The organism is Rufibacter sp. JT3400010 (assembly GCF_054956755.1).
The window spans coordinates 230,686-288,356 of the sequence record NZ_JBUDXA010000005.1 but is presented as its reverse complement, the minus strand read 5'-3'; the positions used below and the strand labels follow the sequence as shown (position 1 = coordinate 288,356).

The 57,671-nt window shown below is 49.0% G+C and carries 53 protein-coding genes and 1 tRNA gene (2 of these 54 only partly in view); 29 read left to right on the top strand and 25 right to left on the bottom strand.

The window, feature by feature from the left end; all coding sequences use genetic code 11:
- Both ACY0JR_RS07630 and ACY0JR_RS07625 read right to left on the bottom strand, forming a co-directional pair.
- Window positions 1-588, bottom strand: the 5' end (the start) of a protein-coding gene (locus tag ACY0JR_RS07630; RefSeq protein WP_462633350.1) for a M1 family aminopeptidase. The gene continues 1,317 nt to the left of window position 1, outside the view; the window shows 588 of its 1,905 coding nt (coding positions 1-588); it begins with the start codon at window positions 586-588; the stop codon falls past the left edge of the window.
- Window positions 589-772: 184 nt separating this feature from the next.
- Window positions 773-1,825, bottom strand: coding sequence for a T9SS type A sorting domain-containing protein (locus ACY0JR_RS07625; RefSeq protein WP_462633349.1), 1,053 nt, complete (start codon window positions 1,823-1,825; stop codon window positions 773-775).
- 153 nt (window positions 1,826-1,978) lie between these two features.
- Between ACY0JR_RS07625 and ACY0JR_RS07620 the strand changes: the two genes are divergently transcribed.
- The 3 genes from ACY0JR_RS07620 (at window position 1,979) to coaD (ending at window position 5,798) form a co-directional block, all read left to right on the top strand.
- Complete coding sequence (locus tag ACY0JR_RS07620; protein ID WP_462633348.1) at window positions 1,979-4,150, top strand: sensor histidine kinase; 2,172 nt, start codon at window positions 1,979-1,981, stop codon at window positions 4,148-4,150.
- A gap of 29 nt (window positions 4,151-4,179) precedes the next feature.
- Window positions 4,180-4,917: a response regulator transcription factor gene (locus ACY0JR_RS07615; RefSeq protein WP_462633347.1), complete on the top strand. Its 738-nt coding sequence runs from the start codon at window positions 4,180-4,182 to the stop codon at window positions 4,915-4,917.
- 404 nt (window positions 4,918-5,321) lie between these two features.
- The gene (gene coaD / locus ACY0JR_RS07610; protein WP_462633367.1) at window positions 5,322-5,798 is read left to right on the top strand and encodes a pantetheine-phosphate adenylyltransferase; all 477 of its coding nucleotides are present in this window, start codon (window positions 5,322-5,324) and stop codon (window positions 5,796-5,798) included.
- Here coaD and ACY0JR_RS07605 read toward each other — a convergent pair.
- A complete protein-coding gene (locus ACY0JR_RS07605; RefSeq protein WP_462633346.1) occupies window positions 5,755-6,495 on the bottom strand; it encodes an NUDIX hydrolase in 741 nt (246 codons plus the stop codon). The two genes, coaD and ACY0JR_RS07605, sit on opposite strands and share 44 nt — an antisense overlap.
- A 56-nt stretch (window positions 6,496-6,551) precedes the next feature.
- Between ACY0JR_RS07605 and pyrE the strand changes: the two genes are divergently transcribed.
- Both pyrE and ACY0JR_RS07595 read left to right on the top strand, forming a co-directional pair.
- Entirely contained in the window at window positions 6,552-7,190 is a 639-nt protein-coding gene (pyrE, locus tag ACY0JR_RS07600) for an orotate phosphoribosyltransferase (RefSeq protein ID WP_462633345.1), read from the top strand.
- Window positions 7,191-7,406: 216 nt separating this feature from the next.
- Window positions 7,407-7,904, top strand: a complete 498-nt coding sequence (locus ACY0JR_RS07595; RefSeq protein WP_462633344.1) for a metallophosphoesterase family protein — start codon at window positions 7,407-7,409, stop codon at window positions 7,902-7,904.
- A 100-nt stretch (window positions 7,905-8,004) separates the two neighbouring features.
- Here ACY0JR_RS07595 and ACY0JR_RS07590 read toward each other — a convergent pair whose 3' ends face one another.
- Window positions 8,005-8,184, bottom strand: a complete 180-nt coding sequence (locus tag ACY0JR_RS07590; protein WP_462633343.1) for a hypothetical protein — start codon at window positions 8,182-8,184, stop codon at window positions 8,005-8,007.
- A gap of 76 nt (window positions 8,185-8,260) precedes the next feature.
- Here ACY0JR_RS07590 and ltaE point away from each other — a divergent pair, with 76 nt between their 5' ends.
- Entirely contained in the window at window positions 8,261-9,289 is a 1,029-nt protein-coding gene (gene ltaE / locus ACY0JR_RS07585) for a low-specificity L-threonine aldolase (RefSeq protein ID WP_462633342.1), read from the top strand.
- Between the two features lie 92 nt (window positions 9,290-9,381).
- Here the strand turns inward: ltaE and ACY0JR_RS07580 are convergent, their stop codons facing one another.
- Window positions 9,382-10,896 carry a hypothetical protein gene (locus ACY0JR_RS07580; RefSeq protein WP_462633341.1) on the bottom strand — a complete coding sequence of 505 codons (1,515 nt, stop codon included), beginning with the start codon at window positions 10,894-10,896 and terminating at the stop codon, window positions 9,382-9,384.
- Between the two features lie 200 nt (window positions 10,897-11,096).
- On the opposite strand from ACY0JR_RS07580, the gene ACY0JR_RS07575 reads away from it, so the two are divergent.
- The 14 genes from ACY0JR_RS07575 to ACY0JR_RS07510 all read left to right on the top strand — a co-directional run bounded on the left by ACY0JR_RS07575 (window position 11,097) and on the right by ACY0JR_RS07510 (window position 27,415).
- On the top strand, window positions 11,097-11,819 hold the full coding sequence (locus ACY0JR_RS07575; RefSeq protein ID WP_462633340.1) for a hypothetical protein: 723 nt from the start codon (window positions 11,097-11,099) through the stop codon (window positions 11,817-11,819).
- Window positions 11,820-11,843: 24 nt separating this feature from the next.
- Window positions 11,844-12,428, top strand: a complete 585-nt coding sequence (locus ACY0JR_RS07570) for a hypothetical protein (protein ID WP_462633339.1) — start codon at window positions 11,844-11,846, stop codon at window positions 12,426-12,428.
- 459 nt (window positions 12,429-12,887) lie between these two features.
- A complete protein-coding gene (locus ACY0JR_RS07565) occupies window positions 12,888-13,922 on the top strand; it encodes an aspartyl protease family protein (protein WP_462633338.1) in 1,035 nt (344 codons plus the stop codon).
- A complete protein-coding gene (locus ACY0JR_RS07560; protein WP_462633337.1) occupies window positions 13,913-15,394 on the top strand; it encodes a glycogen-binding domain-containing protein in 1,482 nt (493 codons plus the stop codon). The genes ACY0JR_RS07565 and ACY0JR_RS07560 overlap by 10 nt, the downstream gene beginning before the upstream one ends.
- A gap of 66 nt (window positions 15,395-15,460) precedes the next feature.
- Window positions 15,461-16,156 carry a hypothetical protein gene (locus tag ACY0JR_RS07555; RefSeq protein WP_462633336.1) on the top strand — a complete coding sequence of 232 codons (696 nt, stop codon included), beginning with the start codon at window positions 15,461-15,463 and terminating at the stop codon, window positions 16,154-16,156.
- A 205-nt stretch (window positions 16,157-16,361) separates the two neighbouring features.
- Window positions 16,362-17,984 carry a CTP synthase gene (locus tag ACY0JR_RS07550; RefSeq protein WP_462633335.1) on the top strand — a complete coding sequence of 541 codons (1,623 nt, stop codon included), beginning with the start codon at window positions 16,362-16,364 and terminating at the stop codon, window positions 17,982-17,984.
- Between the two features lie 15 nt (window positions 17,985-17,999).
- Window positions 18,000-19,823: a membrane protein insertase YidC gene (gene yidC / locus ACY0JR_RS07545; protein ID WP_462633334.1), complete on the top strand. Its 1,824-nt coding sequence runs from the start codon at window positions 18,000-18,002 to the stop codon at window positions 19,821-19,823.
- Window positions 19,824-20,538: 715 nt separating this feature from the next.
- Complete coding sequence (locus ACY0JR_RS07540; protein WP_462633333.1) at window positions 20,539-21,219, top strand: metal-dependent hydrolase; 681 nt, start codon at window positions 20,539-20,541, stop codon at window positions 21,217-21,219.
- Window positions 21,220-21,227: 8 nt separating this feature from the next.
- Window positions 21,228-22,007, top strand: coding sequence for a ParA family protein (locus ACY0JR_RS07535; protein WP_462633332.1), 780 nt, complete (start codon window positions 21,228-21,230; stop codon window positions 22,005-22,007).
- A gap of 23 nt (window positions 22,008-22,030) precedes the next feature.
- On the top strand, window positions 22,031-22,954 hold the full coding sequence (locus tag ACY0JR_RS07530) for a ParB/RepB/Spo0J family partition protein (RefSeq protein WP_462633331.1): 924 nt from the start codon (window positions 22,031-22,033) through the stop codon (window positions 22,952-22,954).
- 1 nt (window position 22,955) lies between these two features.
- Entirely contained in the window at window positions 22,956-23,609 is a 654-nt protein-coding gene (locus ACY0JR_RS07525) for a DUF5683 domain-containing protein (protein WP_462633330.1), read from the top strand.
- 4 nt (window positions 23,610-23,613) lie between these two features.
- Window positions 23,614-24,330 carry a 4-hydroxy-tetrahydrodipicolinate reductase gene (dapB, locus tag ACY0JR_RS07520; RefSeq protein WP_462633329.1) on the top strand — a complete coding sequence of 239 codons (717 nt, stop codon included), beginning with the start codon at window positions 23,614-23,616 and terminating at the stop codon, window positions 24,328-24,330.
- 10 nt (window positions 24,331-24,340) lie between these two features.
- Window positions 24,341-25,444 carry a signal peptidase I gene (gene lepB / locus ACY0JR_RS07515; protein WP_462633328.1) on the top strand — a complete coding sequence of 368 codons (1,104 nt, stop codon included), beginning with the start codon at window positions 24,341-24,343 and terminating at the stop codon, window positions 25,442-25,444.
- Window positions 25,445-25,645: 201 nt separating this feature from the next.
- The gene (locus ACY0JR_RS07510; protein ID WP_462633327.1) at window positions 25,646-27,415 is read left to right on the top strand and encodes a glycoside hydrolase family 9 protein; all 1,770 of its coding nucleotides are present in this window, start codon (window positions 25,646-25,648) and stop codon (window positions 27,413-27,415) included.
- Between the two features lie 78 nt (window positions 27,416-27,493).
- Here the strand turns inward: ACY0JR_RS07510 and ung are convergent, their stop codons facing one another.
- On the bottom strand, window positions 27,494-28,156 hold the full coding sequence (gene ung / locus ACY0JR_RS07505; RefSeq protein ID WP_462633326.1) for a uracil-DNA glycosylase: 663 nt from the start codon (window positions 28,154-28,156) through the stop codon (window positions 27,494-27,496).
- A 106-nt stretch (window positions 28,157-28,262) separates the two neighbouring features.
- Between ung and apaG the strand changes: the two genes are divergently transcribed.
- Complete coding sequence (apaG, locus tag ACY0JR_RS07500) at window positions 28,263-28,649, top strand: Co2+/Mg2+ efflux protein ApaG (protein ID WP_462633325.1); 387 nt, start codon at window positions 28,263-28,265, stop codon at window positions 28,647-28,649.
- A gap of 26 nt (window positions 28,650-28,675) precedes the next feature.
- Complete coding sequence (locus ACY0JR_RS07495; RefSeq protein ID WP_462633324.1) at window positions 28,676-29,446, top strand: O-methyltransferase; 771 nt, start codon at window positions 28,676-28,678, stop codon at window positions 29,444-29,446.
- Window positions 29,447-29,519: 73 nt separating this feature from the next.
- Here ACY0JR_RS07495 and kdsA read toward each other — a convergent pair whose 3' ends face one another.
- Complete coding sequence (gene kdsA / locus ACY0JR_RS07490) at window positions 29,520-30,332, bottom strand: 3-deoxy-8-phosphooctulonate synthase (protein ID WP_462633323.1); 813 nt, start codon at window positions 30,330-30,332, stop codon at window positions 29,520-29,522.
- Between the two features lie 178 nt (window positions 30,333-30,510).
- On the bottom strand, window positions 30,511-31,128 hold the full coding sequence (locus ACY0JR_RS07485; protein WP_462633322.1) for a methyltransferase domain-containing protein: 618 nt from the start codon (window positions 31,126-31,128) through the stop codon (window positions 30,511-30,513).
- Between the two features lie 105 nt (window positions 31,129-31,233).
- Here ACY0JR_RS07485 and ACY0JR_RS07480 point away from each other — a divergent pair, with 105 nt between their 5' ends.
- The gene (locus ACY0JR_RS07480) at window positions 31,234-32,175 is read left to right on the top strand and encodes a hypothetical protein (RefSeq protein ID WP_462633321.1); all 942 of its coding nucleotides are present in this window, start codon (window positions 31,234-31,236) and stop codon (window positions 32,173-32,175) included.
- Window positions 32,176-32,577: 402 nt separating this feature from the next.
- Here the strand turns inward: ACY0JR_RS07480 and cphA are convergent, their stop codons facing one another.
- From cphA to ACY0JR_RS07430, 10 genes are all read right to left on the bottom strand, one after another.
- Complete coding sequence (gene cphA, locus ACY0JR_RS07475) at window positions 32,578-35,217, bottom strand: cyanophycin synthetase (protein WP_462633320.1); 2,640 nt, start codon at window positions 35,215-35,217, stop codon at window positions 32,578-32,580.
- A gap of 39 nt (window positions 35,218-35,256) precedes the next feature.
- Window positions 35,257-36,156: a cyanophycinase gene (locus ACY0JR_RS07470; protein WP_462633319.1), complete on the bottom strand. Its 900-nt coding sequence runs from the start codon at window positions 36,154-36,156 to the stop codon at window positions 35,257-35,259.
- Window positions 36,157-36,828: 672 nt separating this feature from the next.
- Window positions 36,829-36,899: transfer RNA gene (locus ACY0JR_RS07465), tRNA-Cys, on the bottom strand.
- Between the two features lie 136 nt (window positions 36,900-37,035).
- Window positions 37,036-38,931 (bottom strand): 30S ribosomal protein S1, encoded by a 1,896-nt coding sequence (rpsA, locus tag ACY0JR_RS07460; RefSeq protein WP_462633318.1) that lies wholly within the window; start codon window positions 38,929-38,931, stop codon window positions 37,036-37,038.
- A gap of 609 nt (window positions 38,932-39,540) precedes the next feature.
- A complete protein-coding gene (locus ACY0JR_RS07455) occupies window positions 39,541-40,167 on the bottom strand; it encodes a hypothetical protein (RefSeq protein WP_462633317.1) in 627 nt (208 codons plus the stop codon).
- An 18-nt stretch (window positions 40,168-40,185) separates the two neighbouring features.
- The gene (locus ACY0JR_RS07450; protein WP_462633316.1) at window positions 40,186-40,695 is read right to left on the bottom strand and encodes an HNH endonuclease; all 510 of its coding nucleotides are present in this window, start codon (window positions 40,693-40,695) and stop codon (window positions 40,186-40,188) included.
- Window positions 40,696-40,791: 96 nt separating this feature from the next.
- Window positions 40,792-41,571: a C40 family peptidase gene (locus tag ACY0JR_RS07445; RefSeq protein ID WP_462633315.1), complete on the bottom strand. Its 780-nt coding sequence runs from the start codon at window positions 41,569-41,571 to the stop codon at window positions 40,792-40,794.
- A 180-nt stretch (window positions 41,572-41,751) separates the two neighbouring features.
- The gene (locus tag ACY0JR_RS07440) at window positions 41,752-42,030 is read right to left on the bottom strand and encodes a S1 RNA-binding domain-containing protein (protein ID WP_462633314.1); all 279 of its coding nucleotides are present in this window, start codon (window positions 42,028-42,030) and stop codon (window positions 41,752-41,754) included.
- Window positions 42,031-42,060: 30 nt separating this feature from the next.
- The gene (gene smpB / locus ACY0JR_RS07435) at window positions 42,061-42,534 is read right to left on the bottom strand and encodes an SsrA-binding protein SmpB (protein WP_462633313.1); all 474 of its coding nucleotides are present in this window, start codon (window positions 42,532-42,534) and stop codon (window positions 42,061-42,063) included.
- A complete protein-coding gene (locus ACY0JR_RS07430; protein WP_462633312.1) occupies window positions 42,535-42,930 on the bottom strand; it encodes a thioesterase family protein in 396 nt (131 codons plus the stop codon).
- 76 nt (window positions 42,931-43,006) lie between these two features.
- On the opposite strand from ACY0JR_RS07430, the gene ACY0JR_RS07425 reads away from it, so the two are divergent.
- Complete coding sequence (locus ACY0JR_RS07425) at window positions 43,007-44,275, top strand: serine hydrolase (protein ID WP_462633311.1); 1,269 nt, start codon at window positions 43,007-43,009, stop codon at window positions 44,273-44,275.
- A gap of 67 nt (window positions 44,276-44,342) precedes the next feature.
- Here ACY0JR_RS07425 and ACY0JR_RS07420 read toward each other — a convergent pair whose 3' ends face one another.
- Both ACY0JR_RS07420 and ACY0JR_RS07415 read right to left on the bottom strand, forming a co-directional pair.
- Window positions 44,343-44,582: a hypothetical protein gene (locus ACY0JR_RS07420; RefSeq protein ID WP_462633310.1), complete on the bottom strand. Its 240-nt coding sequence runs from the start codon at window positions 44,580-44,582 to the stop codon at window positions 44,343-44,345.
- 180 nt (window positions 44,583-44,762) lie between these two features.
- Window positions 44,763-45,755 carry an MBL fold metallo-hydrolase gene (locus ACY0JR_RS07415; RefSeq protein WP_462633309.1) on the bottom strand — a complete coding sequence of 331 codons (993 nt, stop codon included), beginning with the start codon at window positions 45,753-45,755 and terminating at the stop codon, window positions 44,763-44,765.
- 209 nt (window positions 45,756-45,964) lie between these two features.
- Between ACY0JR_RS07415 and ACY0JR_RS07410 the strand changes: the two genes are divergently transcribed.
- From ACY0JR_RS07410 to ACY0JR_RS07400, 3 genes are read left to right on the top strand one after another with little or no spacing between them, the layout of a single operon-like run.
- On the top strand, window positions 45,965-49,048 hold the full coding sequence (locus ACY0JR_RS07410; protein ID WP_462633308.1) for a SusC/RagA family TonB-linked outer membrane protein: 3,084 nt from the start codon (window positions 45,965-45,967) through the stop codon (window positions 49,046-49,048).
- A gap of 10 nt (window positions 49,049-49,058) precedes the next feature.
- On the top strand, window positions 49,059-50,519 hold the full coding sequence (locus ACY0JR_RS07405; protein WP_462633307.1) for a SusD/RagB family nutrient-binding outer membrane lipoprotein: 1,461 nt from the start codon (window positions 49,059-49,061) through the stop codon (window positions 50,517-50,519).
- A gap of 19 nt (window positions 50,520-50,538) precedes the next feature.
- A complete protein-coding gene (locus tag ACY0JR_RS07400) occupies window positions 50,539-51,018 on the top strand; it encodes a hypothetical protein (protein ID WP_462633306.1) in 480 nt (159 codons plus the stop codon).
- 151 nt (window positions 51,019-51,169) lie between these two features.
- On the opposite strand, the gene ACY0JR_RS07395 is transcribed toward ACY0JR_RS07400, so the two are convergent.
- The 4 genes from ACY0JR_RS07395 to ACY0JR_RS07380 form a co-directional block, all read right to left on the bottom strand.
- Complete coding sequence (locus tag ACY0JR_RS07395; protein ID WP_462633305.1) at window positions 51,170-52,402, bottom strand: nucleoside recognition domain-containing protein; 1,233 nt, start codon at window positions 52,400-52,402, stop codon at window positions 51,170-51,172.
- Window positions 52,403-52,657: 255 nt separating this feature from the next.
- Window positions 52,658-53,725 carry a mandelate racemase/muconate lactonizing enzyme family protein gene (locus ACY0JR_RS07390; protein WP_462633304.1) on the bottom strand — a complete coding sequence of 356 codons (1,068 nt, stop codon included), beginning with the start codon at window positions 53,723-53,725 and terminating at the stop codon, window positions 52,658-52,660.
- Window positions 53,722-54,795, bottom strand: coding sequence for a DUF1611 domain-containing protein (locus ACY0JR_RS07385; RefSeq protein ID WP_462633303.1), 1,074 nt, complete (start codon window positions 54,793-54,795; stop codon window positions 53,722-53,724). Before ACY0JR_RS07385 ends, ACY0JR_RS07390 begins: the two co-directional genes overlap by 4 nt.
- 88 nt (window positions 54,796-54,883) lie before the next feature.
- Window positions 54,884-56,359 carry a M14 family metallopeptidase gene (locus ACY0JR_RS07380; RefSeq protein WP_462633302.1) on the bottom strand — a complete coding sequence of 492 codons (1,476 nt, stop codon included), beginning with the start codon at window positions 56,357-56,359 and terminating at the stop codon, window positions 54,884-54,886.
- 234 nt (window positions 56,360-56,593) lie between these two features.
- On the opposite strand from ACY0JR_RS07380, the gene ACY0JR_RS07375 reads away from it, so the two are divergent.
- Window positions 56,594-56,836, top strand: coding sequence for a UPF0175 family protein (locus ACY0JR_RS07375; protein ID WP_462633301.1), 243 nt, complete (start codon window positions 56,594-56,596; stop codon window positions 56,834-56,836).
- On the top strand, window positions 56,814-57,269 hold the full coding sequence (locus ACY0JR_RS07370; RefSeq protein ID WP_462633300.1) for a PIN domain-containing protein: 456 nt from the start codon (window positions 56,814-56,816) through the stop codon (window positions 57,267-57,269). The genes ACY0JR_RS07375 and ACY0JR_RS07370 overlap by 23 nt, the downstream gene beginning before the upstream one ends.
- A 125-nt stretch (window positions 57,270-57,394) precedes the next feature.
- Here ACY0JR_RS07370 and tsaD read toward each other — a convergent pair whose 3' ends face one another.
- Window positions 57,395-57,671 carry the final stretch of a tRNA (adenosine(37)-N6)-threonylcarbamoyltransferase complex transferase subunit TsaD gene (gene tsaD / locus ACY0JR_RS07365; RefSeq protein WP_462633299.1) on the bottom strand. Its footprint extends 728 nt past the window's final position, so only the last 277 of its 1,005 coding nucleotides appear in the window; the start codon falls outside the window, past its right edge; its stop codon occupies window positions 57,395-57,397.

Below are 57,671 nucleotides of genomic sequence, written 5' to 3'. Positions count from 1 at the left end.
GGAGCCCACTTTATTCGAAACATCCGTGGTCACCCAAACCTCCACCGAATCTGCCTTGTCTTCCAATAGCTGCTTGCACGGAAACCATTCTGAAGCCGCAAAAGGCTCGCTCAAACTCCAGGCAACCTGTTGTCCCCAGGGTTGGGCAATGGCCGTATTGAAACCGTTTCCTATGGCTGCGTTGGCGCCAGTGGGTGCTCTCCCCGCGTAGAATACCTGCACCTGAAACCTGGCTTGTCTAGCTTTAACGGACGGCAGCACCGCTATCACTTCGCTATCAGTACGGCGGAAAGTACAGGGAACTCCGTCTGCTAATACCTGCTGGATGGTGAAGTTGGGGTGCAGTTCAAAGGCAAATTCGGTTAAGTTGTTTTGCAGGGCTGAGGCGTACAGAATCACGTTGCCGCTGATGTCCAGTGAATTTCTTTCCAGCGCCAGATCCAGTTTATACCAGTGCAGGTCATACTGCCGCATGCGTTCCCGGTGGGGCAGAGACGTAATGCCATCGGCTAATACCAGAGGACTGGAATGTAGCCGGGAAGCCGCGCAGGGATGCACTTCTTTGCTTTGAGCCCAACTGTAACTCATCCCCCCTATCAGACAGATTATCAGGAGAAGTATCTCTTGCTTTAAAGGTTGAATTGAGAAAATGGTAGGTATACGTATTTTCATAGAAAGCTATACGTTGCAGGCGGAAAGAGAAGTAGTGTAGGAACGTGAAAAAGGCCTGAAAATTATTTCCAGGCCTTCTGCTTTCCCAGGTGTCTTAGAGCTACTGCACCACTACTTTGCCAGACTGCATCGTTTTCCCCACCTGAACTTGGACTACGTACACGCCCCTGCCGTATTGGCTCAGAGATAACTTCCTGGAGAATTGCCCCTGTACGTTCCCCAAGTCTTCCTGGTACACCGTTCTTGCCTGGCTGTCTACTATTTTAAGCTGCGCTTTTGCCTTCTTTTGCGAAAAGAAGGCCACATTCACCTCCCCATTGGTGGGGTTGGGCGAAAGCTTCAGTTCCAACTGCGACACGGCTCCTGTCTCTTTCTTCTTGCCTTTCTTTCCTGTTGTTGCAGCTTCTGCTGTAACAGCATGGGCCGGATTGATGAAGATGATGCGGTTCTGGTTTCCGTTTTTGAACCGGATGACGTTGAAATCACCGGTTTCTATGATTTCGGGGGCACTGCCTTTCCGGAGTCTGGTCACTTTTATTTCGCCGGTGGCACTGTCTTTCTCAACGCGAATGGTTTCATTGCTAAAGACAGAATCTAGGGAGGGCCTCAAGGTACTGTCTACCCTGAAAAACCGGTGGTTCCTGAACAGTGAATCTACCGTAACGGCTACTTGTCCCCTACCCGAATCTGCGTAAATATGAATGGTGCGGGCCTTCCCCCTGAGGGAATCACCAAGCGGATGCGCTCTTATAATGGAAATCCCTTTGATATGGGTAAGGGCCGTATCTGACAACGCTCTTTTAAAAACGATGGCTCTTACGGAGTCCTGTTCCAAGGAAGGGAAATACCGGATTACATCAAAACCTTTGGCAGTTGACGAAGGCAGTGTTTTGAGGGGCTTGGCTCCTAAACTCTTGAAATCATCGGTGTCTTTCAACTTCTTAACGGCCTCTTCCAGAGAAGATCCTTCGGCTATGGTCAGCGTGGTGTCCAGCACGTAATGGGTATCTCCTTCCTGCTTCAGTATCTTCACCTTGGCTTGCCGGGCTGGGGCAGCTTTGGCGGTTTCTTTTGTCTGTGCCTGCGCCGGCGCAAAAGAAACGCCTCCCAGCATCAGGAAAGAACTCAAGCCAACGGTTAGGTATTGTTTCATTTTCATAATTATTGTAATTTAGAGGTAGCTATATGATTGGTTCATACAATATTACCGGGTAAATTCTGAGAAAGAGGTTAAGGCCAGGTTAAAGTCTGTTAATGAAAAGTTAAAGTGAAGGATGACCTCCGTTAAGCCTTTATCTTTGTAGAGATGAGAAAGAAAACACTGTTTTTGGTCATTGCCCTCATGACTATTTCATTGGTGGGACTGATAGGCTTTCAGGTCTACTGGATTCATCATGCGGTACAGATGGAGGAAGAAGTGTTTGACCGCAACGTGAACGATGCCCTGCAACAGGTAGTGAAGCGGTTAGAGACAAAGGAGGCCATGCATTACCTCAAAGAGGAAGCGCCCCAGATTAGGGCCGCCGCCCTTTCGCCAGAGACGCCTATTTCGCTCAGCACCACTTCCGCCCCAGACCAGATTACCCCTACCTCTGTAAAAAGACAAGTAAAACGCACTCCCAAAGCGTTAGCACCCACTGCGGCGGCTCCCCAACCACGCAGACCGCAGGCAATCACGTTTTCCCCCGCGCCTGTACCCGTTTCGCCCTCGCACCAGGTAACACTGTCTGGTAGTAAGTTGGTGATCACTGAAAGCAAAGTGATTGCCCTTTCCTCTGGCACTGAAATAAAGGCCGGAATCCACCTGAGAGGCGCCCGAACCGCCGCCCAACCACAGGCCCACACGGAAGTTTTTGGTGGCGGTATCACTGATTCTGTGATCGTTTGGAAAGTGCTTGCCGCGCAAAAACCTTCGTCTGATTCTGTGTTCAAAAACCAGTCTCATGCTTTCCTGAGAGCTAAAGCCGACCAGGGAGTGGTTTTCAGGATGAGTTCTGACTCTGTGGCCCGAGCAAAACAAAACGACCTCCTGCGCCAGATCAAAGCCAAAAACATACGCGAAGTGCGGGTGAACGGAAAGGCTGTTGACATACTGGTAGATTCCATGCCCAGTAAATCCTGGCGGGAAGCCATCACGTTGGCGGTTGACTCGCTGGGCAACACCATGACGCGGTATTTCCCCTCTGAAAGAGGAGCCGCAAAAGCAGCCAAAGTCCTTTCTGCAGACAAAAGCTTTACTACCACCCTCGCTCCTTCCGCCACGCTTTCCAAAAAGAAGTCTGTTTATAGCAGTCCCACAAAGAAGCAGGTGCAGGAAAAGAACCCTCTCCAGAAAGCCGAAGCCAAAGCCCAGCACCTGAACTTGGTAATGCAGCAGATGGCCGTGGAGTACGTGCGCAAGGAGAAGCCGCTGGCGCAACGGTTACAGGAACTTAAGTTAGAGGAGCTCCTCACCGCTGAACTTGCCAACCGCAACATCTCCATTCCTTACAACTGTAACCTGCAAACAGCCGCTAAAGCCGGCGAACCCACTCTAGTGCTGGCCTCTTCCGGTCCCTTTGGGCTGCCCACGCACCTGCGGGAAAACGAATATGCGGTGCGCCTTTTCCCCAATGACGTGATTACGGCACCGGGTTTTCTGTTGCTGAACTTCCCAGACCGTAACCTCTATGTCTGGCAAAGTTTATTGATTCCGTCCGTTATTTCGGTGCTGTTCACGCTCATCATCATTCTTACTTTCTCGTTCACGCTCTACACCATTCTGCGGCAGAAGAAAATATCTGAGATCAAGAATGACTTCATCAACAACATGACGCACGAGTTCAAAACGCCCATTGCTACTATCTCGCTGGCGCTGGATGCATTGGTAAACCCCAAAGTACGGAAAGACGAAGCGCGGGTAGACTATTACGCCCGTATTATCAAGGACGAAAACCGACGCATGCACCAGCAGGTGGAAAAGGTATTGCAAACCGCCCAGATGGAACGCCAAACGCTGCAACTGGCCTGTGAAGACGTGGACGTGCACCAATTGATCAGGAAAGCCGCCGAACCATTCCAACTCCACATTGAACAGCGTCAGGGAGATCTGGACCTGAAACTGGAGGCCCAAACACCCTATGTCTGGGCAGATCCCGGGCACTTGTCCAACATGATCGGCAACCTGCTGGACAACGCCAACAAGTATTCTCCCAACGCGCCCAAGATTGTGATACACACCACTACCATCGCCAAAGGCATCCATATCTCGGTAGAGGACCAGGGCCGAGGCATGTCCCGGGAAGCGCAGAAAAAGGTGTTTGAGAAATTCTACCGGGTGCCCACCGGCAACCTGCATAATGTTAAAGGCTTCGGGCTGGGCCTGAGCTACGTCAAAACCATGGCAGAAGCTCACGGCGGCAGCATTCACCTTCGCAGTGAACTAGGCAAAGGAAGTAAATTCACGTTATGGCTTCCTTTTCAAAAACAGGTTAGTTAATCAATTTTCATTCTTAACGCACTACACGCATGATGGCAACTCCTGACACCCGCCTGCTTCTGGTAGAAGATGACCCCAACTTTGGGATGGTCCTGAAAGACTATCTGGAGCTGCACGACTATGCCGTGACCCTGTGCACCGATGGTCTGCAGGGCTTGCACATGTTCCAACGGGAAGCGTTCCATGCCTGCATTCTGGACGTGATGATGCCCGTGAAAGATGGTTTCTCCCTAGCCATTGACATCAAAAAAGCCGATCCCAGCATGCCCGTCATCTTTCTCACCGCCAAAGCCATGAAAGCAGACATGCTGGAAGGGTTCAGGATTGGGGCCGATGACTACATCACCAAACCCTTTGATTCTGAAATCCTGCTCTGCAAACTGAAAGCCATTCTGCAGCGCAAAGCCGCACCAGCAGTTCCGGAGAAATCAAACGCCGTAGAATTCCAGTTGGGTTCTTACCACTTCCATTTCAAGAACCGCCTGATCACCCGTGAAGGCGAAACCCAAAAACTCTCCCCCAAAGAAGCCGAGTTGCTCCTGCTCTTGTGCCAGTATATAAACGAAGTGCTTCCGCGGGAAATAGCCCTCAGCAGAATCTGGAAAGATGATAACTATTTCACTGCCCGCAGCATGGATGTGTTCGTGACCAAACTTCGTAAATACCTCAAAGGCGATCCAACGGTGGAGATCATCAACGTACACGGCAACGGCTTCCGCCTGGTAGCCCCGGTAAATGAAGCACAACTTGTTTCTCCGGCTATGTAAAGGTGTGATCCTGCTGGTAAAAAAGCGTGTTTTGTGTCTGTTATTACAAAAACAGGCATTAAACACGCTTTTTGCTTTATGCTGGTAGGGAGGTCATAAGAGATTGTAATATCACTCGCTCGCCTCTGGCGAGTGTGGGCTACTTCCGGCGTCCCGCCGCTAAATACACATTTTAATATAAAGTGTATCGGCCAGAGGCCGCGGGTATCTCACACTCGCCAGAGGCGAGCGAGTGAATGATTTTAAATTTGCACCAAGGGCAACCGCAAGGGATTGCCCATTGAATGACACAGAACAATACGTGCAGAAAACATTTAGCTGGTGGGGCAGTACAGGAACAGAAATATTTTAAGCATCTTCACGGCCCTAAACCGCCACAGACTTTTATGAAAACTGATTCCCGCATGAAACGCATTGCTATTTTCCCCGGCTCCTTTGATCCTTTCACCAACGGACACTTTGATGTGGTGCAGCGCGGCTGTGAGTTGTTTGACAGCATTATTATTGCCCTGGGGAACAACAGCAGCAAGAACCGCTACTTCCCGGTGCAGGACATGGTGCAGATTATAGAAGGAGTGTTCAAGGACAATCCCAAAGTACAGGTTCAGGCATACAAAGGCCTTACGGCCGATTTTGCGAAGGAAGTAGGGGCTAGATTTCTGTTGCGCGGCTTACGCAACACCACCGATTTTGAGTACGAAAACACCATTGCGCAGGCAAACCGGCACGTAAACCCAGAACTGGAAACGGTGTTTCTCATCACCTCCCCGGCCTTGGCGGCCATCAATTCATCTATTATAAGAGAGATTCACCGCTTTGGCGGAAATGTGCAGGATTTTATTCCTTTCCACCTTTCTTCATTGCCTGCAAATAATCCCTGATCACGAACTGGATAGACGTGTAAGATTCCGGCAGTACTTCCAGCACTTCGTCTGGGGTCATGAAACGCACTTCCTCAATAAATTCTTCGGCTTGTGGTTTCATGTAGGTATCATCCAGGCACTGCATGGTGTACCAGTTGGTTTTCTTCAGGATCTTGTTGCCTTTGTACGCGTAAGAGTGCCAGGTGCTGGGCAGTTCGCCCGTAATGGCTACCTTGATATTGCATTCCTCCTCCACTTCGCGTAGCGCGCCCAGGGTGGTTTCCTCAGACTTTTTGATCTTGCCTTTGGGTAAGTCCCACATGCCCATGCGGTAGATCATCAATATTTTGCCGTCTTTGACCACCAAGCCACCGGCCGCCTTGATGATCTTGAACTGATCTTTGAGGTGATCAATGAGCTTCTGCTTTTTGTCAGTGACCAGGGTGAGCGACTCCAGTTTCTTGAGTTTCTTCACTTCCATGAGCCGCACCAGGCGGTCAATCAAGGCAGAGTCCACGTCGCGGATGAGCACATCGCCCACCAGATCTTTAGACGTAAACTGATCGTCTCTATCCAGCACCAAGTCATACTTGTGCTTAAAGATCTTTTCACTGCTTTTTTTAATGATCAGTGGGATATCATTGATAAAGACATTCATGCGGGTATCGCTTATGTAAGGCGCGTAAGTAGCTACAAAATAAGAAAGAATTTTCATAGGGCACAAGCCGCCCAGACAAGGAAAACATTACGACTATTTGTGTAATTTCGCCCATGCCACACACAGAAACCGCCGCCCAGATTGCGGCCTACCTCCTGGAGACCCAAGCGGTGCGTCTCCGTCCTGAGCAACCTTTCCAATGGAGCTCCGGTTGGAACTCCCCTATTTACTGCGATAACCGCGTCACGCTCTCTTATCCGCATATTCGTTCTTTCATTAAAAATGCTTTGGCCCAAGCCATTCAGGACCGTTTTCCAGACGTGCAAGCCATTGCTGGTGTGGCTACTGCCGGCATTGCGCAGGGCGCTTTGGTGGCAGATTTACTCAACTTGCCGTATTTGTACGTACGTCCCGAACCAAAAAGCCATGGAATGGGCAACCAAATTGAAGGAAAATTAGAAAAAAACCAGCGGGTGGTGCTGGTGGAAGACCTTATTTCTACCGGAGGCTCCTCTTTGAAAGCCGCCAAAGCCGTACAAGCCGCTGGCGGTGAAGTCATTGGCATGGCCGCTATTTTCACCTACGGCTTCAGCCAGGCAGACGAGAACTTTTCTGCCGCAGGCATCCCAACTATCTGCCTCAGCCACTACAACGCCCTCCTGGAAACCGCCGCTTCCCAAGGCTACATCTCCTCAGAAGCCATCAGCACGTTGGAGCAATGGCGCCAATCGCCGGAGACGTGGGGAAAGTAATGTGCTAATTTTTCAATGTGCTGATGTGCTATTTTCTGATTAGAAAATGTGACGATTGGGAAATGTGAAGATTAACACTTCTGTTTTCAGGCTCTTTTCCAAGAACTAGCCGAAAACAGAAGTAAAGGTTAAATCGTATCCTACACTACCAATTCAACCGCTCATCCAAATTGCTTATTAGCACATCAGCACTTTAAAGAATTAGCACATTAGCTTATGAAGATCGGCTTGCTCTCAGATACGCACAGTTACCTGGATGATCGCATTCTGGCATTGCTGGACGGCTGTGAGGAGATCTGGCATGCGGGAGATTTTGGGACGGCAGCGGTGTCTGAGCGGTTAAGCCAGGTAGCACCGGTGAGGGGTGTGTATGGGAACATTGATGCCGGAGACGTGCGGGCTTTGCATCCCAAAAACCTTCGGTTCACCTGCGAGGGGCTGGAGGTGCTCATGAGCCACATTGGGGGGTACCCCGGCAAGTATGCGCCTGAGGTACGTGCGCTCCTCAAGGAAAATCCTCCGGGCCTTTTCATCTGCGGCCACTCCCATATCCTGAAAGTGATGCATGATCCCAAGCACGGCAATTTGCTACACCTGAACCCTGGCGCAGCCGGAAAGCATGGTTTTCACCAGATGCGGACCATGATGCGCTTTGAAGTACTGGAGGGCAAAGTGCAGAAGCTGCAAGCCATTGAACTAGGGAAAAGAGCATAAAAAAAGTGTAACCGGTGAGGTTACACTTTCAACTATCTTGTAGTAAGAGTAATCGCGTACAGTTTGCCGAAAGGCAGTAGGCGAACGAAAAAACGCAGAATTACTCAGCGGTTGCAACTTCCGCGGTAGCGGCTGGAGCAGAAGTAAAGCGGGCTTTCAGCTCTTCCACATCTACATTCTTGATTACCGGAGTAGACAACAATTGCTTGATCACACGCACTTTGTTGTTCTGTCTTGCTTTATTCTTACGGTCTTTTCTTTTTAATCTAGTAACTGCCATCGGTCAATATTTAAAATTGAATCGCAAAAGTAAGTTATTACTTTTACATTCTCAATAATTCAGCCTAAAAAAACACATGAATTCTTTTATAGATCTGCGCAGTGACACCGTTACTAAACCTTCTCCGGCTATGCTGGAAGCCATGTTTCAGGCCCAGGTAGGCGACGATGTCTACAGCGAAGACCCCACCGTGAATGAGTTACAGGCCTACGGCGCCAGTCTGTTCGGGATGGAAGCCGGCCTCTTCTGCCCTTCCGGCACCATGACCAACCAGATCGCGATCAAGATGCACACCCAACCGCTTTCTGAGGTAGTTTGCGACCGAACCAGCCACATCTATGTCTATGAAGTGGGCGGCATTGCTTTTAACTCAGCGGCTTCGGTGCAGTTGATAGACGGCGTACGCGGCAAGATTTCTCCGGAGCAGGTAGAAGCCTGCATCAACCCAGATAACATCCACTTTCCGGTGACCAGCCTGGTTTCTTTGGAAAACACCTGCAACAAGGGTGGTGGCGCTTATTACACCCTTTCTGAAATTGCGGCCATTTCTGAGGTTTGCCGAAGAAACAAGATTGCCCTGCACTTAGATGGTGCGCGGGTTTTCAATGCCCTGGTCGCCTCCGGCGATGATGCCCGCGAATACAGCCGCTACTTTGACACTATTTCGGTGTGCCTCTCCAAAGGCCTAGGCGCTCCGGTGGGCTCTCTGCTGCTGGGACCTAAACCTCTTATTGAACAAGCCAAACGAGTACGCAAGGTCTTAGGCGGTGGCTGGCGCCAGGCGGGATTCTTAGCGGCGGCAGGGCTGTATGCACTCCAGAATAACATCCAGCGTTTGCAGATAGACCATGATCGGGCAAAGCAGATTGGGAATGCTCTTAGTGAGGCACCCTATGTAACAGAGGTGATGCCGGTAGACACCAACATTGTTATTTTCACTCTGGCTCCCGAGGTGAACATGAACGGCTTTTTGGACCATTTAACGACAAAGGGAATTCAAGCTTCTTCCTTCGGGCCACAGAAAATCAGGTTTGTGACCCATCTTGATCTGAGTGATGAGATGATTTCCGCCATCATCTCAGCTATAGAAGAGTTCAAGGCTTAGAACAGGCTGGTTGTTGAAGCGCCCTTGTTTAGGGGCTGTTTTCAGTAAAACAGCACCTAAACAAGGGCGCTTCAAACTATAGAGTTTGCTGCTTAAGTAGAATGGGCAAGTTCCAGCAGCACGTCATAATACTTTCTATTCTGCATTTTAGATTTAAGCCAGGCGTAAAAACTCATGGCCTGAATATCTTCCTGCTCGGCAGGTGCAAAGGTTAACATGCTTTCTACTTGTTGTAAAAATATCTTCCGGGTGGCCATGTCCGGCTGCATGACCAGGTAATTGATTAACTGGAGGAAAGAATTTGCATTGCTGTAATCTGGCTGAGTTAACAGATCCTGATAGGTGCGCTGAATGGCTTTTACCCGGTCTAAGGCAATATCAAAATTCCCGAACTCGTACTGAATTATCAATTCGCCCAGATTCTTTTTGAGTACCCATTCCTTTCCCATAATGCGTTCGCACCATTTATCTGAGTGGTTGAGGTAAAGGAGTAGGTCATTGGCTTTATGGAAATCTTCCTGGGCAAAGTACAGGAAGCTTAACCCTAACCGGGCGGTCAGCATGTCACGGTGGGGCAAGGTGATGGTTTTGGAGTGCACTAGCTCTTTCAGCAATTGAATGGAATGAGGCAAGTTCTTCTGGAAAGCCTCATTGGCGGTTTTCAGAAACAGGTACTTGGGATAGAAGGCGGTAAAGTAGCTCCTCCCCTGGGCTTGTAATACCGTCAGCAACTCCGCCAGATAAGTATTGGATTGGGTGAACTTCCGGTTACGGTAGAGCACGTGTGCAATCATATACAAAAGCCTTATTTTATAGAACTGGTGCGCCTGAGACATACCCAACTGAGCGCACATGGCTTCATAGCGTTCTATAATGAAGGGTTCAAAGGTAAAATAATCCCTACGGGCCAGAACGGCCGTTCTGGCAATGGACATTAGTTTATAGAACAGCGAGGGTCGTTGACTCACCGCCTGGGTAAGCCCGTAAGTTTGCAGAACGGTCTGGATGGTGGCGGCAAACTGAAGGTCTCTGCCCTGCCTTCGTGTCAACTCCAGCCGTTTAAAGATGATACTGCTGGCAATATTGGCGCGCTCATCTTCATCGGCGGCCTCTTTGTTTGAATTTCTTTTTTTGATGATTTCCTCCAGATCATCGGCAAACTCGCAGTCGGCTTTTTCTATCTGAAGATTGTAGACTGAGTTCAGAAGATCAAACTGCTCATTTGAGGCAGCCAACTGTTCGGCCTTTCTTAACAGGTTCCAGGCCAGCCGGTCGACTTGGGCATCAAAGAGGTAACGCGCCATAGAGAGCGCTCCCATAATGCTGGAGGCTGCCGTTGGGTCTTCCTGCATGCGCTTTAACATAATAAAATCTGTTAAATGCTGCATGAGCCGTTTTCTCAGGGCATAGTAGGCCGTAGAGTTAGGCTCCCCGGCGTACAACCTTTCCTTTATCTGCTGCGGGCTTAGTTTCTGTTTTTGCAGCAACAACTTAAACAGTTCAAAGTCCTTCCGGTCTTTCCTTTTCTTATGCCGCTGAATGAACGAAGCAAACTCTTTGACATCATCAGGCGACAGCGTAGAGATGGTTATCTTCAGATCATCCATTCCTAACTTTTAGCGAGTCTATCCATTATTTACTATCTATTTTAAAGTAATAAAATAATTTCACAAATTATTATAAATAAGTTACTTGTAATAAATATGGCACAATTTGAAAAGTAATAATTCTATAAATTCGATATTCTTTATCTTTCTTCCAAACTTATCTTCATAGCACCTAAAGAATCACCTTTAACTGAATAGCTATGAAAAAAGCAGTACTCTTATTGTTTGTCCTTTTTTCCTGGTGGGCGGCCCATGCGCAGGATCTTATTATTAAGCGGAATGGCGAAGAAATAGCTGCCAAGGTTCTGGAAATCACCCCTGATTTGGTCAAATACAAACGTTCAGATTACTTGGAAGGCCCCATCATCTCCATCCTGAAAAGAGAGGTGTTTATGATTAAATATGCCAACGGCAGCAAAGAAACGTTTAACATTCCAACTCCGCCTACCGCTACTTCTGCACCTGGTATCTCTCCCAGCCACGAGATGCCGTACCAACCTAATATCAAACTGAGTGGGCCCAGGTTTGGGGTGACCCTTATCTCTGGTTCTTTAGCAGATAAGGCGCGCGAAGACTTTGAAGTTAATCCCTTTCTCACTCAATTTGGTTGGCAGTTTGAAACGAAAATATTCACTACCTCCAAGGGGCTAACGGGATTGGCTGAATTTGTACCTTTGATAGGTGGCCTAGAGCAGGGCAAATTTTTACCAAGTCTCAATCTATTGGTAGGTCTAAGAGGACCCAAGGGATTTGAGTTCGGGTTGGGCCCAAACTTATCTCCTGCCGGAGCCGGATTTGCCTTTGCTTTAGGAACCAACTTCCAGTCTGAGGGAATCAATTTCCCGGTGAATTTAGCCTTTGTGCCCAGCAATGGCGGTGCCAGGTTTAGCTTATTGTTCGGCTTTAACTCACGTAAATATTAAGAGCTTGTTTACAGAACCAAAGAGATGAAAAATTTCATAACCATTATAAGCCTGGGGCTATTTTTCCTTTGCCAGCAGGTACAAGCCCAGGACATCATCTTTAAAACAACGGGGGAGGAAATCAAAGCGAAAGTGGTAGAGATTACCCCCACTAACATCCGCTTTTCTCAACCAGAGGTTTATTCAGACAGCATTTTGACCTTACCCCGAAGTGAGGTTTTCATGGTAAAATATGCGAATGGGGCTAAGGAACTGATGCAGTCTGCCCAAAGTCAACAAGCAATTGATACGGTCTCCTACACACCCGCTCAAATGTTCCAACAAGGCCAACGGGATGCCAGGATCTATTACAAAGGCACAAATGCAATACTAGGCTCTGTGGGCGCTACCCTATTACTTGGTATTCCGGGTACCGTCTTAATAGCCGCTATTCCTCCCAAAGTTAACCCGAAGGAAATCCCTGATGCGACTCTTTTATCTAACCGGTTTTACTATGACGGCTATCGAAAGCAGGCGCATAAACGAAAGGTTGGCAAAGCAGCCATTGGAGGAGGAATTGCCCTAGCAACGGTTATCGCAATCATGACTTCTGTTGCAGCACAACAGTAAAATCAAGTCTAGAGCTTTGTCAGCTATTGATACAATTGACAAGTAGCATTTGGCATTATAACAGCCTTACCCATTTTAAAGAACCCGTTCTCTTTCTTATACAAAACTGAACATTTCAGAAAATAACCTAAGACGAGTAATGCCATAGGGATATTTCCTTCTCAACCGCTCTTACTTGTAGGTGTTTTAGTGATTTAAGCCTATTTTTCATAAAGTAGGCTTAAATCATAGATTTACTGTTTTGCCCAATATAGAAAGCAAAAAAACATTATTGCCTTTCAAGTTGCCGACTCTCATCAATTTGAAACATGGTTAGCAAGAAACCTTTTAAAGCTTAGCCAAATTCTGAGAACCTATATAAAGTAGTTCCTATATTTATGGTAACTTGCTCTAGCATCCCTCCCTTCGCGAAGGCAAAGTTTAAGGTTCTGACACAACATTGAGCAACAGCATTCTGATATGCCTTTCTCCTTTCGTTTCATATTAGCCAAATGGGCAGGATTATTCCTGCTGGTGGTACTATGTGGCCTGGCGGAAGCGAAACCAACTTTGTCTAAACCAACGGGAAAGCACCGTTCCTTCCGCTTGCCGGAACTCCGCCAGAATCTTTCCTCCATTCCCTTGCTCCACTTTTTGGCAGGCAGTGATTCTACCTCCTGCGTAATCCCTTTCACCCGGGCGGGAAATCTGATCATGATCCAGGCCACCGCCGATGCTACCGCGGGAAACTTCATTCTGGACACTGGGGCGCAGAATCTGGTGTTGAACATCACCTATTTTCGGGATTATCCCAAAATCCAGGATTCTAAGGCAGAAAGGACCAGTGTTACAGGGTCCTCAGCTGCCGTTGTCAAAACTGTGGTGAAGAATTTCACCTTCGGCACGCTCAAGTACGCTAGAGTTAAAGCAGATTTAATTCCCTTGGGGCACTTAGAGAACACCAAAGGGGTTAAAATACTGGGCTTGCTGGGTATGGAGCTGTTCCGGCAGTGTGAGATGATCATTGACTATGAACGGAGCCTCATTTACCTGCACCAGATTGGCAAAAAAGAAAGCGAAAGCTACCGGAGTTCCCACTTGCAGGACACAGCCGCGTACAACGTAGTCCCCATTGACCTGAAAGACAACCGCATCATTGCCCACACCCAGATTGCGGGCAAGAAGATAGACTTCATCATAGACTGCGGGGCCGAGACGAATATTCTGGACAGCCGGCTGCCCAATAAAATCTTTGAGAACGTAGACGTGACCGGAAGGGTAATGCTGATGGGTACGGGAAACCGGAAAATTGAGGCGCTACGCGGAAACCTGCGCAACATGAGGTTCGGGAATCAGGATATCTCCCTGCTTCCGGTTCTTATCACCAGCCTGGAAAACACCTGCTTTTCGTATAACGGGTGTATCAATGGCGTACTGGGTTTCGACTTTCTGGCCGTGAACAGTTCTAAAATTGGCTTTAACTTTGTGAGGCGCGAACTCTATCTATGGAAGTAAACAATCATCGGTCATTCTGGAAGCGGTTGCTTTGTACCGGCTGGGGCACTATCTTGTTGGTAGTGGCCCTGCACGGCTTGGCTACGGCCCAGGCTCCGGTGAAAAAGTACACCGTGAAAGACGGCAAGATGTTCATTGAGTTAAGCAAGCGGATTTCAACGGCTGCGCTTGACTCTTTTCTGGTTCAGTTTAACCTCACTGATGTAGGCCTTAAACAATTCTTCCAGAAAAACTCCGCAGATTCCCTCCAGCAGCAAGGCTGGCAATTGGAGCAAAACAACAACCAGGTTGTGATTTTCAGTAAGCCCCTCATGGTTTTTGACCATATCACAGACCCGGTTGAACGTATCCTTTTCACCGAGAAAACCCCCAATTCTTCCTCCCTCTTTCACGTCATCAACAAAGGCGTGGTATTTGGCTATAATCGGTTCAAAAACAAAAAGCCGTTTCCGGAACAAGATTCCCTGGTCACTTTCTACCTCAGGAATGGACTTAAAGCTAGAGAAGTATATCTAGCCGGAAGTTTCAACGCCTGGTCGCCCAATGCTCTGGCCATGACAAAGACCGATAGCGGCTGGATTGCCCGGGTGTCCCTACCTGCCGGAAAGCACTGGTACAAATTTGTGGTGGACGGCAACTGGACCATTGACCAGGATAACCAACGCAGGGAAAACGACGGTGAAGGAAACGTAAATTCGGTCTACTATAAAGCCAATACGGTTTTCCGGCTCCCGGGCCATCCAAACGCCCGACGGGTGTACCTGGCCGGTTCGTTCAACAACTGGCGCGAACAGGAACTCCTCATGACCAAAACGGCCACAGGCTGGGAATTGCCGCTGTTTTTAGCCGAAGGTACCCATATCTACAAGTTCATTGTGGACGGTAATTGGGTCCATGACCCTTCCAACTCAGAGAAAGTGCCCGATGGGCACGGCGGGATGAACTCCCTGCTAAGATTCGGGAAACCGCACCTCTTCAGATTAGAGGGCTATACCCATGCAAAAAAAGTTTTTCTGGCCGGTAACTTTAATTCCTGGCGGGATTTTGAGTTGGTGATGAAGAAGACTCCTACCGGTTGGGAACTGCCCTACAGCATTGGGCCGGGTAATTATGAATACAAATTCAAGGTAGACGACAAATGGGTCCTTGACCCGGCTAATCCTTTGAAGGTGGGTAACTCAGAAGGTACCGGAAACTCGTATCTCATCATCTCCCCTAACCACACCTTCCGCTTAAAAAATTACGGCAAAGCCAAAGCTGTTTACGTGGCCGGCGACTTCAACAACTGGGACCCCAATGCGTTACGGATGCAAAAGGAAGGCAACGACTGGGTGTTCAGCGTGCATCTTCCGGTAGGTAAAAACCGCTACAAATTTATTGTGGATGGCGAATGGATCATTGACCCAGGGAATAAGCTCTGGGAACAGAATGAACACGATACCGGCAACTCCATTATCTGGATAGAACAATAGCTTTCTTTCTACCAGGTTTTTTAGACAGGTTTCCCTTGTTTTAAGGTCTTTTTACGCAAAATATCCATGAAACAAAACTTTGCTGCTGTACTTTCCTGTGTGCTGCTAGGTGCCTGCACCGTTGCCCAACCGGTAAACACGTCCTTAGAACAGAGAGCTCAGGAACCCTTGACGCAATCCCTTTTCACAGACAAAGCTTCTACCATATCTGAGGAGAACATCCAGCGGATTTTGCTCGGCACGTACAAGCTGCCGACCACGCTACGGGTGGCCTTGGTGAACCTGGAAAATGCCTCGGTGAAAAGATACCAGTGGAATGATGAGGCGTATCAGAAAAATCAGCAGGCCTATACAGATCTGTTGGAGCAGCAACTAAAGAGTTCGGGCAAGGTGACCAAGGTTTCCATTGTCCCAGAGTTGCTGCTGCCGCAACCCGCCTCCTTTACGGGTTTGAGGGAAGCCGCCGTCAGGATGCAGGCCGACCTGGTGCTGGTCTTTTCTACCAACCATGATGTGTACGCCCAGTATAAGCTCTTCTCCAAGACAGACATCAAAGCTTTCGCCACCACCCAGGTGCTCCTGCTGGATGTAAGAACCGGCATTGTGCCCTTCACTACCATCGTCACAAAAGATACCCTTAGCCAGAAAAGGGAAAACGAACTGGACCAGCAGGAAGCCAGAAGGCGTATTCAGCAGGAAGCGGTGCTCCTCACGCTTCAGGAAATAGGGCGGCAACTGCAGGATTTTCTTAAAAACAGCTAGTCAGCTTTCAAGACCATATTTCTTTTATAAAAACTAATCAAAATGCTATAACTTACTCAAAGCATTTTGGGTCTTCTTTAAGGAAAACGCGCTTAAAACGTCTGGCATCTCCGCTAGTGACAGGCTTTCCTGGGTATCCTAAACATTTTAAGCCCTGTTCTAATAAATTAGAGTAACTTTGCAGTCCATAAGACAAACTCAACTTATGGCTTCTGCTAAATATATTTTTGTTACAGGGGGCGTGACTTCCTCCCTCGGAAAAGGCATCATCTCTGCTTCATTGGCTAAACTTCTGCAAGCCAGAGGCTTCTCGGTTACCATCCAGAAATTCGATCCTTATATTAATATTGATCCGGGTACGCTTAATCCGTATGAGCACGGGGAATGTTATGTGACCGAGGACGGCGCAGAGACGGACCTGGACTTAGGCCACTACGAGCGTTTCCTGAATGCCCCCACTTCCCAGGCCAACAACGTTACCACCGGCCGTATTTACCACAACGTGATTACGCAGGAGCGCCAGGGTGCTTACCTGGGCAAGACTGTACAGGTGGTACCGCACATCACAGATGAGATTAAGCGCCGTATGCTGTCTCTGGGTGAAACCGGTGAGTTTGACGTGGTGATCACTGAAATTGGCGGTTGCGTGGGCGATATTGAGTCGCTTCCCTTCATTGAGGCAGTGCGTCAGTTGCGTTGGGATCTGGATCCAAAAGATACCGTAGTCATCCATCTAACGCTTCTTCCCTACCTGAAAGCCGCCGGCGAGCTGAAAACCAAACCCACGCAACATTCGGTGAAAGCCTTGTCTGAGTCTGGGGTACAGCCCGATATTCTGGTTTGCCGGTCAGAGCACCCCATTCCTACTGAGATGCGCCGCAAGATTGCGTTGTTCTGCAACGTGGCCCCAAACGCGGTGATTGAATCTCTGGACGCCGAAACCATCTATGACGTGCCACTGCTCATGAAAAAAGAGAAGCTGGATGAACGCGTGATCAAGAAACTGAAACTCACCAGCCGTCAGGAAACCAACCTTGACTCCTGGAAAGAATTTTTAGGCCGATTGAAAAACCCTACCGAAGAAGTAAGCATTGCCTTGGTAGGAAAATACGTAGAACTGCCAGACGCCTACAAGTCCATTATTGAATCTTTCATTCACGCGGGAGCGGCCAATGAGTGCAAAGTACATTTGAAAACAATCCAGTCTGAGTTCATCACCGGCGAGAACGTACACATGCATTTAGAAGGCATGGACGGGGTGTTGGTAGCCCCTGGTTTTGGGGAGCGTGGGTTTGAAGGCAAATTGGAAGCCATCCGGTACGTGCGCGAAGCCAAAATACCGTTCTTTGGGATTTGCTTGGGCATGCAGTGTGCGGCTGTGGAGTTTGCTCGCAACGTGCTGGGACTGCAAGATGCCGCCTCTACCGAGATGAACCCTACCACGCCGCACCCGGTCATTGACATGATGGAGGAGCAGAAGAGCATCACCCAGAAAGGCGGCACCATGCGCCTTGGTTCCTATACCTGTGACCTCAAAAAAGGCTCCAAAGCCTTCCAAGCATACGGCAAAGGGCAAATAACCGAACGTCACCGCCATAGATACGAATTTAACAACCAGTACCTGGCAGCTTTTGAAGAAGCCGGCATGCATGCTTCGGGCATTAACCCAGACACCGGCCTGGTGGAAGTTATTGAGTTGCAAAACCACCCTTGGTTTGTGGCCGCCCAATACCACCCAGAACTGAAGAGCACGGTTTTAACTCCGCACCCGTTGTTTGTGCGCTTCATCAAAGCAGCCATTACCCAGTCTAAAAACAGAAACAAATAACCCTTCTTAACACTTATGGATAAAAATTCCGCAATAGGCATGGGCCTAATTGCCATCCTTATACTGGTTTACAGTATTTTCTTTATGAAAGGTCCGGAACAAAAGCCGGTCAGCAAAACTACTAAATCAACTACCACCCAGGCAGCAGCAACCAAACCAGACCCAGCCCAGGATTCTCTGGCTAACGCCCGGCGTACTGCCCAGTTGGGAGAGTTTGGTGCTTTGGCCACGGGCCAGAACCAAATCATTACGCTGGAAAACCAGGTGCTACGGGTGGCCTTGGGGAGCCAAGGTGGTAAAGTAGAGGAAGTAGAACTGAAGAACTATAAAACCTGGGACAAAAAACCGCTGATCTTATTTGACACCGAGTCTAGCCAGCAGGAATTCAGCTTCCAGACCAAAGATGGCCGGACCATTCGGTTGTCTGACTTGTTTTTCCAGCCATCGGCGGTAGCCAATGTAACGGTCAACAATAAACCGGCTAAATCCATCACCTTCACCGCGCAGGTAGCACCCGGCCAATCTATTGAGCAGGTGTACACCTTGCAGGAAGATGCGTACCAAGTTGAGTATCACCTGAACTTCAGAGGTATGGAGAATTTGGTGGCGCAGCAGCCTATTCTCCTGTCCTGGACAGACGAGTTGAAGCGCCTGGAGAAAGACATCAAACAGAACCGCAGTCACTCCACCATCAATTACTACACTGCAGACGGAAGCTTTGACAAATTGTCGGCGAGTGCGACGGGCACAGAGACCGAGAAGCTGGAAGAGCCCGTTAAATGGGTAGCTAACAAGCAGAACTTCTTCACCGCCGCCATTATCGCCCAAAACAGCTTCGGCACCGCCGAGGTTACCACGTCTATGAACGAGGCCGATACTACCAATGTGAAAAAGCTGACTTCCAAGCTGACCATTCCTGTGCAGGATGCCCTAAGCGGAAAAGCACAGTTCACATACTTCTTCGGCCCCAATGATTATGATGTACTGAAGAACGTGACCGAGGATTTCGACCGGAACCTGGAGCTAGGCTGGGGAATTTTCTCTTACGTAAACAAATACCTCATCATCCCGGCGTTTGACTTTCTGGAAGATTTTGTGCCGTCTTACGGCATCATCATCATTCTGCTGGTGCTCTACATCAAATTGATTTTGAGCCCGCTCACCTACAAGTCTTACATCTCCATGGCCAAGATGAAAGTCCTGAAGCCGGAGATTGATGCGATCAAAGAGAAGAATGACGGCGACATGCAGAAGACGCAGGCCGAGACCATGTCGCTCTATTCTAAGATGGGCGTAAATCCTATGAGTGGCTGTATTCCTATGCTGCTGCAGATGCCTATTCTGTTCGCGATGTTCAACTTCTTCCCTAACTCCATTGAACTACGCCAGGAGCCGTTCCTATGGGCCCACGACCTGAGCACGTATGATGTGTTCGCTATGCTGCCGTTCACCATCCCGTTCTATGGAAACCACGTGAGTATGTTCACCCTGCTTATGACGGCCTCTACCATCTTGTACACGTGGTCTAACAACCAGGTGAGCACCGTGCAGGGACCAATGAAGTTTTACTCGTACCTTATGCCAGTCATTTTCATGTTCGTGCTGAACAGTTTCCCGGCTGGTTTGAGCTTCTATTACTTCGTGTCTAACATTGTCACCTTCGGGCAACAGGCCTTGATCAGACGCTTCGTAGACGATGCTAAAATCCGGAAAAACCTGGAGGAGTATCAGGAGAAGAACAAAGGTAAAGAACCAAAAGGAGGCTTCCAGAAACGTTTACAGGAAGCCATGAAAGCGGCCGCTGAACAGGAATCCAAGCGTAAGAAAGGCTCCAAATAAGACCTATTCACTAGTGAAAAAAAGCCCGGTTCATCCGGGCTTTTTTGTTTTACATCTACCATATTATCTAGTTATTACTAAAACATTATCAGAACGTTACATATCATTACCTGCTATTCCACTACAAGTAGCTAACATCTTTCATAACCACACCTCTAGCTTCATTCTTTACTGCAACGCGTAAGCCAAGCCGTTGTGGGCAGTCGAATTTCAAGGCCCTTCTTCACAGATTCCAAAGCAGGAAAAGACACTTACCCGTTTACTGCTTAATTCCAGGAAAACAGGCTTAAAACCGCAATTAGGCAAGGTTGCTGCCTTCCAAATCATACCAAAAGTGTGGTTCCAGATAAGCCTTTTCTGGTCACTTCTGGAGGTATTTTCAACCAAGGCAGACTATGACAAAGACAGCCTTTCCATTCTCTCTGGCTTTGCTGTTTTACGCCCAAAAGTCGGAAATCGACCCTAAAACGGAGGTGCAGGTACTTAAAGCAACAGTCTCACCGGGGCACTTTGCTTTTGTAGCTAAAAAGATAAATATCAGGCTTCTACCCTGTTTTTCTTAAACCTGTCAAGAAACCTGGTTTTCCCTAGAAATTGGGGATAAATAACCGTAAAGTGTTAATAAGTCGGGGTTCTATGTATCTTCAAATTACCTTATCTTTGTGAAAGCGAATGCTTATTCTCGTAGTGTAACGTTTACCCTGGCTTCATTCAGATGAAAATCACTTATTACGGACAGTCTTGCTTTCTCTTTGACATGGGCGGTACCAAGGTACTTTTTGATCCCTTCATTTCCCCCAACCCCTTGGCGTCTGAGATTGATCTTGATTCCATAGAATGCGATTACATCCTGCTCTCCCACGGGCACACAGACCACGTGGCAGATGCCGAGTACCTGCTCAAGAAAACCGGTGCCACGTTGGTAGCCACGTTTGAAATTGTGGGCTGGTATCAGAAAAAGGGTATTGAGAACGTTCACCCTATGAACACCGGCGGAAAGGTGCATCTACCCTTCGGGACGGTGAAGATGGTGAATGCCATCCATTCCAGCTCGTTGCCAGACGGAACCTACGCCGGAACCGCCGCAGGCTTTGTGGTGGAAAGCGCGGAGAAGACCTTCTACTTCGCTGGAGACACCGCCCTGCACCTGGACATGAAATTGATTGGGGAACGTTATCACCTGGATTTCGCCCTGCTGCCCATCGGCGACAATTTCACCATGGATGTGGAAGATGCCTTGGTAGCCGCCAACTACATAAATGTGAAAAGAATCATCGGGATGCATTATGACACCTTCCCGTACATAGAGATTGATCATGTGGAAGCGTTGGAACTTGCCCGGCGCCAGCAGAAGGAGTTGATTTTGATGGAGATTGGTCAAACATTAGAACTGTAACCTGTAGAATGGGAAAAATAATTGCCGTTGCCAACCAGAAAGGCGGAGTAGGGAAAACCACTTCGGCCATTAACCTGGCAGCCAGCTTAGCCGCCTTAGAATTCAAGACCCTGCTGGTTGATGCTGACCCGCAGGCCAATGCCACCTCCGGCATCGGGTTTGACCCGAAAGACATTGAGAACAGCATCTATGAGTGCATGGTGGACAGCGTTAGAACCGAAGACATCATCATGTCTTCTTCTATCGACTTCCTGGATCTGATCCCTTCCCACATTGACTTGGTGGGAGCCGAAGTAGAGATGATCAACCTGCCTAACCGCGAGGAGAAGATGAAGCAGGTGCTGGTGCCCCTGAAGGAAAAGTATGATTTCATTATCATTGACTGCTCTCCTTCCCTGGGTTTGATCACCGTGAACTCCCTTACCGCCGCTGACTCGGTGATTATTCCGGTGCAGTGCGAGTACTTCGCGTTGGAAGGTTTGGGGAAACTCCTGAACACCATCAAAATCATCCAGAGCCGGCTGAACCCAGATCTGGAGATTGAGGGCTTGCTGCTGACCATGTATGACGTGCGCCTGCGTTTGTCTAACCAAGTGGTAGAGGAAGTGAAAATGCACTTCCAGCAAATGGTGTTTGACACCATTATCCCAAGAAACGTGAAGTTGAGTGAATCTCCATCTTTTGGAGTACCGGCCATTCTCCATGACGCAGAAAGCAAAGGAGCCATCAGCTACCTGAACCTGGCCCGCGAAATTGTAGAGAAGAACGGGGTGGCAGTTGCCCAGTAGTACCTTTAGTCTAAATAACGTACATGTCTGATAATTCAGCCAAGAAAAAAGCAGGAGGCCTTGGAAGAGGCCTCAACGCCCTTATTACGGGCAGTTATGATCGTAAAACCCCAGAAGCAGAAACTACATCATCCACCCTTAGTGCTGTCAACACCATCGCAGATATTAGCTTAACCCAGATTGAGACCAACCCTTTCCAGCCCCGTACCCACTTTGACCAAGTGGCGCTGGAAGAATTGGCTGAGTCTATCCGCATACAGGGCATCATCCAGCCTATCACCGTTAGGCAGTTAAGCGCCGATGCCTATCAATTGATCTCAGGCGAGCGCCGTTACCAGGCCGCTAAACTAGCGGGGCTGGACACCATTCCGGCGTATATCCGCAAAGCCGATGACCAGCAAATGCTGGAAATGGCCTTGATTGAGAACATTCAGCGCGAAAACCTCAATGCTATTGAGATTGCCTTGAGTTACCAACGGTTGCTTTCTGAATGTAGCCTGAAACAGGAGGAGCTAGGCGAGCGCGTGGGCAAAAAACGGACTACCGTTACCAATTACCTGCGTCTCTTGAAATTACCGCCAGACATTCAGATTGGCATCAGAGATAACCTCATTTCCATGGGCCATGCCCGCGCCATCATTAACATTGATGACGTAGACAAGCAGTTGGAGGTGTACCGCAAGATTGTAAACGAAGAACTGTCCGTTAGGAAAGTGGAGGAACTGGTGCGCAGCATCAGCTTGCAGAACAAAAAACCAGACCCACAGACCAAACTAGACCTTCATCCGTTAGAGAACGAAGTGAAACGAGTGGAATCAAGGTTGTCTTCTTACTTTGGCACGCGCATTCACGTAAAAGCCTCTCCTGAAGGCAAAGGGGAAATTAAGATCCCGTTTGTGTCAGTAGATGAACTGAATCGTATTCTGGAAATCTTAAACTACGCGTAACATGCGGCAGTTAGCGGCTCTGTGCTTCTTTGTGGGTATTCTTTTGGGAAATTGCTTCACCGGCAAGGCGCAGGTGATTACAACCGGTCCGGATTCTGCGCAGGTAGCCACTCCGGTGGCGGCGGTGCAAGCCCCGGATACTTCTAAATGGAAGCCTTTCAATACTTGGAGCCGTCCTGCCAAAGCCGCTTTCTATTCGGCGGTACTGCCCGGTTTAGGGCAAGCTTATAACAAAAGCTACTGGAAGATTCCACTGATTTATGCCACTGGAGCTGTCATAGGGTTTTTCATCTATGACAACAACAAGAAATACCAGGGCTTTGCCAGAGCTTTACGGCTTCGGACAGACGGCGATTCTACCACCATTGATGAATACGCTAAAACTACTGGTGTTTACCGGGCAGACCAACCTAACAACCAGGGAGCCATAAATCTTCAAAGGTCTCAGGACTTCTTCCGTAAGTATCGTGATTTAGATATCATTTTAGGAGTTTTGGCTTGGGGGCTTAATATTATGGAAGCGCACGTACATGCCCACCTAAGAGCCTTTGACATAAGCGATGACCTTTCTTTCCAAGTGAAGCCCCATCTACAGCCTTTGGCAGGTACCCCTTCGTACGCGGCGGGTTTCAGCTTCCAACTGAATCTTAAATAACATTATGCGCATATTACTCATTGGGTACGGCAAAATGGGCCAGACTATTGAGCGTTTGGCCGTAGCCAAAGGCCATGAAATAGTGGGAACCCTTACCATCCATGACGCTGACAAACTTGCTGACTTTACTTCTGACCAGGTAGATGTAGCCATTGAATTCACCAGCCCAGCAGCCGCTGTGGGGAACATTCTCACCTGCTTTGAGAAAAAGATTCCGGTGGTGGTAGGTACCACTGGTTGGTTAGAGCAACTGCCATTAGTGAAAGAAAAATGCCAGGAGCAGCAAGGCACGCTTTTCTATGCCTCTAACTTTAGCGTAGGCGTTAACCTTTTCTTCCACTTCAATGAATATGTGGCGCAAAAGATGCAGCAATACGCCGAGTATGAGGTGCAGGTAAAGGAAATCCATCACGTTCATAAACTGGACAAGCCCAGCGGTACCGCCCTCTCCATTGCCGACGGCATTCTGAAACATTTTCCGCAGAAACAAGGCTGGGTGAATGACGTTTCTCCGCAACAAGACCTGTTAGGCGTGGTTTCTGAGCGCGAAGGTGAAGTTGTGGGAACACATATTGTGCAATACACCTCAGAAAACGATACCTTTGAGTTACACCACATCGCGCACAGCCGTGAAGGGTTCGCCTCAGGCGCTCTTTTGGCCGCTGAGTGGTTACCCGGTCGGCAAGGTATTTACGGCATGACCGATCTGCTACAACTCTAAATTTGACTGCATGAGTATCCGTTTTTGGAAGAAGGAAACCAAGCCTAGACAGAAGAAAGGCTTTTTCAGGGAATGGGGAGACGCCATCCTTTTTGCCGTAGTGGCCGCCACCCTCATAAGGTGGGCTACGTTTGAGGCCTATACCATTCCTACTCCTTCCATGGAGAAGTCTTTGCTGGTAGGAGATTACCTTTTCGTAAGTAAACTGCATTACGGTCCCCGCACGCCTATTACGCCGCTGCAGGTTCCGTTAACCCACCAGACCATTTGGGGCACCAACATCCCTTCCTATTCCAAAGCAATTCAGCTGCAGTCGCACCGGTTACCGGGCTTCACCTCTGTGAAGAACAATGATGTGGTGGTGTTTAACTGGCCCGCCGACATCAACCATCCTACCGACTTGAAGATGAATTACATCAAACGCTGCATTGGCATTGCGGGCGATAAAATTCAGATGCGGGACATGCAGGTGTACATCAATGACAAGTTGGTACCGGAACCGGAAAAAGTGCAGTACGCTTACGGTTTGCTGACTACCACGCCTATCAATCAGAAGTTTTTCAAGGAGCACAACATCACAGATGTGCAGGAAGCTTTTGGTGGAGTTGGTTACGTCATCAACACCACGCCAGAAACGGCGGCGAAACTGAAAGGCTTTGACTTTATCAAGGAGGTGGTCTTGTACAAAGACAGCATCGGTTCGGTTAGAGCCGAAGTTTTCCCTTTCAAACCGTCTATGTACCCGTACAACAAAGACAACTTTGGTCCTTTCATCATCCCCAAGGAAGGCATGACGGTGGACATTAACCCGCAAACCATTCCTTTCTATGAAATGGCGATCAGAAAGTACGAAGGATATGCTCCCGAAGAGGTAAGTATCTCTGATGATAAAATTCTGATCAAAGGCCAGGAAATAAAGCAATACACCTTCAAGCAGGACTACTACTGGATGATGGGCGATAACCGCCACAATTCTGAAGATTCGCGCTACTGGGGTTTTGTACCTGAAGACCACATTGTAGGAAAAGCCGTCCTCATCTGGATGTCCGCTGACCCTAATGAGACCCTGTTCAACAAAATACGGTGGAGCAGAATCTTCAAAGGAATAGAATAAACGTGATGTGGTTTATAGCTTGATTCCAGCAAATAAGCTATAAACCGATTCAGTACTAAAAGAGAAATGCCAGCTAATGTTTTAGCTGGCATTTCTCTTTTAGAGACTTTTTGGAAGGCAAAATTACAACTATATTGGCCTCTTCTCACCTCGCCTTTTCTTATGCGCTACCTGTTTCTTCTTCTTTCTGTTATTCTGTCCATGAACTCAGTTATAGGCCAAGTTACTGCGCCAACCTCTTGGATCAGAGTCAACCAGTTAGGTTATTTACCTACCAGTTCCAAAGTTGCAGTGCTGGGTTCTAAAACAGACAACAAGGTAACCACCTTCAGCCTGTATGAGGCAAAAACTGGTAAGCAAGTATTCAAAAGCAAAAAAGTAAAAGCCTATGGTGCGTACACCGCATTCTCATCTACTTACCGTTTAGATTTCACCAGCTTCACCAAACCAGGCACCTACTATCTAAAAGTCAATGAGACTACATCCCCTACTTTCATAGTTGGACCCGCTGTGTATGATCACACCGCTGATTTTGTGTTGCGGTATATGCGCCAGCAACGTTGTGGCTTCAACCCTTTCCTGAAGGATTCCTGCCATACCAAAGATGGTTTTGTTGTTTTTCACCCAGACCCGAAGGTGGATTCCACGTTCATAGATGCTACCGGCGGCTGGCATGATGCCTCAGATTACCTGCAATACGTGACCACTTCGGCTAATGCCACGTTCCAGTTGCTTTTTGCCTACCAGCAGAACCCTACCGCCTTCAAAGACGAGTTTCAGGCCAATGGTTTATCCGGCAGTAACCATGTTCCAGACATTCTGGACGAAGCAAAATGGGGCTTGGACTGGCTCCTGAAAATGAACCCACAGGCTGACCTCATGTTCAACCAGATTGCCGATGACCGGGACCACGCAGGTTACCGTTTACCTAACCATGATAAAGTAAACTACGGCAAAGGCCCTGGTCTGGGAAGACCTGTTTACGTGGTGAGTGATAAACCGCAGGGCTCTTTCAAGTTCAAGAACCTTTCTACCGGGGTAGCCTCTACGGCGGGCAAGTTTGCCTCCGCTTTTGGATTGGGGGCACAGGTGCTGGCCCAGTACTTCCCAGCGTACGCGAAACAATTGGAAAGCAAGGCACAGGAAGCGTACGCTTTTGGCCTAGCCCGTCCGGGAGTAAGCCAGACGGCACCAGGCAATGCCCCCTACTTCTATGAAGAAGACAACTGGGTAGATGACATGGAACTGGCAGCCGTGCAATTACACCAACTCACCGGCAAAGAAGAGTACTTACACAAAGCCGCAGAATTTGGCAGAAAAGAACCCATCACTCCCTGGCTGGGCAAAGACACGGCCCGCCATTACCAATGGTATCCGTTCATTAACGTGGGACATTACTATTTAGGAGCCTCTAACAATGCGCAAATCCGCCAAGAATTCATTCAAAACTTGAAAACGGGCTTAGAAGCAGTACAGGAGCGCGGCAAGGAAAATGCTTTTCTGATGGGGGTGCCTTTTATCTGGTGCTCCAACAACCTAGTCACCGGGCTTGCCACTCAGGCCATGTTATACCGTCAATTGACCGGCGACACCCGCTTTGCCCAAATGGAAGCCGCCCTGCGAGATTGGCTGTTCGGGATGAACCCGTGGGGCACCAGCATGATCATTGGCTTGCCCGAAAAGGGAGAATTTCCAGATGACCCGCACTCCTCTTTGGCTCACCTGAACGGGTATCAGTTAGCTGGTGGCTTGGTAGACGGCCCCGTGTACAACAGCATCTTCTCCAACCTGAAAGGTCTACGCCTGCTAGGTGCAGACGAGTTTGCTCCTTTCCAGTCTTCTTTGGTGGTGTACCATGATGACCACGGGGATTATTCTACCAATGAACCTACCATGGACGGCACCGCCAGCCTCAGTTACCTACTTTCCAAGTTGCAAATGGAAGGAAGAGCAAAAATCAAGAAGAAGTAAAACACCATTATCTGAAGCTTACCATGAACCTGGTTTCAGGCTGGTTTTTAGAAAATCAGCCTGAAACCAGGTTTTGCCTTACCAGTCAATTTTCGGTAACCCGTGCTCCCGCAGGTAAGCATTGGCCTTACTGAAATGGCGCGTCCCAAAGAAACCTTTATCAGCAGCGAAGGGTGATGGATGCGCGGCTTTCAAGACCAAGTGCTTCTTCTCGTCAATGATCTGCCCCTTCTTCTGGGCATAGGCCCCCCACAGCAGGAAGACCACATGCTCCTTCTCGTCAGACACTTTCTTGATGACGGCATCGGTGAACTCTTCCCAGCCTTTTTTCTGGTGAGAGCCTGCCTGGTGCGCCCGTACGGTAAGCGTCGCATTTAGCAGCAATACCCCCTGCTCTGCCCAACGCTCCAGATTTCCAGATTTAGGAATGGGTTTTCCTAAATCTGCCTCTATTTCTTTAAATATGTTAAGTAATGAAGGTGGGGTTCGCTTGCCTTCGGCTACCGAGAAAGCCAATCCGTTGGCTTGGCCTTGCCCATGGTAGGGATCCTGCCCCAGAATCACCACGCGCACTTTGTCAAACGGACATTCATCAAAGGCGTGGAAAATCTGTTTGCCCGGCGGATAAACTTCCGTAGAGGAGTATTCAGCCTTCACAAACTGGATGAGATTCTGGAAATAAGGTTTCTCAAACTCATCTTGTAACACCTGTTGCCAGCTACTTTCAATTTTTACCTGCATAGAAGAGGTACCAGTTAATGGTTTTTAGCGTATTTTTACTTTAGAATCCGGCTGGCAAACTAAACTGCCAGAAAGCCTGTTCCCAATATACCAAATTAAGGCACGCATGGATACGAAAACAACCCAAGGAGTCACTGTCAACGTCACGACAAATTACCTCCCTGACTATTCCAGTCCGGCTCAGCAGCACTTTGTCTTCGCTTACAAGATTACTATCCAGAATAACAGCGAATTTACGGTAAAGTTATTACGCCGCCACTGGCACATCTATGACTCTAACAATGAAGTGCGGGAGGTAGAGGGCGAAGGCGTGGTAGGTCAGCAACCGGTACTGGAGCCCGGCGAAAGTCACCAGTACGTGTCTGGCTGCAACCTGAAAACCAGCATTGGCAAGATGGCCGGTACGTACCTGATGGAACGCATGGTAGACGGCCGGCAGTTTCACGTGACCATTCCCGAATTTACCCTCATTATCCCGTATAAACTCAACTAATCCCGCTTTTGGTGCAGCACGCCGCCATGATCTACAGGTACGCCTCCTTTTGGTGGCGTTCAGGGAATGCGCATGGACTGCACTCCCCTTTCGTTTTCAATCTTTATTGCCACATCATCCACCACAAGGGCTATTTTCCAGCCTATGACACGGTAGAAGCGCTTCGGGAAGAACTGTTGCAGGACCAGACAGTGCTGGACGTAACGGACTTTGGGGCTGGCTCCCACGCAGGCGCCACCCGTCAACGGAAAATAGCCGACATTGCTCGTACTGCCGCCAAACCAGCTCGGTTAGGCCAATTGCTGTTCCGGTTGGCCAATCATTTTAAGCCCGCCACTATTCTGGAATTGGGCACTTCACTGGGGCTTACCACCGGTTACCTGGGCTTGGCCCGTAAAACCGCTGCGTTGTACACCTTTGAAGGCTGTCCGGCCATCGCGACGCAAGCCCGTCAAAACTTCCAGAAGTTGGGGCTGAAGAACGTACATCTGGTGGAAGGTAACCTGGACCAGACGCTTGCGCTAACGCTGAACCAACTGGAGAAAGTAGATTTTGTGTTCTTTGACGGAAACCACCGTTATGAACCCACCCTCCGGTACTTTGAGCAATGCCTCACTAAAGCCCACGAAGGCAGTGTTTTCATCCTAGACGACATCTACTGGTCAAGTGAAATGGTACAGGCCTGGCAAAAAATAAAGCAGCACCCGCAAGTGATGCTCACTATTGATTTGTTTTACATGGGTTTAGTCTTTTTCAGAAATAACCAACCCAAGCAACATTTCACGTTAAGGTTTTAGCTTAACTTAAAAATAGTGAATCCCTTTTAAGGCTGCTTTCATGAAAACAGCCCTAAAAGGGATTCTCTATTTTCTAACGAATGGCTTCTCTGATTCTGAGTAGCTTTACCATCAAAGCTTCCAATTGCGCCAGCGGCAACATATTGGCTCCGTCAGATTTGGCGGTTAGTGGCGTTGGATGCGTTTCTATGAACAATCCGTCTGCTCCTACTGCAATGGCCGCCTTCGCGATGGTCTCAATCAAGGCCGGTTTTCCGCCGGTTACTCCGGAGGATTGATTCGGCTGTTGCAAGGAGTGCGTTACGTCCATCACCACCGGCACTTGGTTTTCGCGCATGGCAGGAATATTCCGGAAATCCACCACCAAGTCTGAATACCCGAAGGAGTTTCCCCTGTCCGTGAGAATGACGTTGTTGTTGCCAGATTCCCGCACTTTCTCCACGGCATACTTCATGGACTCGCCGGAGAGGAACTGCCCTTTCTTGATGTTCACCACTTTTCCGGTCTCAGCGGCGGCAATCAGCAAATCGGTTTGGCGGCACAGAAAAGCCGGAATCTGGAGCACGTCTACGTACTCGGCGGCCATGGCGGCTTCGTGCGACTCATGGATATCGGTGACGGTGGGTACCCCAAAGGTTTCGCTCACTTTTGCCAGAATCCGCAGGGCTTTCTCATCGCCAATACCAGTGAAAGAGTCTTTTCTGGATCGGTTGGCTTTGCGGTAAGATCCTTTAAAAATCAAAGGAATCTGTAAACGGTCAGAAATCTGAACCAGTTCTTCGGCTATGTTCAGGGCCATGTCTTCGCCTTCAATGGCACAAGGACCAGCCATCAGGAAGAAATTACCCGAAGCGGTATGCTGTAATTTAGGGATGCTGATATTCATCTGTTAATCTAGTTATGTGCTTCGGCTGTTAGCCGATGATTTTTTTATACTTCGCCTTGTGACAAGCTTAATTTTAGAGGTGTTTTCTTCAAAACATACCTGAAACGAACTGCTGGTTCTTTTATCATGCCATGAGGAAGAGTCTACGAACAAGGCAGCCGCTCAAAAGTACAGAATTCTACGCGATAAACTGCGGCCGGTCTCGGCGTTCCAACACCAGGAACAGCTCTCTTCCCTGCCTCGGCTTCACCGAATTATGGCAAGGGGCAAAATGCCGAAACTGGAAGTACGGCCCAAAATACGCCTGGTATTCCATAGCTGATCCGCCAAACGGCGGACCTGCGGCCGCAAATTCCTCAGAAAACAAGACGCCCACCAACTTGCCACCGGGCTTTAAGATGTCAAATACCTGCCGGGCATACGTGGCACGTAGGTTCCTGGGCAGAGCGCAAAAGAAAGTCTGCTCCAATACCAGATCATATTGGTTGGGCGTTACATCAAAGAAATCTTGGTGCAGGAGATGATCTTGGGGGAAAGTGGGCACCCGCTCCTGAAAGTTTCGCAACGGGGTAGCCGCAATGTCCAGCAAGTAGACGTTGGGAAAATTGTTTTGGTGCAGGTATTCCGCCTCGTACCCGTTTCCGCCGCCGGGTATCAGAATCTGGAGGGAATGATCTTCCAGTTGATCAATATAGGATTTTAGAGGCGGGGTAACTTCCCCCACATCCCATTGGGTCTGGTTCTGGGAGTACCGTTGTTCCCAATATTCCTGATCTAACTCGTCTTTTTCACGCATGGGCTGAAGTAAGTATTTTACCCCGGTATTTGCAAAGGATAGAGAGAAACGTATTTTTGTAAGAATAGGCCTCGCCTTAAAAACCTAAACACCCCGTAATTCGCTATGTCCACTGAAACACCCGAGAAGGATAGTAACCGCAAGCTGTTAGTAGTAGGCCTTATTATTGTGCTGCTTAGCATTAACGGTATCCTTATTTACATGCAGCAACAGAAAACGCAGCAGAATGAGGAGCAGCAGGAAATCATTAAGGTGAAGAGTACTGAGTTGGAAAACCAGATAAAGGTTTTTGAAGACTTGCGGTCTGACTATGAGCGGCAGAGCGCCGAGTTAAGCGCCGCCGGGCTTTCCAACGACTCCCTGGAAACCAGAATTGCCGCTATCAATGCCGATCTGGCTCAGTTACGCGCTTTCCGGAACAACTCCTTCACCCTAGCCGATCAGAAGCGTTTCCAACAAAGGGCCCAGAGCTTAGAATTGGCGCTTCAGAAGAAAGACGAAGAAGCGGCCAAGCTGCAAAATGACAATGAAGAACTGTTCACCGAGGTGAAAACCCTGAAAACCACGCAGAACAAGTTAGCCGACTCCATTACCATGCTCTCCAGCAACAACAAGGAACTGGAAGAGAAAATAAACCTGGCCTCTAAGCTGGAAGCGCAAAACATCACGGTTTCCATCATCAATGACAACGGGAAAGAGAAAGAAGACACCGAGGAGGAATACAAAGCCAAGCGCGTAGACCGCATCAAACTGAGTTTCAGATTGGGTAAAAACGAGGTTGCTCCCAAAGAAAACAAAGAGATTCTGATGCGCCTGATTGAGCCCGACGGTTCTGCCCTGTACAACCTGGCTACCGGTTCCGGCACCTTTGAGTTTGAAGGCAAAGAACAGTTCTACACTGCCAAACGCGACATTGTGTTTGACAACTCCCAGCAACTGGTGTCCTTCATCTACTCCAAAGGCACGCCTTACAAAACGGGTAAGCACCTCATTGAAATCTACTCAGACGGTTTCCTGATTGGCACCACCTCCTTCACCTTGAAATAACCGTTTTACCCCTTATTCCCAAAAAAGAGCCCCGAAACGTTGTTACGTTTCGGGGCTCTTTTTTGGGTTTGAGCGAATGAGCTTTCCAACTTATTCACCTTGTACATTTATAAATAGAGCACTCGTTCGCGTCCCGCGAGTGTGAGCTACCTTCGGCCTCTGGCCGTTTCTTTGCTCGTTTTGAATAAACTTACACAAAGCGGCGGGACGCCGCAGGTAACTCACACTCGCGGGACGCGAACGAGTGAATCATTATTGGGTGAGTTGTTTGATGAAGAATACAGGAAACTGCGGGTTCTTACTTATGCAAAACTGTTTCCAATCTTGTTTTCCAAAAGTAAGCCTCTAACAACTTTACAGTTTCCCTTCATTCTCTCATTCATTCAATCTCTCAATCATTCATTAATCCACCATCACGCGTCTATCCTGAATCACTTTGAAGTTCTCAATCATTTTGATCGCCTCCGGAATGTCTTCAGAGAAAATAGTGATGAAAGAATTTCGCTCGGCGTGTTCCAAGGCATAGGCAATGGCGACCATCTCTTGGCTAATCACTTTGAACGGCTTATGAGGATCTACCTGCAGAATACCGTTAATTACGTTCCGGTTAATTTCTTCGGCGGTGCGGCCTCGCAGGTCCCGGTCTGAACGGATGATTACTTCATCAAACATCTGCGCCGCCATTTTGCCTAATTCCACCATGTCTTCGTCCCGGCGGTCTCCTACCCCAGCTACTATTCCTACTTTCTTGCGGGCATCAACGTTCTGCAGGAAATCGGCTATTCCTTTCATGCCCGCTGGGTTATGGGCATAATCTACCAGCACCTCAAAGGTAGGAAACTTGAACAGGTTCATTCTACCCGGGGTCTTGGCAGCAGATGGTAAAAACGTACGTAGCGCAGTCTTAATTTCAGAAATCTCAAAACGGGAGATGTAGCCTGCCAGTGTGGCCGCCAGTACGTTTTCAATATTGAACTTGGCCCGCCCGCCAAAAGTAAGTGGAATATCTGCTACGCGGTCTACCCGTATTTTATAGGTGTTTTTGAAAATAGAGATGAATCCGTTCTCAAATACCGCGGCTAATCCGCCCTCGGCTACATGTTTGAGAATACGCGGGTTGTTTTCATCCATGCTGAAGAAAGCCACTTTCGCTTCCACTTCCTTGGCCATGTTGTAGACATTGTCGTCATCGGCGTTCAGGATGGCGTATCCGTTCTTGCTTACGCTTTTAGGTACCACGGCCTTCACGCGGGCCATGTCTTCCAGCGTGTAGATATCGCGCAGGCCCATGTGGTCTTCGGCTACGTTGGTCACAATGCCAATATCGCACTGCTGGAAACCCAACCCTGACCGCAGCATTCCGCCCCGGGCGCACTCCAAGACCGCAAAATTGACGGTAGGGTCACGTAACACAAACTCGGCGCTTTTGGAACCGGTGGTATCGCCTTTTTCCAGCAGCGTGTCCTGGATGTAGATGCCGTCTGTAGTGGTGAACCCCACCTGATAACCCACTGATTTTACCATGTGCGCGATGAGCCGGGTGGTAGTGGTTTTCCCGTTGGTACCGGTTATGGCGATGATGGGTATGCGGGACGGACAATTGTCTGGGAAGAGCATTTCAATCACCGGATCGGCTACGTTACGGGGCAAGCCTTCAGTAGGTGCCACGTGCATCCTGAACCCCGGTGCCGCGTTCACCTCTATCACGGCCCCTCGGGCTTCTGGCAAAGGAATAGCGATGTCTGATGTGACTACGTCGATACCGCAGATATCCAAGCCAATGGTTCCGGCAATTCGCTCCGCCATCAAGACATTGTAAGGATCAATCAGGTCGGTGACGTCCGTAGCGGTACCACCGGTAGAGAGGTTGGCGGTACTTTTCAGGAACAGTTCTTCCCCGTCTGCAATGACCGTGTCCAGGGTGTATCCTTTGCTGTACAGAATGCCGTTGGTGTCTTTGTCTACGGTAATTTTGGTGAGTTCTTTCTCGTGTCCTACGCCTCTGCGCGGATCGGTGTTTACTTTGTCTATAAGTTGCTGAATGGTGGAAACACCGTCGCCCACCACCATGGCTGGGGTACGCTTGGCGGCGGCCACAAACTTCTTGTTCACCACCAGTAAACGGAAGTCATACCCCTGAATAAACTGCTCTACAATGACCGCTTTCTCGGCTTTGGAGTATTTGAGGGCTGTTTCAAAACCAGCCACGGCTTCTTCCCAATTTTTGATGTTGATTCCCGCCCCTTTGCCGTGATTCCCGTCCAATGGTTTTGTGACAATAGGATAACCCAGGTAGTGAATAGCTTCTTTTAATTCGTCCAGGGTGTACACTATCTCCCCTTCGGGTACGGGCACGCCTGCTTCGCGCAGCACATCTTTGGTGGCACTTTTATCTCCTGCTAATTCTACAGCAAAAGCCGCTGTACGGCACGTCATGGTTGCCTGAATGCGCTTCTGGTGAACGCCGTAGCCTAATTGAATGAGGGAGCTTTTATTTAAGCGAATGTAAGGAATGCCTCTGGCCACCGCCTCTGACACAATAGAGTAGGTACTAGGGCCAATGTGTTCATCTTCCCGAATTTCGTGTAATTCGCCCACGTCTGGGGCAATGTCATAAGTTTCATTTTTCACCAGCGCCGTGACCACACGTATGGCCGCATGCGCCGCGTATTCGCCGGCTTTCTCTTCTTGGTAGGAAAACACGACATATTCGAAACCGGGCTGGGGAGCAGGATACGTTCGGCCAAAGCCAGACTCCATTCCGCCTAGGGTTTGCAGTTCCAGGGCTACGTGCTCCACCACATTGCTGAGGGGAACCCCTTCTTCCTGCACTCTTCTTAGATAGCCCCCTTCCTGCCCCTCGGTGCTACGGTGGGATACCATTCCGGGGAACATGGTCTCCAGTTTTTGGGCGAAACCCGGAAGATCTGAGGTAAGCACCCCGGCAAAATCTTCCATGTCCAGTTTCAGTACTACAATTTTCGGGTGTTTCACAGACCAATAGTTTGGTCCGCGCATGATGCGCAATTCTGCGATTTTCATAGATTGGTTAATCTAGTAAGCAAGCGGGTATGAACTTTGTTAAAAAACTTCCAGCGTGTACGTATCTCCTTTACCAAGAAGATGCACCTTGAGATCTCTCATAGTGACCGGAACTCCTTCCTCCACTTCATATATATTGGTTTTGGTGCTGCCCCGCCCGTCTACTAAAACCACGAGGCCGCTTCCTATCACTTCAAAATTCCTTCCTTCCTTTACCACTATTCCGGTGTCTTCCTCCAATCCAACCCCAATAAAAGTTGGGTTGGTTGCCAACATCTGCACCATGCGTACCATACGGCCCCGTTTTATAAAATGGGTGTCAATGGCAACATCATCCAAAAGCTCCAGCCCGGCAGTAATACTCACAGACCCTTTAATGAAACCAGCCCCACTCATGCCCTGGTAGATCATTTGGGTAGACATGGCCGCCGCTCCGGCGCTGGTACCACCTATCACCAAGGGTTCATTGTAATAACGAGCTTTCAGCAGACGCATGAACTCTGTGCCACCCAGAATAGCGGTGAGTTTCAGTTGATCTCCGCCCGTGAACATAATGCCAGCGGCTTTCTTCAGCAACTCCAGGTACTCTTCTTTACCAGCATCTTCCCTTGTTCTGATATCCACTACCTGCACATTCTTTACATCCAGTTCATGGAAGACCTTGATGTAAGATGCTCCCATTTCCTCTGGAATAGAAGACGCGGTGGGAATAACCAGAACCAAAGGGTTAGCGCCTTTCAACTCCTGGATAAACCTCCCCAGAATCTCATTTTTCTCAAAGTTTATGTTTTCAGCGTTGGTAGAGCCGTCTTCGGGGTCATCTCCTTTGTTTTCTTTCCCTCCTATGGCAATTAAAGTCCCTTTAGGAGTTTTTCCCTGAATGGACTCTCTGTAGCTAGCACTTTTTGTCTCTTCTTTTTCTGTGTGTTTTTTGCTCATTTTCCTGCAATTACTCAAAATCTACTGTTGATAGAAGCGCTTATTTCTCTTGTCGTTTATTCTATAAAGTGAGAAATCAGGCAGTTGTTTCTGCTTCTATGTACCTATGAGATTTTGGGGCATACGCATATTTAAGCCAAAAGATTAGAAAATAGAAATATATGGGATTTACCGATTATTACTTGCGGAAACTACTTACTCACAAGCTTTTCTTCGGTGCCTAATATACATAATACTACATTTTATACGTATAAATTTATAAAAAGTGTAAATACCGACTTCCTAAAAGCTAATAATTTAACAATCTCTTATTAAGGCGACGAGTATGGGAGGAATGAGCTATCTCAAGCTTCAGCAATAACACATTATGCTAAGAAAGAGAAACTGGAATTTGATTTTAGTAAAAGATCTATTTAGATCATTTTCAATAGATTATTAATTAGATAAGTTTATAAGTGTTTATCGCTCAATTAAATAAAATAGGAGTACTTGTAAATTAAGGCAACTGGAGAAATAGAAGGCTTGCTCAGGTTGCTTTTACTAAGGCTAATTACTTAAAAGGAAAAGGAGATCTTGGTTGGCTAGAAGACCGAAGTGAATTAGGAAGGAGATGATGAAAAGAGGCTAAAAAAAAGAAAGCCTGCTTAAAATAAGCAGGCTTTCTTTTGGAAGAGGTAACGAGCGGATTCGAACCGCTGTACGAGCTTTTGCAGAGCTCTGCCTAGCCACTCGGCCACGTTACCGTGATTGGGAGTGCAAATATAGACAGGATTTAATACGGTCACAACCCTGAAGCACTTTTTTTCCGGCTCAGGCATAAAAAAAGAGCCTCTTTGCAGAGGCTCTTTCTCACTATCAGGCAGTTACCTACCTAAAAAATTATTCAGCTGATTCAGTTGTTTCAGCGTCAGCAGCGTCAGAACCGGTAGATTTATCGGCACGGGCTTGGGCAGCCGCAGCTAATTTTCTCTCGCCAGCTTCTTTCTCTGTTTCCATCATTTGATCTTTTAAGGCAGAAAGAGCGTCTAAGTCACCTAAAGTAGCGCGTACTTCTTCTTTCTTAGGAGCAGCAGGGGCAGCAGCTTTTGCTGTACCGGCGGCCGGAGCATCTTTCTTCTCAAATTTCTTACGCTTGGCGTCTTCTGGCTGCGCGGTGTGGCTAGCAGTGTGCGACAAGATGATCTTACGGTCATCTTTAGAGAACTCCGTTACTTTGAAGTCTACTTGCTCACCTACTTCTACAGAAGAACCGTCTTCTTTCGTCAAACCTTTAGGGAAAGCGAATCCTTCAATACCGTAAGGCAGTTCCAGCGTAGCACCACGGTCAGATTTCTCCAACACAGTAGCTTTGTGCGTAGAACCTACGTTGAACACGGTAGCGAACGTATCCCATGGGTTTTCTTCCAGTTGTTTGTGACCAAGGGCCAAACGACGGGCAGAAGCATCAAGTTCCAGAACCACTACGTCTAATTTGTCACCAACTTTCACGAACTCAGATGGGTGCTTGATTTTCTTAGTCCAAGACAAGTCAGATACGTGAACCAGACCATCAACTCCTTCTTCCAGTTCAATGAACAGACCAAAGTTTGTCAGGTTTCTAACCACACCAGTGTGCTTAGTTCCAACGGCATATTTGGTCAAGACATCTTCTTTGGTCCAAGGATCTTCAGTCAACTGCTTAATGCCAAGTGACATTTTGCGGTCGTTACGGTCCATAGTCAACACAACCGCCTCAATTTCGTCACCTTGTTTGATGAAGTCTTGTGGGTTGCGCAGGTGCTGAGACCATGACATTTCTGATACGTGGATCAAGCCTTCTACGCCTGGCATCAGTTCTAAGAACGCACCGTAATCTGCTACGTTCACGATTCTGCCACGTACGCGTGAGCCAACTTCTACTTCGGCAGGAAGAGCATCCCAAGGGTGAGCCGTCAATTGCTTCATACCCAAAGAAATACGTTTCTTGTCGTCGTCGAAATCCAACACTACCACGTTTACTTTCTGGTCTAGCTCCAACACCTCTTGAGGGTGGTTGATGCGGCCCCATGAAATATCTGTGATGTGCAACAGACCATCTACACCACCCAAGTCGATGAACACACCGAAGTTGGTCATGTTTTTGATCACACCTTCCAGAACCTGACCTTTTTCCAGGTTGTTCAGGATAGCGGCGCGCTGCTGCTCCAGATCTTTCTCGATCAGGACTTTGTGCGATACTACTACGTTATCAAAAGCGGCGTTGATTTTCACCACTTTCACTTCCATCTTACGACCAACATAAATGTCGAAGTCGCGGATTGGTTTCACGTCAATTTGAGAACCTGGTAAGAAGGCTTCTACGCCATACAGATCGGTGATCAGACCACCTTTGGTTCTGCGTTTCACTACACCTTCCAGTACAGTGTCGTTCTCCAAAGCGCCGTAGATCATTTCCCACGCTTTCACGATTTTAGCTTTCTTGCGAGACAGGATCAACTGACCGTTCGGGTCTTCCTGGTCTTCAATGAAAACTTCTACCTCATCACCAATTTTCAGGTCCGGCATGTCACGGAATTCTGAAACTGGAACCAGACCATCAGATTTAAAGCCGATGTTCAGGATTACGTCGCGCTCAGTGATACCAACAACGGTACCTTTGATCACTTCCTCTTCCTGAACGGTGTTCAGGGTGTCGGCATACATTTGCTCCATTTCGGCTCTCTCTGCAGCAGAGTAAGAACCGCCGAAACCCTGAGACTCAAACTTGCCCCAGTCAAAATCTTCTAAATTTGCCATAATGCAATTCTGGTTCACAAAATATAACGACTAGGCACAGAACCACTTACCTCCCCGTAGCTTCTTTTACATACCCGTTTTCCAACACAGAAACCGGGGCATTCACCTTGAACGCGGCGCGAAGGTACAAAATTTTACGAAATAAAAAGGGATTTTACTTCTAAAAACAGCCTAACACCCCTGAGACACAACCACTTTGCTTTCATTCTCCCCTTCTTTCGGTTTCCAAGCCATTTTCCTGAAAACCGGCCCAGAACAGGTACTGGAATTTGGCTGATAGGCAGGTTTCAGACTTGCTTATTAGAACTTCAAAGATTGTACGTTGATTGTTGTTTTAGACGCCTTTTGACGAAACCAGCCATAAAACAAGCTTTCTATTACTCTTTGGCGCGGAAGTTACTTCCGTGCCTTATGGAATAACCCTAAAGAAAGTCACGGAAGTAACTTCCGCGCCATATAGGGGCCATAGAAGGACCATTGAAGGATTAGAAACTTCACGGCCTGGTTGCTCCTCAAGCTTATAGCAATACACCAAGCACCAAAAAGCGTTTAGGGGCTGTTTTGACCAAAACAGCCCCTAAACGCCTACTGGTTTGAAGTGAGACGTACTTACTTGTTGTTTTTCAGCGTGTGAAGCACCTCCTGCTCTCTCTCTGGGATGAAGGTAATCAGAATCACGCCTTCTTTTCCATGTTTCAAAAACCTCTTTTCGGCTTCAGCCCCTCTCAGCACAGAAATGGATTTGATCCATCCCGGATTGAAGTTGGAAAGTGCTTCCTTGCTTACCGTTACTTCTTCTTCCTGGGTTTTAACTACATACAAAGGCTCAGGCAAGGATATGCCCCGCTGACCGTCTAACTGAATAGAAACCGGCTCTGGCAATGTGTTTTTAAGGTCTTTTAAGGTTTGTAGAAAAGCCTGTTCCTGCGCGGGTTTCAATGTAACAAGTACCACTCCGTTCTTTCCTTTCTGCCCAAACTCCTCCAGGGCCGCTTTATCTTTCAGTACGGAGAGAGATTCAATCCATTCTGGGTTCAGGGTTTGCAGGGCGGCATTACTGAAAGGAATAGTAGCAGAATCTGTTTTCAGGACGAGCAGAGGATCTGAGGAAGCACGTACCTGCACGCCATAAGTCTTCTCGCCTAACGCTTTGCGCTTAGGAAGTAAATCCTGGGCATTGGAACGCAACGGCAGCAGCGCTACCACGGCAAGACATATCAAAAATGGTTTTTTCATCATCATAAAAGTAAACGGTTAAGCCCGCGCCCGTTCCCGCAGGAAAGGAATCCAGGCATGGTCAGTTTCCTGAATGCTGTCGCGCAGGAAGGACACCAGGGAAGGCTTGAAGGGTTTGGAGAACAGTTTCATGGAAACCTCTTCGGGGGTGCGGTCGCCTTTCTTGGAGTTGCAACGCGAGCAAGCGGTAATGAGGTTGTACCACGTGCTTTCGCCGCCTCTGGAACGGGGCAGCAGATGATCCAAGGTGAGGTTTCTGGTGGAGCCGCAGTACTGGCACTTGTTGCGGTCACGGCGCATGATGTTCTGCCGGGTAAGGGAAATACCCTTGTACGGCACCCGCACGTACCGGTGCAGCCGGATCACGAGGGGCTTGGGGTACGCCTGCCGTACCGTGCGCAACACGTTTATCTGGTCTTCCGCAATGAGTTCTGCTTTCTGGAGATAAATCAAGACGAATGCCTTGTGCAAGCTGCACGTGGCAATAGCGGAGTAATCTTGATTAAGTAAAAGTACCTTATCATTCATACGAATACCTGCTCAGTAGATCCTTCCAGTAAGATACGCAAAAATATCTTACAACAGTTTTTTCTAACTGATTTTCAGGGCTTCGTGTTACACGGTTTAGGCGGGCAAGATCCGTTTAATGATGCGGAGTTTGTGGGAATAACGTTTGGTGTCGCGGTTGTAGATGCCGTGGTGGTCCAGTTGGTCTATGCGCACTTCGCCGGAGGCATGGATGATCTTCTGGTCTTCCAGCACCAGGCCCACATGAATGATTCGGCCTTCGTCATTGTCAAAGAAAGCGACATCGCCGGGGCGGGTCTGGCTCACAAAATGCACCTCCTGCCCGTGTTCCACCTGCTGGTAGGCGTCACGCCGAAGTTGGTAGCCGCACACGCTGTACACCTGCTGCACAAACCCCGAGCAGTCAATCCCGAAGATGGATTTACCGCCCCATAGGTAGGGCGCCCGCAAAAACTGTACGGCTATCTTTTGCAGGAAATTCTCGCGGTACGGCATGGAAGGGTTTGAGGCCCGGCCGTTGTAGAGAAACCGCTCCTCGCCCACGCGTATGCTCATGCCGTCAAAGAAAGGCAAGACGCTGCCAAAGCCGATGGGCGTGACCGTGTTTCCGCAGCTTACGGTTTGCACCAGATCCATGGAACGGGCGTGTTGGGCCTGTCGCCACTCCTGAAAATAAGCGTCTGACACCGGGAAGTGCTGTTTGACATCAATCCACCCTTCGTAGTCATCGGCGGCATTCCGGACCTGAATCCACTTTTCCTGGGTTTGCAGCACCTCATAGCACTCCCCAAACACCAATTGGGTAATCTGCTCGCTTTTATCTGACGGCTCCCGGCGCACCGGCACCAGACTCAATTTACAAATCCCGAAGTTCAAGGTAATAATGAATGAATGAGTGGTTGAGAGAATGAGTGAGTGTAAAAGGTATAGAAAAGAAAGTAGCCTCTTTTCAGAGTCAATTCTTGATTCTTTGTTCTAACATTCTAGGCTATGCGGCTGCATAGCTGCCGTATAGGTGTTATTGCCTGAAGGTTTTGTATAGTATTCCCTATCTTTTTAATCTAACTGCTTTTGGGCCAATCGGATTTGTTTGTTTGAATCATCAAATCCTACTATATGAGCCTTAACTGTTGAACCTACAAGGTTGTATTGCCCTTCCTTATATTTTTCTGGAGTTAAATCCTTCATTAAAATTATCTCTAATAAGGCAAGAAATTCCACTCCTATATTGATGAAATCGCCAAACGGAGCTTTATAGACAACTACCCCTTCAACTTCATCCCCAACATTTAATTTATCTTTTACTTCATTCCAGTTGTCTTCTTCTTTCGTCATTTCTTAATAAACTTGCAGGCAACTTCTTATCTAGTAGCGTTCACGGGCCAGGTCACGTTTTACGTCACGCTCTTTGATGTCTTCGCGTTTGTCAAAGAGTTTCTTTCCTTTGGCCAGGGCGATGTCTACTTTGGCGAAGCCGCGCTCTGAGATGAAAAGCCGGGTAGGAATAATGGTGACGCCTTGCTCCTGGGCCCCCTCCTTCAGCTTCTTCAACTCGCGTTTGTTCAGGAGCAGCTTGCGATCACGGGTGGGTTCGTGGTTGTAGTGGGTACCTTCGGTATATTTGGAGATGGTGACCTGGTGCAGAATCAACTCAGTTCCGTGAAACGTACAGTAACCGTCTGAAAGGTTTACGTTCCCTTCCCTGATGGATTTGATCTCGGTGCCGCGCAGCATGATGCCGGCGGTGTATTTGTCTAGAAACTGGTACTCATAGGAGGCGCGGCGGTTAGAGATATTTACCGTTTTCTGCAGCCTGTCTTTCTCTTTTGATTTCGCCATTTAGTTTCTACTGTTCTTCAAAAGTCGGTGGATCTTCTCTTTTTTCAAAATTTTTTGACCGGTTTGCCCGGTGGCAATCAACCGCTCCCCGGCCTTTACGGCTATGGTGCAGCGTAGTTCGTTCTGGTGCAAGGTCTTGTACGTAGCCTCAATGACCAAATTTTCTCCGGCAAAAGCCGGACTGTGGTGGTCAATGTGGAGCATGGTGCCAATTCCTTCCTCGTCAGCATCCTTCATTTCCAGCACAAACAGCCGCGAGGCCCACTCCATGGCCTGCGCCAGCGCGAAGGTAGAACAGACCGGGTGGACCAAACCGGCCTCAAATCGGGCAAAATCGGCGTCGGTGATTAGTTTGTGAAAATGTTTGGTGTCTCCTTCCTGAAACGGGTTCTGCATATTTGGTTTGTTTAGGAACGAAGATTAAAAATTTCTACGCATATTAGCCTTATCCGTCTCAATATCCTGCCATCCTATGAAAAAGACTTTCCTGGGCCTTTCTCTGCTGCTTCTGGGTTCTACCCTCGCCGGGGCTCAAGCTAAAACCGATAAGTTCCTCTCCCAACTTCTGGAACAGCACCCAGATAAATTCAAATCTCTGCTGGAACAACCCGAGAAGTACAGAATTCAGATTTTGTATACGCAGATTGACCGGGATAAAAACAACGAGCCTTCCTTCAAAACCTACCGGTACCGGGTAAATGCCCAGGAATATTTCAACCCCGCCAGCACGGTGAAATTACCAGCTTCTTTGATGGCGCTGGAGAAAATTAATACGCTCAAAGTGCCAGGCCTCACCAAAGAGACCACCATGCTCACAGACAGTGCCTTTGCCGGGCAATCCAAAGTCTTGCAAGATACTACTTCGGCTAACGGCTTTCCTTCCATTGCCCATTATATTAAGAAAATTCTGGTCACCAGTGACAATGAGGCCTATAACCGGCTGTATGAGTTTATAGGTCAGGAGCCTTTGAACGAAGGACTGAAAGCCAAAGGCTATTCTAGTATCAGGCTGCCTATTAGGTTGGCTACGTTTCTGCCCATAGAGTTAGATCAATACACCAATCCGGTGAGATTTCTGCAAAACGGGAAAGTGGTGTACCAGCAGGGTTTGGTGAAGAGCAGCAAAAGCTACCAGAACCCCACTCCTATTCTCATGGGCAAAGGCAACATGGATAATAACGACAAACTGGTGATGGATCCCCGTGATTTCGCCTTATCTAATACGTTCGCCTTGGAAGACCAGCACCAGATGTTGCGCGCCTTGCTCTTCCCTTCCTCGGTTCCGGCCAAGAACCGGTTTAACCTTACGCCCGAAGATTATCAATTCGTTTACCAATACATGTCGCAGTTGCCTCGGGAAACCGCGCATCCGGCATATGATGAAAAAGAGTACCCCGATACTTTTGTAAAGTACCTGCTCTTTGGTGGCCCAACCCGTACAGAGCGAATTCCGGGAAACATCAGGATTTTCAACAAGATTGGCCAGTCTTACGGCTTCCTGACGGACAATGCTTACGTAGTTGATTTTGAAAACAAGGTCGAATTCATGCTCACCGCCACCGTGCACGTGAACGAAGACGAGATTTACAACGACGGCAAATATGAGTACGACTCCGTAGGCTTTCCTTTTTTGCGGGATCTGGGGCAGGTGGTTTACAACTATGAACTGCAACGCAAAAAGAAGCGTCAGCCAGACCTAAGCCGTTTTAAGCTCGTTTACGACAAACCAGCCCAAAACTAAACTAGAACAAAAGCAAAGGCCCCGCCTGATTCTCATCAGGCGGGGCCTTTGCTTTAAAAAAGTTCTGTTAATGGCTGCCGGTAGAGCTTCCGTCTACGTCGCCGCCGTCTTCTACGCTGGTGTTGCCTCTTCGGCCACTGCCGCCCGTGATAATTCCGGGATTTCCTTCAATGGCATCATTGGGGTTGTCGTTTACATCGGTAGGCAAGGGTAATTTACCAATGGCTTCCGGCACACGGCCTGGCTCAGCTTGGTTGCTTACGTTATCTTGACGGCTATTCAGGTTTATATTTTTCTCGTTGTCCATTTCGGTTCAGTTTAGGTGAATACTCATTTTCTCTAAATACGGGGAAGTCACCAGAACGGATACTCCTTTAAACGGGAAAGCCACCTTACGTAAAAATTTACCGAGGCGTTTTAGCGCGGTTTACTGGAAAACAGGGCTGAAACACATATCACTTCTTGGGAAAACCCAAGCTTGAGAACCCTATGCGAAAGGGAGCGTCTCGCCAATGGCCAACACCTTCAATTCACCGGGAATTTTCCCATTGGCTTCCAGTTGTTTCAACCAGCGCACGGGTTCACTGATGGGTTCATCTGACAGATCAAAGGTGGCGTAGTGCATAGGTACCAAGGTGCCGCCTTTCAGATCTGTGAACGCCTGCACTGCCTCAGCGGGGTTGGTGTGACTGGGTTTCATGATGAACGCCGGATTGTAGGCGCCCACGCCCAGCAGACAGGTATCTATTCTAGGGAACAATTTCTGGATCTCTTTGAAATGCTGGTCATAACCCGAATCGGCTCCGAAGTAGAGGGTGTATTCCGGCGTTTGCAGCATAAAACTACCCCAAAGAATCTGATTATTGTCGGTGAGGCCGCGTTTGTGCCAGTGAAAGGCGGGCAGGTAAAACACCTTCGGCTGATTCTCGCGCAAGGCATATTCCTGGTACCAACCGGCTTCCTGAACAGGCATGTCTGGAATCCAAGCTTGGATCAGGTCCTTCATTTTCAGGGAGGTGAGCACGGTAAAGGCATGGGTTTTACGCAGGGTTTTGAGACTAGCCTTGTCGCAATGGTCAAAATGACCATGCGAAAGCAGCACGTAATCAATGTGCGGCAGCTCGCTGGGCTTTAGTGGGAAAGGTACTTTTCGCTTCAGCATGGAGACGCCGTAGAATAGCGGGTCCGTTAAGAAGGTGATTCCGCCTAAACGGATGAAAAACGTGGCATGTCCCAGCCATACCAATCCGTCCTGCTTGCTGCTGAGAAACTCCTTTGGGTTAAGGGCCGGGGGTAGCCATGTATCGTTCTTCTTCTCTTCGCGCTGCGGGTTAGTCGTCAGTTTCCACTTTAGCGCCAACAACATAGACTGGTTGCCCTGCTTAAATTCGTTCAGAAAGCGTCTGCCTTGTATTGGGTTTCCCTTCCAGTTAGGGCGAATGATGGGGAGATCTGGATTGATTAGAAAGCTATCTGCCATACTTACTATATACGCACTAAGTGTCCTTAGTAGAAGTTAAAGACTTACTGAAGTTGAAGTGTCTACCGGGGAAGGTACGATATTTTCGGCATTCAGATACCCTCCGTAGAAAGCACATTTAATATGACTGGCCTATTGGTTTTCAGGCTATAATCCCTAAATTATAATCAAAATACCTTACCCATACTTACCAACAAAATTCTAACCACATGAAAAAAATCTACAAATTGCTACTATTCTTCTGCGCTTTCTGCTGCATGGAAGAGTTGGCAGCCCAGAACCGGCAAATAACCGGAAGGGTAGTCTCTGCTTCAGACGGTACACCGGTGATTGGGGCCAGTGTGGTGGTGAAAGGCACTACCAATGGCACCAACACAGACGCCTCGGGCAATTACACGGTGTCGGCCCCGTCTAACGCCACCACCTTGGTGGTCTCCTTTATTGGATTCACGTCGCAGGATGTTCCCATTAGCGGCAGAACCTCTATCACGGTTTCTTTGCAGCCAGACGTGTTGCAGTTGAATGAAGTGGTGGTTACCGCCTTCGGCCGGGAGCAGGAAAAAAGGACCCTGGGCTACTCAGTGCAGGAAGTAGGCGCAGCACAGATTGAACAGACCCAAAACCCCAACGTGGTGAATGCCTTGCAGGGGCGCGTGGCCGGGGTGCAGGTGCTGGGCACTGGTGGCTCGCCGGGGGCGGGTTCCCGCATTCAGATCAGGGGAATCAATTCGCTGAACCCGGGTGCCAACAACCAGCCGTTGTTTGTGATAGACGGAATTCCGGTGAGCAATGAAACCATTTCGGGCAACCAGTTACCTAGCGCCGGTTCCAACGCGCTGAACAGTGCCGAGCAGTTTGCTTTTACCAACCGTGCCGCGGACATTAATCCGGAAGATGTGGAAAGCATGACGGTATTGAAAGGAGCTGCGGCCACGGCGCTTTACGGCATCAGGGCGGCTAATGGAGCCATCATCATCACTACCAAAAAAGGGAAAGCCGGAGCCACTTCGGTTACTTTTAGCTCCAATTATGGAATTGACAACATAAACAAAGTACCTGAAATCCAGACCCGCTACCGAGAAGGACTGGGCGGCCGGCTTCGCTGGACGGCCACGGGTGCGCCCAACCGTTTCCAGACCTTTGGTCCCCCGGTAACCGATGATCCGGTGTATAACAACATGGAACGCTTCTTCCAGACAGGGAGCCGTTTTGACAACAATCTCAGCATTTCCGGCGGAAATGAGAAAGCCACGTTCCATACGTCGGTTTCCCACTTCAACCAGGAAGGCATAGCGCCTAACTCAGATTGGGCGCGCTCTACGGTAAAACTGGGCGGAAACATCAACTTCTCCCCTAAATTCTCCGTCAACGGAACCATCAGTTACAGCCAGTCGGGCGGAAGCAAGGCCGCTTCCGGTGACAAAGGAATTCTCTCGGCGCTCACCTATCACACCACTACGTTTGACGTCAACGACTACCTCAACCCAGACGGAACCATGAAAGTGTATTCCCCGGGGGTGATTGACAACCCCAGGTATCTGGCAGAGAACAGCACGTTAGACGATGATGTGAACCGGGTCATTGGGAACGTGGGCCTTAACTATGATTTCACGCCGTGGTTACGTTTCAGCTACAAAATTGGAGCAGACGTGTACAGCGACAACCGCCAACGGCTGGTACCCGGCCCTATTTTCCAGGGAGCGCCCACGCTGGACATTGCCGCGGGCACCGGAGGATTTATCATTGAAGAACGGGTGAACTACCGCGAGGTGACCTCAAACGCTTTCTTAACGGCAGAACATGACTTCACAGAAGACCTGCATGCCTCTGTCATGATTGGTAACAGCGTAGAAAGCCAATATTCAGACATTCTGAACACCCGCGGCGAGCGTTTTACCGTGCCTTTGTTCTACCATCTTTCCAACACCTCCAACATCTTCACCAGCAACGGGATAAGTGAAAGACGCGTCATTGGGGCTTTCTTTGACGCGAGGGTTGATTACAAAAACCTGCTTTTCTTAAGCGTAACCGGCCGTAACGACTGGACCTCCACCTTGCCTGAAAACAACCGTTCCTTCTTCTACCCTTCGGTGAGCACCAGCTTTGTATTCTCTGAGTTGCTGGGTTTGTCTGAAAACGCCTTCTTCAACTATGGCAAAGTTAGGGCATCCATAGCCGGAGTGGGAAAAGACACGCAGCCTTACCGGGTGGGCACCTATTTTGGTTCTGCCAGCGGTTTTCCCTTCGGGAACCGGAACGGGTTTGTGGTGAGTACCACGCAGGGAGATCCTGAGTTAAAGCCAGAAAGAACCACTTCCATTGAATTTGGTACCGAGTTGCAGTTCTTCCAAGGAAGGTTAGGCATAGACGCCACGTACTACCGTTCCAACAGCTTTGACCAGATTCTGGCCATCCCTACCAGCGTTACCTCGGGTATTACCAACTACACCAGCAACGCCGGAGAAATCCAGAACAAAGGCGTTGAGTTACTTATCTCGGGAACTCCCCTTAAAACGAATGCTTTCACCTGGGACGTGGTGCTGAACTGGTCGCAGAACCGCAGCGAAGTCATTTCCATCCATGAAGCCGTAAATGAAATCACCTTTCAGGATGACCGCATTGTAAACAGATTAGTAGTCGGCGGTTCAGCCGGTGATTTATATGGTCGCGTTTTTCAGCGTGATGACCAAGGCAGACTCATCATTGGCACCAATGGTTTCCCTATCCTGAGTCCGGCTTCTCCCTTAGTTAAAGTTGGCAACGCTCTTCCAGACTGGCAGGGAGGTATCACCAACACTATCACTTGGAAAGGCATCAGCCTGTCGGCTTTGCTGGAAGTTCGCCAGGGCGGAGATGTATATGACGTGAGTATGCGTAACCGCATCCGGAACGGAATTGACATCAGAACGGAGAACCGCTACCAGCAGCTTATCTTCAACGGGGTAAACGCCAACGGAGAACCCAACACCATTCCGGTAGTACTGGATGAAAACTTCTACCGCAACAGCGGCAGCTACAATGATGCGGCAGATGTTCTCTTACAGGACGCTTCCTGGGTACGCCTGAGAAATGCCCAACTGGCGTATAGCCTTCCCCTAAGCCTGGTTGGGAAAACACCGTTCAAGAGCGTTCGGGTGAGCCTGACCGGCAATAACCTGTTCCTGATTACTCCTTTTGAAGGATTTGACCCAGAAACACCTACCTATGGCTCGGGCAGCAATGCTTTGGGATACACAGGCTATGGCATTCCGGCAGTTAGAAGCTACACCTTTGGTTTGAACATCACCCTTTAATTTACCAGACATGTTACAATTCACTAGACGATATATTTCCCTGGGATTACTAGCCTTGCTGCCGCTGGCAGGCTGTGATGGGTTCCTGGATATCAATGAAGACCCCAACCGGGCGGCGGCCGTCAGTTCAGATGCCCTGCTCTCCCCTATACAGGCGTCTACTGCCATTGCCCATTACAATCTTGGGCTTTACACCAGTTTGTTTGCGCAACAATTGGCCGCCTATACATCGGGCCCTCAGCAACTTGACCGTCACATTGACGCCCGCATCAACGTAGCCTGGAACACCATTTACCTCAACAACCTCAACAACGCCGATGTGCTGGTAAGACAGGCCTCGGCCGAAGGTTCCTCCCATTATGTAGGTATCACCAAGGTACTACAAGCCTTGAACTTAGGCCTGCTCACCGATACCTGGGGAGCTGTCCCTTACTCCCAAGCTTTTCAGGGCCCGCTGGAGCTGACGCCGGCGTATGATGAACAGGAACAGATTTACACCACCATCCATACTTTGCTGGACGAGGCATTGGTAGAGTTGCAAAAAACTACCTCTACCGTGAGGCCCGGGGCCGATGACCTGATTTACGCCGGTAACATTAGCCGTTGGATCAAAGCCGCCAATGCGCTGAAGGCCCGCTATACCATACACCTGGTAGAGAAACAGGGAACCGCTGCCGCTACAGCAGCCCTCGGCTTTGTGGCCAAGGCGTTCACCAGTAATGCCGAAGACCTGCAGGTAACCTTCAATGAGCGCAATTTAAACCCTTGGAACAGCGGAATAGCCATTGGTACCACTACCGGTAACTTTATTGTGGCTCCTTCGCAAACGTTGATCAACCTTATGAATGGTACCGCCTACTCTGGACTGGTAGACCCGCGTTTACCGTTCATGGCCGACAAAGGAACCAGTACCGCCAACTACCTAGGGTACAGAAACGGAGCTGGCTCCGGGGGCAATACCAACCTGACCGCCAATACCTTTTATGCCAAGGCGTCTGCCCCGGTGCTGATGGTCACCTACAGTGAAATGAAATTCATTGAGGCCGAAGCCCGGTTTATTGCCAATGGCGGTACGCGCACTTCCACCGGCAGCACCGCTGAGGCGTACCAGGCCTATCTGGCCGGTATCAGAGCCCACATGGAAAAATTAGGCGTAGCTGCAGGAGACATTACCGCCTATCTCAGCAACCCCAGAGTGGCCGTTGGAGCAAACAACCTCACCCTGGGGCTGATCATGAAAGAGAAACTCATTGCCCTTTACCTCAACCCGGAAGCGTGGGTAGATGTACGGAGGTACGATTATTCCTCTGCCATCTACCCCACCATGGAGTTGCCAGCCGAACACAATCCTGCTTTGAACGGACAGTTCATCAGAAGGGTCCTTTACCCCGAAACCGAAGCCTCCCGCAATGCCGAGGAAGTGTCTAAAGTGACTAAGGGGATTGCCGAAAAAATGTGGTGGGATCAATAATCTTCAAAAGGAAAACAACATGAAAAAAATAGCTTTATATACCTGCCTGCTGGCCTTCGGAAGTTTCTCCCTGACCGCCTGCTATGATGAACCAGATTTCATCAAGGATAACACCACGCCTACCGGAGTGGGAAGTGTGCCGGTGAGCGCAAACGAGTTGATGGACTTGTCTACCAACACGGCCATTACTACCGCCAACAACGCTACTACCCGCCAATACGCCGCCGGTACCCAGATACGGTACGAATTGCAGTTCTTCTCAGAGTCGCCGGTGAAGGAGATTAACGTGTACCAGACCGTGGGCACCGGTGCCCGTACCAAGGTAACCACGTACCCGTACACGCCCGCTTTCTCCAAAACGGACCGCACCGATACGCTGGTGGTTTCCTACACCGTGCCGCAAGCCCCGGCCGGCACCAACGTCAGAATTGAAACCGAAATCCTCAACCAGAACTCCCTCAGCCTGATCAGAACCTTATGGATTAGACTGCGGTCATAAGAATTGACCTCTTATAAAACAGAAAGGGCTTCCGAAGTAGGAAGCCCTTTCTGTTTTTAGCCTGTTTTCAGAGAAAAGGCCCCGAAACAATTTTTCGTAAACCTTCAGTATTCCAGGGTTAGTTTCTGAAAACCAGCATTGAAACGTACGGTTAATGGAAGAACAAATACGCCAGCGTGATGGCCGCAATAACCCCAAACAAATCGGCGATTAAGCCGCAAACCAGGGCGTAGCGGGTTTTGCGCACACCTACTGACCCGAAGTACACGGCTAGAATATAGAACGTGGTCTCGGTAGACCCCTGAATGGTGGAGGCTACCCGGGCCACAAAAGAATCGGCACCGTAGGTTTGCATGGCTTCCACCATCAGGCCCCGGGCTCCGCTTCCGCTTAGGGGCTTCATGAACGCTACCGGTAAAGCAGGCACAAAATCGGTGTTCATGCCCAGGAAGGCGAAGAACTGCCCAATGCCGTTCACAATGATATCCAGCGCGCCAGATACCCGGAATACGCCTACCGCCACCAGAATAGCCACCAGGTACGGAATAATAGTGATAGCCACGGAGAAACCTTCCTTCGCCCCTTCAATAAAAGCTTCATAGACATTCACCTTCCGGATGAGCGCCAAACCGATAAAGGAGACGATGATGGTAAAGAGAATGACATTGCTGGCCACCGTGGAGATTGTGCCAATCTGCTCTTGGGAAATGGTGGAGAAATAATAGATAAGGGCAGCGATTAACAGAATTAGGGTACCCAGATAGGCAAAGATTACCTTGTCAAATAAGTTGATGCGCTGGTAAATAGCTACCGAGATCAACCCCGCCAACGTAGAAAAGAAAGTAGCCAGCAGAATGGGAATGAAAATATCCGAAGGATCGGCAGCGCCCATCTGCGCCCGGAACACCATGATGCTGATGGGAATGATTGTGAGGCCCGAGGCGTTGAGCACCAGAAACATAATTTGGGCATTGGATGCCGTTTCCTTCTCGGGGTTGAGTTCCTGCATTTCTTTCATGGCCTTCAAACCCAGTGGCGTGGCGGCATTGTCCAGCCCCAGCATGTTGGCCGAAAAGTTCATGAGAATAGAACCGAATACCGGGTGGTTTTTAGGAATCTCGGGGAAAAGACGGTTAAAAAAGGGCCCCACCGCCCTGGCGAACAACGCAATGATACCGCCACGCTCTCCCACTTTCATGAGGCCCAGCCAGAGCGTCATGACCCCGGTTAAACCCAAGGAAATCTCAAAGCCGGTTTTGGCATTGTCAAACGTGCTGGCCACCAGCTTCTGGAAAATTTCTACATCTTGGAAAACGATGAGCTTGAAGAGCGCTATGCAGAAGGCAATGATGAAAAACGCCGCCCACAAATAATTTAAAACCATGCGTGAGTATTGAGAGAATGAATGATTGAGAGAATGAGTGAATGGTTGGGGTTGTGTCATCAACCTTCGGTTTGCTTGTTCTTGGCCGGTGAATAGACACAACGTGATGGAAAGATACACAGCCCAACTAAAAAAACCGCTACTCTATAGTTAGACCAGCGGTTTTTCTCGTTTGTGGGTTGATTCTCTGCCAGATTGAGAGAGCATGGTAACTCCCTTACACTCCCATTCTCTCAATCTCTCAATGATTATTTACTATAGTCTTTCCACGCCCAGGCCAGGTTTGTCGTTGGGGCGCATGATGCCGTTCTCCAGGATAAACCCACCGGATACTACATCGCGGGCCAGGTCCAGGCTGCCGTCCAGGTCAATGTAGCGGGTGTTGGGGCAGGAAAAAGCGGCGTGCAAGGCCGCGGTGATGCTGATGATGCTTTCATCGTTACAGCCCCACATCAAATCTATACCGGCCTGCTGGGCGATGGTGCCAATCTGTTTGGCGGCAAACACACCACCGCATTTCATGAGCTTGATGTTGTAAATACCGCAGGCGCGGGGCGACTGAGCCAACTGAAAAGCATCTCCCGGAGAGAGCAGGGACTCATCGGCGGCTACCAGGTCTTTCACCGCATCTGGCAATTCGCGCAAGTCATCTATCATGGGCGCGGGAAGCGGCTGCTCAATCAGTTCAATATCCAGGGGCTGGGCCTGGGTGCAGAAGGTAGCCAGGTCATAGCTGGTCCAGCCTTGGTTCGCATCTATGCGCATGGTAATGTTGTTGCCGTGCGCTTCGCGGAGTTTCACCAGGCGCTCCAAATCCTGCGCTACCGTTTCGCCTACCTTTACTTTGAGGTGCGTAAAACCACGGCCCACGTATTCTTCGGCCTCGGCCAACGTTTCTTCCACAGACTTAATCCCAATGGTGATGGACGTTGGCAAAGAATCTATCCGCTGGCCTAGAAAAGACACCAACGGCACGCCTAAGTACTTGCTGAACACATCATGCAGGGCAATGTCGAGCGCCGCGCGGGCGGCGGGGTTGCGGGGCAGGCGCAAGGGCAACTCGGCGCAAAGCAACTGGAAACTGCGGATGTCCTGGCCTATGAGCCATTCTAGGTTCTCGGGCTGAAGCACGGCCAGGGTTTCCGCGAGCTTCTCTCCTACTACTTCGGTGCTGGGGTTTCCGGCTCCCAGGCCAGTCAATCCATTTTCGGTAATGATCTCCACCAGCACATTCTCTACCGTAGAAACGGTTTTGAAAGCAATGGTGTACGGGCGGGTCAGTTCCAGATTCGTTTTCCAGACGTTGATTTCCTTTATCTTCATACGGCGGTACTTTCTTTCTCCAGCACTTGCTTTACCAGGTCAATGATTCGGTCAACTCCGTCTTCCAACGGAAGAACCACGGGCAGTCCTAACTCTTCCTGGTATTGTTTCTGGTAGGCACGGGCTTGCTCCAGCGTGAGGCCGGCGGTATTTAAGGTAAGCGCCAGCACTTTGGCCCCGTACAGTTCTATTAATTGAATTTCGGTGGAGACCGGCGGAATCTTGAAGCCGAGTTCCTCATTGTCATCAAAGTACACGCGGGAGGGCGCATGTTGCAGCACCACGTATTTCACCTGACCAGACACCAGATATTCAGACCCGCAGGGGCCGCTGGGGTTCCGCAGTGCCGCCTGGCCTTCCACGAAAAAGACATCGGGTTGGTGTTCTTCATAACTAGACAGAATGGCGTGCTCCAGTTCGCCAGACACGAAGTCATTGTAGGTAGAATCCAGAATGAAGCCTTTGCCGCGGCCCTGCATCCAACCGGTCTGTCCCGTGAAAATCATCTGGGCTTTCAGTCCGGCAGCTTCGGCGGCCTGGGTGAGCAGGCGCGTGGTGGTGCGTTTTCCCATGCGTACATCGGTGCCCAGAACGGCTATGCGCGGGGCCGGAATGTCTTTGATTTTGCCGGTCCAGAAATGCAGTTCGCTTTTTGGTTTGGGTTTGCGCACATCAATCAATTCAACCACGTGTTCCTGTGCCAAAGCCGCTAATTCCGGCATATCGCTCAGGTACTCGTGCAGGCCGCTCACAATGCTCATCCCCTGTCGGATGGCCTCTGAAATGGTCTCTTTCATGCTAGCCGGTAGCTTTCCACCCTTTGGGGCGATGCCTACCAGGCAGTACTGCGCCTTTTCAGGGCTGTTTTCCAGGAATTCGGCTAAATCTGAATAAACCGGTATGTTGCGGTTTTTCCCGTCTACTACTTCCCCGGCGTCTTGCCCGGCCGAAACGGCATCTATAACGCCTATGATTCTAAAACGTTCGGTACCTCTAATGAGGCCGTGCGCAGTTTTGGCCGGATACTGGTTCAGTAATCCGTTGGTGAGGATAATGGCATTTCCGTCCATTGTTTGTTTGTGTTTGAAAGATGATGAATGATGCGTGCATTCGTTTAGCGGCCGTTTTCTTCAAAACAGCCGCTAAACAAAAGGGTGACTATAAAACCAACCCGTGGAAGAGCGCGGGTTTTTCTTTGCTCAGGTCATAGACGAACCCATTCACAATTGCGAAGCGTACCTGACCATCAGGCGTTTGGAGCGTAAAGTTGGCACCCTTGCCCAAGCCCAACGCATGGTTGGCGCTACCAGATTTGGAGATCACATTCAACGGCAGATTCACGGGGTTAAAACCGCGGGGGATGCGCTCCAACCTTACGGTGGTATAGCCCGCTTGCAGTAATTCCTTCGTACGCTCAGGGGTTAAGGCCTCCACGTTCGCCAGCGGCATTTTATAAACTTTTCCCGGCGTGAGGATGAGTTCATCGCCGTTGAGTTCTTCGTAGCCGTTGAAGACGCTCATGTCGCCTATTTCCTCAACCGTGCTGCGGTGGTAGAAACCCTGCGGGGTGTTGGCGGTGGCTTCGTTCCGGTTAATCCCGATGTCCAGTAACGTGTTCCGGCCTTTCTCTTGGTAGCGGACTTTCCGGAGCACCAGGTCAAACAGATAACGCTCATTCTCTGGAATCTTGAAGTAGTCTTTGGTGGTATAGTCCTTGTAGCCTTCCTGGCCAATCAACTGCAAGGCCGCCAGAATAGCCGCAAAGTTCACCTGCCGGATGTACTGCTTCTCGGGGTCGCCCTGGTACCCGCCAGATTCAATTAAAATCAGACTGGTGCCCCATTTCTGGATGTTATCGCCGAAGGCTCTGGGCTCATGCTCGTCTGAATACTTAGCCACCTGCCCTGGTAAAAACTGCTGAATGCTTTCGTTCATGCCCACAATGGTACGCATGGCCCGTTCCCGCACCTCGTTCACGCTTTGAGCGTAGTTGTAGGCGGGCGCCAAAAAGGAAATGGTTGCCGGGCGGCCGGTGGTGCCCACGGTATACAGCCGGCTTTGGTCATGCAAATTAAACCCGAACGAAGGATCAATGCTGTCGCGAAGGCTTTTGAGCAGACGCGCCTCAGGGCTCTGGAGCCGAAGGGCATCGCGGTTCAAGTCAATTTCCAAGGCGTTTCTGCGGGTGAACTTCTCGGCCCCGTCTGGGTTGAGCATGGGCACAAAATAGAGCGTGTTGTTTTCTAGTATCTCCTGACGAATAGGATTCAGGTCATCTGACGCTTTCAGAAAGTTGAAGATGTCCAACAGCGCCATGGTGGCAGTAGACTCATCGCCGTGCATCTGCGACCAAAGCATGACCTTGTTTTTGCCGTTGCCTGCTTTGATGAGGTAAATGTCGCGCTGCTCCACCGATTTGCCCACCACCTGCACCTGAAACAACGGATTTTGGCGAAGTTTTTCTAAAATCGGCACCAAATCTTTGTGCTTGAACCGGCGGGTAGAGATGCTGGCTTCTTTAAACCGGGCGTGTTGGTCAAATACTTGCCGCGCCATTTTGGAAACAGGGCTGGTCTGGCACTGGGCACTCAGAAGTGTCATGAAAGAAAAAATGAAAATAAGGAGTTTTCGCATGGAACCACGGCTTTTAAGTGGTGCACCTTAGTCCCGCCGGGCACGAGTTCCCCCTCTGTTAGCGGCCAAGGCTGTTCAGGGCGTCAATGTACCTATGAAATCTGTGTTACGGAAAAGATTTTAGCAGAATTTGATTACAGCAGCGTTCATGCAACAGTTAAGGAATTTGCTAGTTAGTAGTGAGAGATAAGCAAAAAATCAACATTAGTCACCACAAAGCCGTAACTTACTGAAATGAAAACCTTCACAATTAACTTACCAGAATCTGTAGATATCACACAGAAAGAGGCCACCATGGTCCTGGCTGCCCAGCTCTACGAAATGGGTAAACTGTCTCTAGGGCAAGCCGCAGACCTTGCCGGATATTCTAAAAGAACTTTTATGGAGTTATTGGGTGAATACGGTGTCTCCGTGTTCAATTATCCTGCAGACGACTTGGATAACGATATTCAGAATGCCAGAAATTATCATAGCTGATACAAGTTGCCTGATAATTTTAGACAAAGTAGGCGAAACAGAACTGCTCAGGACCCTTTATGGGGAAATAAGCATTACTTCTACCATTGCAGACGAATTTGGGAAAGCATTACCTGATTGGATTAGAATCAAAGATGCTACAAATAAAACTTACGCGAATCTGCTACAAACCTCTGTTGACAGAGGTGAGGCAAGCGCAATAGCGTTAGCCATAGAGTTAAAGGATTGCCTCCTGATTCTGGATGACTACAAAGCAAGAAAATTGGCCGCTAGCTTAGAGTTGAGATTCACCGGAACCTTTGGCATACTGGTAGAAGCTAAACTGAAAGGGAATTTAGCTTCTATTAGACCTATACTTGAAAAGATAAAGCAAACAGACTTCCGGCTTTCTCCCGAACTTGAAAGGAAAATTTTTGACAGAGCGGGAGAATAAAAAATTTAGCCTTGCTATCTTCCTACAAACCATTTGCTTTGGTGCAGGCTTGAATCATAGAGAAAAGCAATGCAGCCGTTTCCCGACAGATTCCACCAAAACAAGCCTGAAACAACTCCCAGCCTTTACACCTTCAGCCGTGGGTCTGGGCTGGCGTATTGGGTGGTGAAATCGCCGGCCAGGTACTGGTAATGGGCGGCCATGGCAATCATGGCGGCGTTGTCTGTGCAGTATTCAAAGGCGGGCAAGTACACATTCCAACCGTATTTCTGGGCATATTCCTGCAAAGTAGCCCGTAAACCGGAGTTGGCCGAAACGCCGCCGGCAATGGCAATTTCTTTGATGTTCTGCTCTTTGGCGGCCAGCACCAGCTTCTTCATGAGTGTTTGAATCAAAGCCCAC

Bases quoted from the DNA above. Each gene is read 5' to 3' on its own strand.
- ACY0JR_RS07625 (WP_462633349.1), bottom strand. From the start codon at position 1,825: ATGAAACAATACCTAACCGTTGGCTTGAGTTCTTTCCTGATGCTGGGA.
- ACY0JR_RS07620 (WP_462633348.1), top strand. From the start codon at position 1,979: ATGAGAAAGAAAACACTGTTTTTGGTCATTGCCCTCATGACTATTTCA.
- ACY0JR_RS07615 (WP_462633347.1), top strand. From the start codon at position 4,180: ATGATGGCAACTCCTGACACCCGCCTGCTTCTGGTAGAAGATGACCCC.
- coaD (WP_462633367.1), top strand. From the start codon at position 5,322: ATGAAACGCATTGCTATTTTCCCCGGCTCCTTTGATCCTTTCACCAAC.
- ACY0JR_RS07605 (WP_462633346.1), bottom strand. From the start codon at position 6,495: ATGAAAATTCTTTCTTATTTTGTAGCTACTTACGCGCCTTACATAAGC.
- pyrE (WP_462633345.1), top strand. From the start codon at position 6,552: ATGCCACACACAGAAACCGCCGCCCAGATTGCGGCCTACCTCCTGGAG.
- ACY0JR_RS07595 (WP_462633344.1), top strand. From the start codon at position 7,407: ATGAAGATCGGCTTGCTCTCAGATACGCACAGTTACCTGGATGATCGC.
- ACY0JR_RS07590 (WP_462633343.1), bottom strand. From the start codon at position 8,184: ATGGCAGTTACTAGATTAAAAAGAAAAGACCGTAAGAATAAAGCAAGA.
- ltaE (WP_462633342.1), top strand. From the start codon at position 8,261: ATGAATTCTTTTATAGATCTGCGCAGTGACACCGTTACTAAACCTTCT.
- ACY0JR_RS07580 (WP_462633341.1), bottom strand. From the start codon at position 10,896: ATGGATGATCTGAAGATAACCATCTCTACGCTGTCGCCTGATGATGTC.
- ACY0JR_RS07575 (WP_462633340.1), top strand. From the start codon at position 11,097: ATGAAAAAAGCAGTACTCTTATTGTTTGTCCTTTTTTCCTGGTGGGCG.
- ACY0JR_RS07570 (WP_462633339.1), top strand. From the start codon at position 11,844: ATGAAAAATTTCATAACCATTATAAGCCTGGGGCTATTTTTCCTTTGC.
- ACY0JR_RS07565 (WP_462633338.1), top strand. From the start codon at position 12,888: ATGCCTTTCTCCTTTCGTTTCATATTAGCCAAATGGGCAGGATTATTC.
- ACY0JR_RS07560 (WP_462633337.1), top strand. From the start codon at position 13,913: ATGGAAGTAAACAATCATCGGTCATTCTGGAAGCGGTTGCTTTGTACC.
- ACY0JR_RS07555 (WP_462633336.1), top strand. From the start codon at position 15,461: ATGAAACAAAACTTTGCTGCTGTACTTTCCTGTGTGCTGCTAGGTGCC.
- ACY0JR_RS07550 (WP_462633335.1), top strand. From the start codon at position 16,362: ATGGCTTCTGCTAAATATATTTTTGTTACAGGGGGCGTGACTTCCTCC.
- yidC (WP_462633334.1), top strand. From the start codon at position 18,000: ATGGATAAAAATTCCGCAATAGGCATGGGCCTAATTGCCATCCTTATA.
- ACY0JR_RS07540 (WP_462633333.1), top strand. From the start codon at position 20,539: ATGAAAATCACTTATTACGGACAGTCTTGCTTTCTCTTTGACATGGGC.
- ACY0JR_RS07535 (WP_462633332.1), top strand. From the start codon at position 21,228: ATGGGAAAAATAATTGCCGTTGCCAACCAGAAAGGCGGAGTAGGGAAA.
- ACY0JR_RS07530 (WP_462633331.1), top strand. From the start codon at position 22,031: ATGTCTGATAATTCAGCCAAGAAAAAAGCAGGAGGCCTTGGAAGAGGC.
- ACY0JR_RS07525 (WP_462633330.1), top strand. From the start codon at position 22,956: ATGCGGCAGTTAGCGGCTCTGTGCTTCTTTGTGGGTATTCTTTTGGGA.
- dapB (WP_462633329.1), top strand. From the start codon at position 23,614: ATGCGCATATTACTCATTGGGTACGGCAAAATGGGCCAGACTATTGAG.
- lepB (WP_462633328.1), top strand. From the start codon at position 24,341: ATGAGTATCCGTTTTTGGAAGAAGGAAACCAAGCCTAGACAGAAGAAA.
- ACY0JR_RS07510 (WP_462633327.1), top strand. From the start codon at position 25,646: ATGAACTCAGTTATAGGCCAAGTTACTGCGCCAACCTCTTGGATCAGA.
- ung (WP_462633326.1), bottom strand. From the start codon at position 28,156: ATGCAGGTAAAAATTGAAAGTAGCTGGCAACAGGTGTTACAAGATGAG.
- apaG (WP_462633325.1), top strand. From the start codon at position 28,263: ATGGATACGAAAACAACCCAAGGAGTCACTGTCAACGTCACGACAAAT.
- ACY0JR_RS07495 (WP_462633324.1), top strand. From the start codon at position 28,676: ATGATCTACAGGTACGCCTCCTTTTGGTGGCGTTCAGGGAATGCGCAT.
- kdsA (WP_462633323.1), bottom strand. From the start codon at position 30,332: ATGAATATCAGCATCCCTAAATTACAGCATACCGCTTCGGGTAATTTC.
- ACY0JR_RS07485 (WP_462633322.1), bottom strand. From the start codon at position 31,128: ATGCGTGAAAAAGACGAGTTAGATCAGGAATATTGGGAACAACGGTAC.
- ACY0JR_RS07480 (WP_462633321.1), top strand. From the start codon at position 31,234: ATGTCCACTGAAACACCCGAGAAGGATAGTAACCGCAAGCTGTTAGTA.
- cphA (WP_462633320.1), bottom strand. From the start codon at position 35,217: ATGAAAATCGCAGAATTGCGCATCATGCGCGGACCAAACTATTGGTCT.
- ACY0JR_RS07470 (WP_462633319.1), bottom strand. From the start codon at position 36,156: ATGAGCAAAAAACACACAGAAAAAGAAGAGACAAAAAGTGCTAGCTAC.
- rpsA (WP_462633318.1), bottom strand. From the start codon at position 38,931: ATGGCAAATTTAGAAGATTTTGACTGGGGCAAGTTTGAGTCTCAGGGT.
- ACY0JR_RS07455 (WP_462633317.1), bottom strand. From the start codon at position 40,167: ATGAAAAAACCATTTTTGATATGTCTTGCCGTGGTAGCGCTGCTGCCG.
- ACY0JR_RS07450 (WP_462633316.1), bottom strand. From the start codon at position 40,695: ATGAATGATAAGGTACTTTTACTTAATCAAGATTACTCCGCTATTGCC.
- ACY0JR_RS07440 (WP_462633314.1), bottom strand. From the start codon at position 42,030: ATGACGAAAGAAGAAGACAACTGGAATGAAGTAAAAGATAAATTAAAT.
- smpB (WP_462633313.1), bottom strand. From the start codon at position 42,534: ATGGCGAAATCAAAAGAGAAAGACAGGCTGCAGAAAACGGTAAATATC.
- ACY0JR_RS07430 (WP_462633312.1), bottom strand. From the start codon at position 42,930: ATGCAGAACCCGTTTCAGGAAGGAGACACCAAACATTTTCACAAACTA.
- ACY0JR_RS07425 (WP_462633311.1), top strand. From the start codon at position 43,007: ATGAAAAAGACTTTCCTGGGCCTTTCTCTGCTGCTTCTGGGTTCTACC.
- ACY0JR_RS07420 (WP_462633310.1), bottom strand. From the start codon at position 44,582: ATGGACAACGAGAAAAATATAAACCTGAATAGCCGTCAAGATAACGTA.
- ACY0JR_RS07415 (WP_462633309.1), bottom strand. From the start codon at position 45,755: ATGGCAGATAGCTTTCTAATCAATCCAGATCTCCCCATCATTCGCCCT.
- ACY0JR_RS07410 (WP_462633308.1), top strand. From the start codon at position 45,965: ATGAAAAAAATCTACAAATTGCTACTATTCTTCTGCGCTTTCTGCTGC.
- ACY0JR_RS07405 (WP_462633307.1), top strand. From the start codon at position 49,059: ATGTTACAATTCACTAGACGATATATTTCCCTGGGATTACTAGCCTTG.
- ACY0JR_RS07400 (WP_462633306.1), top strand. From the start codon at position 50,539: ATGAAAAAAATAGCTTTATATACCTGCCTGCTGGCCTTCGGAAGTTTC.
- ACY0JR_RS07395 (WP_462633305.1), bottom strand. From the start codon at position 52,402: ATGGTTTTAAATTATTTGTGGGCGGCGTTTTTCATCATTGCCTTCTGC.
- ACY0JR_RS07390 (WP_462633304.1), bottom strand. From the start codon at position 53,725: ATGAAGATAAAGGAAATCAACGTCTGGAAAACGAATCTGGAACTGACC.
- ACY0JR_RS07385 (WP_462633303.1), bottom strand. From the start codon at position 54,795: ATGGACGGAAATGCCATTATCCTCACCAACGGATTACTGAACCAGTAT.
- ACY0JR_RS07380 (WP_462633302.1), bottom strand. From the start codon at position 56,359: ATGCGAAAACTCCTTATTTTCATTTTTTCTTTCATGACACTTCTGAGT.
- ACY0JR_RS07375 (WP_462633301.1), top strand. From the start codon at position 56,594: ATGAAAACCTTCACAATTAACTTACCAGAATCTGTAGATATCACACAG.
- ACY0JR_RS07370 (WP_462633300.1), top strand. From the start codon at position 56,814: ATGCCAGAAATTATCATAGCTGATACAAGTTGCCTGATAATTTTAGAC.